The 57,018-nt window shown below is 45.5% G+C and carries 57 protein-coding genes, 2 rRNA genes and 2 pseudogenes (2 of these 61 running past the window's edge); 35 read left to right on the top strand and 26 right to left on the bottom strand.

Translation table 11 applies throughout. The annotated features are described in order from the left end of the window. The 8 genes from E5Y90_RS13600 to E5Y90_RS13635 form a co-directional block, all read left to right on the top strand. Positions 1–151, top strand: partial view of a capsule assembly Wzi family protein gene (locus E5Y90_RS13600; protein WP_174660483.1) — the 3' portion only. 1,292 nt of this gene lie to the left of the window's left edge; the window shows 151 of its 1,443 coding nt (coding positions 1,293–1,443); the start codon falls outside the window, past its left edge; the stop codon is at positions 149–151. A 230-nt stretch (positions 152–381) separates the two neighbouring features. Continuing rightward, positions 382–1,086, top strand: coding sequence for an FKBP-type peptidyl-prolyl cis-trans isomerase (locus E5Y90_RS13605; RefSeq protein ID WP_174660484.1), 705 nt, complete (start codon positions 382–384; stop codon positions 1,084–1,086). Positions 1,087–1,134: 48 nt separating this feature from the next. Next, a complete protein-coding gene (locus E5Y90_RS13610; RefSeq protein ID WP_174660485.1) occupies positions 1,135–1,824 on the top strand; it encodes an FKBP-type peptidyl-prolyl cis-trans isomerase in 690 nt (229 codons plus the stop codon). 165 nt (positions 1,825–1,989) lie between these two features. After that, the gene (locus tag E5Y90_RS13615; RefSeq protein ID WP_174660486.1) at positions 1,990–2,724 is read left to right on the top strand and encodes a dienelactone hydrolase family protein; all 735 of its coding nucleotides are present in this window, start codon (positions 1,990–1,992) and stop codon (positions 2,722–2,724) included. A gap of 105 nt (positions 2,725–2,829) precedes the next feature. Further along, positions 2,830–3,189 (top strand): HIT family protein, encoded by a 360-nt coding sequence (locus E5Y90_RS13620; protein WP_174660487.1) that lies wholly within the window; start codon positions 2,830–2,832, stop codon positions 3,187–3,189. Positions 3,190–3,352: 163 nt separating this feature from the next. Continuing rightward, positions 3,353–4,381 (top strand): A/G-specific adenine glycosylase, encoded by a 1,029-nt coding sequence (gene mutY, locus E5Y90_RS13625; protein WP_174660488.1) that lies wholly within the window; start codon positions 3,353–3,355, stop codon positions 4,379–4,381. 42 nt (positions 4,382–4,423) lie between these two features. Continuing rightward, complete coding sequence (locus E5Y90_RS13630; RefSeq protein ID WP_174660489.1) at positions 4,424–4,975, top strand: M23 family metallopeptidase; 552 nt, start codon at positions 4,424–4,426, stop codon at positions 4,973–4,975. Positions 4,976–4,990: 15 nt separating this feature from the next. After that, positions 4,991–5,236, top strand: coding sequence for a hypothetical protein (locus E5Y90_RS13635; protein ID WP_174660490.1), 246 nt, complete (start codon positions 4,991–4,993; stop codon positions 5,234–5,236). 123 nt (positions 5,237–5,359) lie between these two features. On the opposite strand, the pseudogene E5Y90_RS13640 reads toward E5Y90_RS13635, so the two are convergent. Continuing rightward, positions 5,360–5,650 (bottom strand): annotated as a pseudogene (locus tag E5Y90_RS13640) (DUF488 domain-containing protein). A gap of 50 nt (positions 5,651–5,700) precedes the next feature. Next, positions 5,701–6,759, bottom strand: coding sequence for an RNA-guided endonuclease InsQ/TnpB family protein (locus E5Y90_RS13645; RefSeq protein ID WP_174660491.1), 1,059 nt, complete (start codon positions 6,757–6,759; stop codon positions 5,701–5,703). Between the two features lie 68 nt (positions 6,760–6,827). On the opposite strand from E5Y90_RS13645, the pseudogene E5Y90_RS17720 reads away from it, so the two are divergent. From E5Y90_RS17720 to ahr, 3 genes and pseudogenes are all read left to right on the top strand, one after another. Further along, a pseudogene (locus tag E5Y90_RS17720) lies at positions 6,828–6,935 on the top strand (transposase); the annotation flags it as partial. 164 nt (positions 6,936–7,099) lie between these two features. Next, positions 7,100–7,681, top strand: a complete 582-nt coding sequence (locus E5Y90_RS13655) for a DNA-3-methyladenine glycosylase I (protein ID WP_174660609.1) — start codon at positions 7,100–7,102, stop codon at positions 7,679–7,681. A gap of 4 nt (positions 7,682–7,685) precedes the next feature. After that, positions 7,686–8,705 (top strand): NADPH-dependent aldehyde reductase Ahr, encoded by a 1,020-nt coding sequence (ahr, locus tag E5Y90_RS13660; protein WP_174660492.1) that lies wholly within the window; start codon positions 7,686–7,688, stop codon positions 8,703–8,705. A 341-nt stretch (positions 8,706–9,046) separates the two neighbouring features. On the opposite strand, the gene E5Y90_RS13665 is transcribed toward ahr, so the two are convergent. Beyond that, complete coding sequence (locus E5Y90_RS13665) at positions 9,047–9,691, bottom strand: hypothetical protein (protein ID WP_174660493.1); 645 nt, start codon at positions 9,689–9,691, stop codon at positions 9,047–9,049. A gap of 56 nt (positions 9,692–9,747) precedes the next feature. Next, positions 9,748–10,569: a 4-hydroxy-tetrahydrodipicolinate reductase gene (gene dapB, locus E5Y90_RS13670; protein ID WP_174660494.1), complete on the bottom strand. Its 822-nt coding sequence runs from the start codon at positions 10,567–10,569 to the stop codon at positions 9,748–9,750. A 540-nt stretch (positions 10,570–11,109) separates the two neighbouring features. Between dapB and E5Y90_RS17725 the strand changes: the two genes are divergently transcribed. Further along, positions 11,110–11,178 (top strand): hypothetical protein, encoded by a 69-nt coding sequence (locus E5Y90_RS17725; protein ID WP_416377168.1) that lies wholly within the window; start codon positions 11,110–11,112, stop codon positions 11,176–11,178. Between the two features lie 206 nt (positions 11,179–11,384). Here the strand turns inward: E5Y90_RS17725 and asd are convergent, their stop codons facing one another. The 3 genes from asd to pncB form a co-directional block, all read right to left on the bottom strand. Beyond that, positions 11,385–12,236 (bottom strand): archaetidylserine decarboxylase, encoded by an 852-nt coding sequence (asd, locus tag E5Y90_RS13680; protein WP_151205343.1) that lies wholly within the window; start codon positions 12,234–12,236, stop codon positions 11,385–11,387. Further along, positions 12,233–13,081 carry a sulfurtransferase gene (locus E5Y90_RS13685; RefSeq protein ID WP_174660495.1) on the bottom strand — a complete coding sequence of 283 codons (849 nt, stop codon included), beginning with the start codon at positions 13,079–13,081 and terminating at the stop codon, positions 12,233–12,235. The genes asd and E5Y90_RS13685 overlap by 4 nt, the downstream gene beginning before the upstream one ends. A 164-nt stretch (positions 13,082–13,245) precedes the next feature. Then, complete coding sequence (gene pncB, locus E5Y90_RS13690; protein ID WP_151205345.1) at positions 13,246–14,451, bottom strand: nicotinate phosphoribosyltransferase; 1,206 nt, start codon at positions 14,449–14,451, stop codon at positions 13,246–13,248. A 436-nt stretch (positions 14,452–14,887) separates the two neighbouring features. Here pncB and dtd point away from each other — a divergent pair, with 436 nt between their 5' ends. Further along, positions 14,888–15,328, top strand: coding sequence for a D-aminoacyl-tRNA deacylase (gene dtd, locus E5Y90_RS13695; protein ID WP_151205346.1), 441 nt, complete (start codon positions 14,888–14,890; stop codon positions 15,326–15,328). A gap of 347 nt (positions 15,329–15,675) precedes the next feature. On the opposite strand, the gene E5Y90_RS13700 is transcribed toward dtd, so the two are convergent. The 4 genes from E5Y90_RS13700 to serB form a co-directional block, all read right to left on the bottom strand. Next, a complete protein-coding gene (locus E5Y90_RS13700; protein ID WP_151205347.1) occupies positions 15,676–16,155 on the bottom strand; it encodes an SCP2 sterol-binding domain-containing protein in 480 nt (159 codons plus the stop codon). A gap of 111 nt (positions 16,156–16,266) precedes the next feature. Next, entirely contained in the window at positions 16,267–17,334 is a 1,068-nt protein-coding gene (locus tag E5Y90_RS13705) for an RNA-guided endonuclease InsQ/TnpB family protein (protein WP_174660496.1), read from the bottom strand. A gap of 177 nt (positions 17,335–17,511) precedes the next feature. After that, positions 17,512–17,847, bottom strand: coding sequence for a ciprofloxacin tolerance protein AciT (gene aciT / locus E5Y90_RS13710; RefSeq protein WP_151205349.1), 336 nt, complete (start codon positions 17,845–17,847; stop codon positions 17,512–17,514). A gap of 407 nt (positions 17,848–18,254) precedes the next feature. Continuing rightward, positions 18,255–19,475 carry a phosphoserine phosphatase SerB gene (gene serB, locus E5Y90_RS13715; RefSeq protein WP_151206952.1) on the bottom strand — a complete coding sequence of 407 codons (1,221 nt, stop codon included), beginning with the start codon at positions 19,473–19,475 and terminating at the stop codon, positions 18,255–18,257. Between the two features lie 82 nt (positions 19,476–19,557). On the opposite strand from serB, the gene E5Y90_RS13720 reads away from it, so the two are divergent. Continuing rightward, positions 19,558–20,811, top strand: a complete 1,254-nt coding sequence (locus tag E5Y90_RS13720; RefSeq protein ID WP_174660497.1) for a hypothetical protein — start codon at positions 19,558–19,560, stop codon at positions 20,809–20,811. Between the two features lie 110 nt (positions 20,812–20,921). On the opposite strand, the gene E5Y90_RS13725 is transcribed toward E5Y90_RS13720, so the two are convergent. The 3 genes from E5Y90_RS13725 to mhpT form a co-directional block, all read right to left on the bottom strand. Further along, positions 20,922–21,878 (bottom strand): bile acid:sodium symporter family protein, encoded by a 957-nt coding sequence (locus E5Y90_RS13725; RefSeq protein WP_174660498.1) that lies wholly within the window; start codon positions 21,876–21,878, stop codon positions 20,922–20,924. A gap of 100 nt (positions 21,879–21,978) precedes the next feature. Beyond that, a complete protein-coding gene (pncA, locus tag E5Y90_RS13730; RefSeq protein ID WP_174660610.1) occupies positions 21,979–22,608 on the bottom strand; it encodes a bifunctional nicotinamidase/pyrazinamidase in 630 nt (209 codons plus the stop codon). A 205-nt stretch (positions 22,609–22,813) separates the two neighbouring features. Next, entirely contained in the window at positions 22,814–24,019 is a 1,206-nt protein-coding gene (gene mhpT, locus E5Y90_RS13735) for a 3-(3-hydroxy-phenyl)propionate transporter MhpT (protein ID WP_174660499.1), read from the bottom strand. A gap of 743 nt (positions 24,020–24,762) precedes the next feature. Here mhpT and dapA point away from each other — a divergent pair. From dapA to purC, 3 genes are read left to right on the top strand one after another with little or no spacing between them, the layout of a single operon-like run. After that, positions 24,763–25,662: a 4-hydroxy-tetrahydrodipicolinate synthase gene (gene dapA, locus E5Y90_RS13740; RefSeq protein ID WP_151204634.1), complete on the top strand. Its 900-nt coding sequence runs from the start codon at positions 24,763–24,765 to the stop codon at positions 25,660–25,662. Between the two features lie 12 nt (positions 25,663–25,674). Continuing rightward, on the top strand, positions 25,675–26,280 hold the full coding sequence (locus tag E5Y90_RS13745; protein WP_151204635.1) for a lipoprotein-34 precursor (NlpB): 606 nt from the start codon (positions 25,675–25,677) through the stop codon (positions 26,278–26,280). 37 nt (positions 26,281–26,317) lie between these two features. After that, on the top strand, positions 26,318–27,037 hold the full coding sequence (gene purC / locus E5Y90_RS13750) for a phosphoribosylaminoimidazolesuccinocarboxamide synthase (RefSeq protein ID WP_151204636.1): 720 nt from the start codon (positions 26,318–26,320) through the stop codon (positions 27,035–27,037). Between the two features lie 272 nt (positions 27,038–27,309). On the opposite strand, the gene E5Y90_RS13755 is transcribed toward purC, so the two are convergent. Then, complete coding sequence (locus E5Y90_RS13755; RefSeq protein ID WP_151206956.1) at positions 27,310–28,581, bottom strand: replication-associated recombination protein A; 1,272 nt, start codon at positions 28,579–28,581, stop codon at positions 27,310–27,312. 425 nt (positions 28,582–29,006) lie between these two features. Between E5Y90_RS13755 and E5Y90_RS13760 the strand changes: the two genes are divergently transcribed. Beyond that, positions 29,007–30,914, top strand: a complete 1,908-nt coding sequence (locus E5Y90_RS13760; RefSeq protein WP_174660500.1) for an EAL domain-containing protein — start codon at positions 29,007–29,009, stop codon at positions 30,912–30,914. 18 nt (positions 30,915–30,932) lie between these two features. On the opposite strand, the gene E5Y90_RS13765 is transcribed toward E5Y90_RS13760, so the two are convergent. Then, complete coding sequence (locus E5Y90_RS13765) at positions 30,933–31,385, bottom strand: YcgN family cysteine cluster protein (protein ID WP_174660501.1); 453 nt, start codon at positions 31,383–31,385, stop codon at positions 30,933–30,935. 188 nt (positions 31,386–31,573) lie between these two features. Here E5Y90_RS13765 and E5Y90_RS13770 point away from each other — a divergent pair, with 188 nt between their 5' ends. After that, positions 31,574–31,732: a DUF1328 domain-containing protein gene (locus E5Y90_RS13770; protein WP_004647174.1), complete on the top strand. Its 159-nt coding sequence runs from the start codon at positions 31,574–31,576 to the stop codon at positions 31,730–31,732. A gap of 81 nt (positions 31,733–31,813) precedes the next feature. Here the strand turns inward: E5Y90_RS13770 and murJ are convergent, their stop codons facing one another. Together murJ and ampD are read right to left on the bottom strand one after the other, a co-directional pair. Next, positions 31,814–33,364 (bottom strand): murein biosynthesis integral membrane protein MurJ, encoded by a 1,551-nt coding sequence (gene murJ / locus E5Y90_RS13775; protein ID WP_174660502.1) that lies wholly within the window; start codon positions 33,362–33,364, stop codon positions 31,814–31,816. 52 nt (positions 33,365–33,416) lie between these two features. Beyond that, positions 33,417–34,013, bottom strand: a complete 597-nt coding sequence (gene ampD, locus E5Y90_RS13780; RefSeq protein WP_174660503.1) for a 1,6-anhydro-N-acetylmuramyl-L-alanine amidase AmpD — start codon at positions 34,011–34,013, stop codon at positions 33,417–33,419. A 181-nt stretch (positions 34,014–34,194) separates the two neighbouring features. On the opposite strand from ampD, the gene nadC reads away from it, so the two are divergent. After that, complete coding sequence (gene nadC, locus E5Y90_RS13785) at positions 34,195–35,040, top strand: carboxylating nicotinate-nucleotide diphosphorylase (protein WP_174660504.1); 846 nt, start codon at positions 34,195–34,197, stop codon at positions 35,038–35,040. 98 nt (positions 35,041–35,138) lie between these two features. Here the strand turns inward: nadC and E5Y90_RS13790 are convergent, their stop codons facing one another. From E5Y90_RS13790 to rph, 3 genes are all read right to left on the bottom strand, one after another. Beyond that, positions 35,139–37,352 carry a phosphocholine-specific phospholipase C gene (locus E5Y90_RS13790; RefSeq protein ID WP_174660505.1) on the bottom strand — a complete coding sequence of 738 codons (2,214 nt, stop codon included), beginning with the start codon at positions 37,350–37,352 and terminating at the stop codon, positions 35,139–35,141. A gap of 26 nt (positions 37,353–37,378) precedes the next feature. Then, positions 37,379–37,510 (bottom strand): hypothetical protein, encoded by a 132-nt coding sequence (locus E5Y90_RS17610; RefSeq protein WP_257234944.1) that lies wholly within the window; start codon positions 37,508–37,510, stop codon positions 37,379–37,381. Between the two features lie 137 nt (positions 37,511–37,647). Then, complete coding sequence (rph, locus tag E5Y90_RS13795; protein WP_151204644.1) at positions 37,648–38,364, bottom strand: ribonuclease PH; 717 nt, start codon at positions 38,362–38,364, stop codon at positions 37,648–37,650. 205 nt (positions 38,365–38,569) lie between these two features. On the opposite strand from rph, the gene E5Y90_RS13800 reads away from it, so the two are divergent. Then, positions 38,570–39,223 carry a TetR family transcriptional regulator gene (locus tag E5Y90_RS13800; protein WP_151206963.1) on the top strand — a complete coding sequence of 218 codons (654 nt, stop codon included), beginning with the start codon at positions 38,570–38,572 and terminating at the stop codon, positions 39,221–39,223. A gap of 70 nt (positions 39,224–39,293) precedes the next feature. Here the strand turns inward: E5Y90_RS13800 and E5Y90_RS13805 are convergent, their stop codons facing one another. Beyond that, a complete protein-coding gene (locus E5Y90_RS13805) occupies positions 39,294–39,908 on the bottom strand; it encodes a thiol:disulfide interchange protein DsbA/DsbL (protein ID WP_151204646.1) in 615 nt (204 codons plus the stop codon). Positions 39,909–40,134: 226 nt separating this feature from the next. On the opposite strand from E5Y90_RS13805, the gene ubiG reads away from it, so the two are divergent. From ubiG to E5Y90_RS13850, 9 genes are all read left to right on the top strand, one after another. After that, positions 40,135–40,860 carry a bifunctional 2-polyprenyl-6-hydroxyphenol methylase/3-demethylubiquinol 3-O-methyltransferase UbiG gene (gene ubiG, locus E5Y90_RS13810; RefSeq protein WP_174660506.1) on the top strand — a complete coding sequence of 242 codons (726 nt, stop codon included), beginning with the start codon at positions 40,135–40,137 and terminating at the stop codon, positions 40,858–40,860. Further along, on the top strand, positions 40,857–41,546 hold the full coding sequence (locus tag E5Y90_RS13815) for an HAD family hydrolase (protein WP_174660507.1): 690 nt from the start codon (positions 40,857–40,859) through the stop codon (positions 41,544–41,546). Before ubiG ends, E5Y90_RS13815 begins: the two co-directional genes overlap by 4 nt. Before the next feature lie 50 nt (positions 41,547–41,596). Next, positions 41,597–42,343 (top strand): YciK family oxidoreductase, encoded by a 747-nt coding sequence (locus E5Y90_RS13820; RefSeq protein ID WP_174660508.1) that lies wholly within the window; start codon positions 41,597–41,599, stop codon positions 42,341–42,343. 319 nt (positions 42,344–42,662) lie between these two features. After that, positions 42,663–43,082: a hypothetical protein gene (locus E5Y90_RS13825; RefSeq protein WP_174660509.1), complete on the top strand. Its 420-nt coding sequence runs from the start codon at positions 42,663–42,665 to the stop codon at positions 43,080–43,082. 184 nt (positions 43,083–43,266) lie between these two features. After that, the gene (locus tag E5Y90_RS13830; RefSeq protein ID WP_174660510.1) at positions 43,267–43,422 is read left to right on the top strand and encodes a hypothetical protein; all 156 of its coding nucleotides are present in this window, start codon (positions 43,267–43,269) and stop codon (positions 43,420–43,422) included. A 299-nt stretch (positions 43,423–43,721) separates the two neighbouring features. Then, positions 43,722–44,099 (top strand): RcnB family protein, encoded by a 378-nt coding sequence (locus E5Y90_RS13835; protein ID WP_174660511.1) that lies wholly within the window; start codon positions 43,722–43,724, stop codon positions 44,097–44,099. Positions 44,100–44,327: 228 nt separating this feature from the next. Next, positions 44,328–44,699, top strand: a complete 372-nt coding sequence (locus tag E5Y90_RS13840; protein ID WP_151205540.1) for an RcnB family protein — start codon at positions 44,328–44,330, stop codon at positions 44,697–44,699. Between the two features lie 131 nt (positions 44,700–44,830). Next, on the top strand, positions 44,831–46,183 hold the full coding sequence (gene argA / locus E5Y90_RS13845; RefSeq protein WP_151208184.1) for an amino-acid N-acetyltransferase: 1,353 nt from the start codon (positions 44,831–44,833) through the stop codon (positions 46,181–46,183). Between the two features lie 794 nt (positions 46,184–46,977). After that, positions 46,978–47,607, top strand: coding sequence for a TetR/AcrR family transcriptional regulator (locus E5Y90_RS13850; RefSeq protein ID WP_174660611.1), 630 nt, complete (start codon positions 46,978–46,980; stop codon positions 47,605–47,607). A gap of 60 nt (positions 47,608–47,667) precedes the next feature. On the opposite strand, the gene E5Y90_RS13855 is transcribed toward E5Y90_RS13850, so the two are convergent. Beyond that, positions 47,668–48,231 carry a 5'-nucleosidase gene (locus E5Y90_RS13855; RefSeq protein ID WP_174660512.1) on the bottom strand — a complete coding sequence of 188 codons (564 nt, stop codon included), beginning with the start codon at positions 48,229–48,231 and terminating at the stop codon, positions 47,668–47,670. Between the two features lie 524 nt (positions 48,232–48,755). Between E5Y90_RS13855 and ribF the strand changes: the two genes are divergently transcribed. The 5 genes from ribF to E5Y90_RS13880 all read left to right on the top strand — a co-directional run bounded on the left by ribF (position 48,756) and on the right by E5Y90_RS13880 (position 54,353). After that, positions 48,756–49,757, top strand: coding sequence for a bifunctional riboflavin kinase/FAD synthetase (gene ribF / locus E5Y90_RS13860; protein ID WP_151205319.1), 1,002 nt, complete (start codon positions 48,756–48,758; stop codon positions 49,755–49,757). A gap of 65 nt (positions 49,758–49,822) precedes the next feature. Then, positions 49,823–52,669, top strand: a complete 2,847-nt coding sequence (ileS, locus tag E5Y90_RS13865) for an isoleucine--tRNA ligase (RefSeq protein WP_174660513.1) — start codon at positions 49,823–49,825, stop codon at positions 52,667–52,669. Further along, entirely contained in the window at positions 52,662–53,201 is a 540-nt protein-coding gene (lspA, locus tag E5Y90_RS13870) for a signal peptidase II (protein WP_151208186.1), read from the top strand. Before ileS ends, lspA begins: the two co-directional genes overlap by 8 nt. Next, entirely contained in the window at positions 53,194–53,676 is a 483-nt protein-coding gene (locus E5Y90_RS13875) for an FKBP-type peptidyl-prolyl cis-trans isomerase (protein WP_151205317.1), read from the top strand. Before lspA ends, E5Y90_RS13875 begins: the two co-directional genes overlap by 8 nt. Positions 53,677–53,810: 134 nt before the next feature. Continuing rightward, positions 53,811–54,353 carry an NADPH-dependent FMN reductase gene (locus E5Y90_RS13880; RefSeq protein ID WP_151205316.1) on the top strand — a complete coding sequence of 181 codons (543 nt, stop codon included), beginning with the start codon at positions 53,811–53,813 and terminating at the stop codon, positions 54,351–54,353. A 322-nt stretch (positions 54,354–54,675) separates the two neighbouring features. On the opposite strand, the gene E5Y90_RS13885 is transcribed toward E5Y90_RS13880, so the two are convergent. From E5Y90_RS13885 to E5Y90_RS13895, 3 genes are all read right to left on the bottom strand, one after another. After that, a complete protein-coding gene (locus E5Y90_RS13885; protein ID WP_174660514.1) occupies positions 54,676–55,854 on the bottom strand; it encodes a PQQ-dependent sugar dehydrogenase in 1,179 nt (392 codons plus the stop codon). 165 nt (positions 55,855–56,019) lie between these two features. Beyond that, positions 56,020–56,134, bottom strand: a 5S ribosomal RNA gene (gene rrf, locus E5Y90_RS13890). Positions 56,135–56,324: 190 nt separating this feature from the next. After that, positions 56,325–57,018, bottom strand: a 23S ribosomal RNA gene (locus E5Y90_RS13895); it runs 2,199 nt beyond the window's last position.

Below are 57,018 nucleotides of genomic sequence, written 5' to 3' on the forward strand. Positions count from 1 at the left end.
AGCTGTTGATGTGAGCTGGACCCATTATTTACGCCCCGATATTCCTCTGAAATTAAATGGCTGGATCAGTGATTCAGACCTCCATGGCAATGATGGCGGTGCCTCAATTGGGATTGAATTTCCTTTAGAAAAAGGCTTATTTTCCTACTAGGTTCTTGGCAAAATATAATTTTGGTTGGGCAATCATTGTGTCTAGACATTCTCCAACCATGATTAAAATCCAAACAATTAAAAAACCGGCAATTGCTGGTTTTTTTATCTTTTATTTTAAACACAGCGGGTGCATTTGCTTGCTAAAAATCCACGCACTCTACAAGATTTCTTAAAATTTTCTGCTAAGATGGAATGAACTTCAATGATAACATTAGATTGGAATAATACATGAGTAAGGCCTTACCGATTGCTGTCGCTGTTCTTCTGGGCGGTGCCGCGCTAGTACCTGTTTACTATGCATCTCAACACCCTGCGACCCAAACCACAAAAGCATCTAAAGATGCCTCTGCGGTTGCCAAAATCAGCTATGCACTCGGTTATGAAGTGGCCCATCAAACGCCACCTGAACTTGATATTAATAGCTTTGTGACCGGTGTACGTGAAGGACATGCCCGTACTGCACCGGCTTATACAGAAGAAGAATTACAGGCGGCTTATGAGCAGTTCCAGAAAGAAATGCAGGAAAAACAGCTGAACAGTGCCAAAGAAGCCCAAGCTTCTAGCGATACTTTCCTGACTGAAAATGCAAAAAAACCGGGGGTCAAAACCACTGCTTCTGGCCTGCAATATCGGGTTACTCAGGAAGGTAGCGGTAAATCTCCGGCAGCCAGCTCGGTGGTAAAAGTTCACTATAGCGGCAAACTGGTCGATGGTACGGTATTTGACAGCTCAGTTGAACGTGGTGAACCTATTGAATTTCCTTTAAATCAGGTGATTCCAGGCTGGACCGAAGGCCTGCAACTGATGAAAGAAGGTGGTAAAGCGACCCTGTATATTCCTTCACAACTGGGCTATGGTGAACAAGGTGTTCCGGGCACCATTCCACCGAATAGCACCCTGATTTTTGATGTTGAACTGATCGAAGTAAAATAATACGGTTCAGGGAGGGCATTGGCTCTCCCTTATTTTTGAGATACTAGAATGAAAATACAATTTAGTCTTGCTGCGCTGCTGTTATGCTCGAGTAGCCTGTATGCCAAAGAAATTACAACAAAAAGTACCCAAGCCGAACAGGTCGGCTATAGCTTTGGCTACCTGATTGGACGTAGCAATATTGACGCCTTGCAAGGGATTGACCTAGATGCGTTTAGCCAGGGATTAAAAGCGGCGGCGGCTGGCCAGAATGCCAGTATCAGCGATGAAGAGATGGCACGAGTACTCAGCCAGTTCAAACGCCAGAGCGAAGCCAAAGAGCTGATTCAGCTAAAACAGCAGGCAGATGAAAATGCCAAGATAGGTCAGGCTTTTTTAAAAGAAAATGCGAAAAAACCCGGAGTGAAAACCACCAAATCCGGTCTGCAATATGTAGTGCTACAGGAAGGCAAAGGCAAGTCACCGACTGCCAACAGCAATGTTCGGGTGCATTATGAAGGCCGTTTACTGGATGGTACGGTGTTTGACAGTTCGATTGCCCGCACCCAGCCTGTGGTATTTCGGACGACACAAGTTATTACCGGCTGGACTGAAGGGCTGCAGCTCATGAAAGAAGGTGCCAAATACCGCTTCTTTATTCCTGCGGAACTGGCCTATGGACAAGTAGGTTCAGGGGATGTAATCGAACCAAATAGTACCCTGATTTTTGATATTGAACTGATTGAAGTCATTAAATAAAAAACGTCTGTACTTAAAAAATGAAAAGGCCGAATTTGCATGATTGGCTTTTCCCTTTGTTAAGCGTAGCCATGAATCAATCTGCTGTTTTCATGTCATCTTCACATTAGTTTTGCTATTTTTATGCTTTAATCAATGTACTTCACAAGAATAAAGGAGCTGAGTATGGCCACCATCAAGACTCGCGAAATTCACTATACTGCTCAGGATGGGCAGTCACTTATTGGTTATTTTGCTGCACCTGAGGCCGATATTCCTGTCGCTGGCGTTATTGTGGCACCCGAATGGTGGGGACGGAATGAATATACTGAACAGCGTGCCCGTGAACTTGCAGAACATGGCTATGCGGCCTTGGCCCTTGATATGTACGGCGAGAAAAAAGTGACCACCCAGTCTGATCAGGCCTATGAATGGATGATGCAGACCTTTGAAGATCCGGATACCATTGTTAACCGTGCTGCGGCTGGCTTACAAGTACTGGCTGAACAGGCTGAAGTCAATCCAGAAAAACTTGCTGCGATAGGTTTCTGCTATGGCGGTAAAGTGGTGCTGGATCTGGCACGTTCGAATGCGCCGCTCCAAGCAGTTGCAACCTTCCATGCCAACCTTTCACCTAAGGCACCGGCGCAGGAAGGCCAGGTTCAGGCCGAAATTTTAGTCATGCATGGTGAGCTGGACAGCATGGTCACGCTGGATGATGTGGCAAGCTTTAAACATGAAATGCAGCAAGCCAAAGTGGCGCATGAAGTGATCGTGTTTGAAAATGCCAAACATGGCTTTAGCAATCCATTGGCCGATGAACGTGCCCAAGCCAATGCTGTCGATCTGGGCTATAACGCAGAAGCAGAAAAGCAAAGCCTGGCTGCCATGTATGAGCTACTTGCGCGTCGTTTGGGCTAATACCTATTTTGCTGACGGTGTCCCTACCCGGCTTAAAACAGGATTAGGGAACCGGCCTTATGCTTGAAGAATATAAAATAAATCCGACCAGAGGAGATACTCATCATGACTGAAGCCCATTGCCCTTATTGTGATTATGATGAATATGATGTCATTGCCCAAAATGAATATAGTGTGGTCATTCCGGAGCCGCATTCATTGTCTAAAGGCCATTGTGTGATTATTCCACTGCGTCATGTCTCTTCATTTTTTGAAGTCACCGATAAAGAACGAAAAGCCATGATGTCTTTACTGGAACAGGCACGGAATGAGCTGAGAATTCGCTACCAGCCTACCGGTTTTCATATTGGCTTTAATGATGGTGAAGTCTTTCATGAAAAGGTGGATCATCTGCATATTCATATTATTCCACGTTATGAAGATAAGGCCTTAAAGCTGGATGAACGCTGGGGTATTGAAAAATAAAGCTTTAATCTCTGCTAAGTGAACGCTTCGCGAAGTGTTCACTTTGATTCTGCCTTTCATTGCTTTGCTTTGTTTCAAGCAGCACAGTTTCGCTGACTTTTCATTTTCAGCTCCCGCTCTTCAGTTATACTAGGCATCATTTCCTTTCCCCCTGTTTGCTTTCATGTTTGTATTTTCAAATGCCCTGTTAGAATGGTTTGATGTGCATGGCCGTCATGACTTGCCTTGGCAGACCGCAGATGATCCTTATAAGGTCTGGGTCTCTGAAATTATGCTTCAGCAGACTCAGGTGAAAACCGTACTGCAATATTTTGAGCGTTTTATTCAGCGCTTCCCGACTGTGCAGGACTTGGGTACAGCGTCTTGGGATGAAGTCGCGCCTTACTGGGCCGGGTTAGGCTATTATGCCCGCGCCCGTAATTTATATAAGGCAGCCGGCATGGTCACGGTACAGGGACATTTCCCCGCTACACTCGAAGAATGGATGGCATTGCCCGGAATCGGCCGCTCAACCGCCGGTGCCCTGATGTCTTTGGGCTTACGCCAATACGGCGTGATCATGGATGGCAATGTCAAACGGGTGCTGGCACGCTTTTTTGCCATTGAAGATGACCTGTCCAAATCCGTTCATGAACGTGCCCTTTGGCAACTGGCAGAACAGCTCTGTCCTGTGGAACGGAATCATGACTATACTCAGGCCATTATGGATCTCGGTGCAACCATCTGTACCCCTAAAAAGCCTTTATGTCTGTATTGCCCGATGCAGCAGCATTGCAAAGCGCATCAGCAGGGCCTGGAAAATGAATTACCCTTTAAAAAAGCCAAGAAACCCGTTCCTGTCAGATCGGCTCAGGTCCTGTTGATTCAGGCAGATGCAGAATGGCTCTGGCAACAGCGTCCTAATAGTGGGCTGTGGGGTGGGCTCTGGTGTCTGCCAATTATTGAAACTGAACATGAACTTGAGCAGCGCTGCCAACAACTTGGCTTAAAAAGTGTCATTCAAAAAGTCCGGATCAGTCATAGTTTTACCCATTTCACCTGGCAGCTTGAAGCAGTCATCTTTATGGTCGAACCAGACCAGCAGGAGCATCTGTCGCTTGAGCTGCAAGGTAGCTGGATGAGCCCCGAAGCGGCCATCCATGCGGGTATTCCGACCGCCATGAAAAAATTGATTTCTACCGTAAATCTATGACATAGTCTAAAGCAGGAAAAACCATACTGGCCTTATTTAAGGATGAAGATCTTGCGCCACTCCCTTGCCTTCTGCTGGCTATTGCTGAGCATGTTATTTTTGGCGGCCTGTAGTAGTGCCCCGAAACACCCTTCTGCTGCACAGCTAAATCCTGCGCTGATACAAAAGCTGAACGGCATGCCGCTGCCCGCCTCCTTGCCAATTCCGGTGGATCGAATCCGGGCATCAGAACTCCAAGATACTTGGGGGGCTTCTCGTAGTCGCGGTCGTCTGCATGAAGGGATTGATATTTTGGCTCCACGTGGAACCAAAATTCGCAGCACGACACCGGGGCTGATTGCAGATTTACGAAATAACAATTTGGGTGGTAAAGTAGTCTGGATTTTGGGTCCCAGCGGGACCTGGCATTATTATGCGCATCTTGATGGTCATAAACATGGCTTGAAAGTCGGTGATTATGTCAAAAAAGGCGATGTTATCGGTTATGTCGGTAATAGTGGCAATGCTCGCCATACCGCACCGCATCTGCACTATGGCCTTTATCTGAATGGCAAAGGGCGTGGTGTGGTTAATCCCTACCCCTATTTACGTTAATTTTAGGAAATTTACATGTCAGAAGCGTTGATCAACCGTCTGGTCGAATTTGCTGAGTCAGGCAATCAACAAAAAATTGTATTGAATGGTCAAAGCTATCAGGGCTGGGTCATGGAAATTACTGAAGAAGCGCTTCTGATCACTACGGGCTATGCAGACAAAGCCGGCAAAGACATGTGGATTCAGTTTGCTGATCTGGCACAGGCAGAACTGTCCTACTGGGATAATCAGCAAGATCAGTGGACTGCATTTAAACTGTAACAATCCTTCAAATCACGGATAGGACTCGAATTTAAAAACCCCAAGGACTAGAGCGCGCTGGAGGTGGGTACATGCAACCCGGAACTCTAGTTCGTATGTCCGATCAGACTCACATATTCTGCTTCATCGCTGTTCAAGAATCTTCTTTAATACCAGAGCATGATTTTTCTCTTTATCTTGAGCAGCAGTAATTAAAGTAATATCTTTTTCTTGAGCTAGACTTCTAATTTTATCCAGCTGCGCAGTTTGACTTTCTAGTTCTTGCTGATACTTCTGTTGAAACTCATCCTAATGCTGCTCCATATCTTCATGAAACCATGTTCTCAAAGCATTTGATGGGGTGATGTCTTTGGCCCAGATATCAATTTTAGCCTCCTCCTTTTTTACCCCTCGTGGCCACAATCGGTCAATCAAGACTCTTAAACCATCCTGAGCGGAAGCTTCGCTTTGACATCCTCCCCGACCTAAAGGACGGAGATTCCTCCTGCGAGACGCTCATGTCCAAGCGCAAGAATATTCAGTGCGGAATTTATATCCCGATCCCATGAGCTACCACACTCACGACACTGCCATTCTCTTATTCCTAAGCCTGTTCTACCTTTCGGACTACTGGAACGTGAGCCACAGCACGAACACGTTTGGGTGGTATACGCTTCATTGACTTCTTCATACCATACTCCTGCGTTCTCGCATTTATACTTGAGCATGGTTCTTAATGTTGTCCAACTTGCATCTAACACTGACTTAGCCAATCTAGTTTGTGCTAATGCTTTGGCATTCACATTGCCAACAAAGATTGCTGCATGTTGATTCACCAATTTATGGCTGAATTGATGCAGCATGTTTTGACGTATATTTTTTATCTTGGCGTGAATAGCTTTGACACGTGTCTTATTTTTTGCACGTTGTGCAATGCCAAGTTTTTGTTCATATTGTCGATAGATTTTAGGCGCTTTCAACTTTACGCCATCGGAACAAGTCGCTAAATCATTTAAACCTAAATCTATGCCAATTGAGGTTTTAGCAGTACTTTTTTGAGTTTTAATTGAATCAATCACAAGGCAAACATACCAACGCCCACGACTATCCTCGACAAACGAGCCTGTTTTAACATTGTATTTGCTTAGCCCGTAACTATCCCATAGTTTGAATTGATGCTTACCATATTGAACATAGCCATCAGCACATTTGATTGCTACTTTCTTGAATGGTATCCATCCTAAAGAGCGTCTAGCTGATTTTTTATTGCTGACACGCCATTTTAATTTTGCTTTCTTGAATTGCTTGCGTCTTGTCACTAATTCTTCTGCAACTGCCTGTATGGTTTGGCTGTGCAAGTTACATTCTTTGGATGCACCTTTTGTATATTTTGAAATATCGTATGCTGAAAAGAATTTTTGTTTTCTTTGCAAGTGTTTAAAACACAAATCATTGACATAATTCCAGACAAAGTTCACCTCTAATGCTAGTTGGTCTAGCATCTTGCAATGTTTGTCTTTTATGCGTAATTTAAGTGTCTTCATACTTAAAAATATATTTGGTCTATGAGTAATATCAAGAGATTAGAACAGGTCGCCACTGCGTTTTCAATATGCACGTACATTTAGTCTTTGTGGCTAAATATCGTAGAGATGTTTTTACTAAAGCGATGCTCAGAACGATGCGTGAAGTATTTGAACGTGTCTGCTTAGACTATAAAAAGTCGTATTTTATTGCTTAAGTTCCCAAAATGATTTAATCCTGAAAAGAAGTTTTATGCAGTTTAGTTAAAGTGTAGCCTATTGAATCATGACCAAAGCAAGCCGGATTAAAGGCAATTTGGCAGGTATTTGGCAACGTTATTATAAAAATCAGGAGCGTCGCATGACCCTTCAACGCTGTAGCTGGTGTTCCAATGATCCGCTTTACATGGCCTACCATGATCAGGAATGGGGACAAGCGCTGTATGATGAAAAGCGTCTGTTTGAGATGTTGTGCCTAGAAGGCCAGCAGGCCGGTCTGGCCTGGATTACGGTGCTCAAAAAACGTGAAGCTTATCGTCAACATTTCTTTCAATATTCCATTCAGACTATCGCGTTGTTTACCGAGGAACAACTCCAGAGCAAACTTGCAGATGCGAGCTTGATACGGCATATCGGCAAACTCACCGCGATTCGTGACAATGCCCGCGCCTGGCAACGCCTCTGCCAACAGGGCATCCATATGGTGGACTGGCTGTGGTCTTTTGCCGAGCCAGCGCAAACCAGCCATGATGTTCCAGATTATCGGCAAGCACCTGCACAGACCAACCAAAGCCGGCAGATGTCCAAGGCCTTAAAACAGGCAGGTTTTAAATTTGTCGGCCCGACCACTTGTTATGCCTTTATGCAGGCTGTCGGCATGGTCAATGATCATGAAAATCACTGTGACTTTAAAATCCTATCTTCCCCTTCCAATAAGAGCTAAAAATATGTCGAATACCATTCAAGCCTATGCTGCCATGTCTGCAGGTGCCGCACTGGAACCTTATCAGTTTGATGCCGGTGAACTGCAACCCCATCAGGTCGAAGTCCAGGTAGAATATTGTGGTCTCTGCCACTCTGATATTTCAGTGATCAATAATGACTGGGGTTCTTCCGTCTATCCGGTGGTGGCCGGACATGAAATCATCGGCACCATTCGTCAGCTGGGTGCTGAAGCCAAAGGGTTAAAAATAGGCCAGCGCGTTGGCATTGGCTGGACTGCAGAAAGCTGCCAGTATTGTGATCCGTGTCTTTCAGGTCAGCAGGTCTTGTGTACGGGTGGACAGGTGGCGACCATCGTCGGTCATGCTGGAGGTTTTGCCGATAAAGTACGTGCCGGCTGGCAATGGGTGATTCCGCTTCCGCAGGATCTGGACCCAGAAAGTGCCGGCCCGCTGCTCTGCGGCGGTATTACGGTCTTTGACCCGATACTCAAACATCAGATTCAGGCCATTCATCATGTGGGGGTGATTGGTATCGGCGGTTTGGGGCATATGGCAATCAAGCTGCTCAAAGCCTGGGGCTGTGAGATTACGGCCTTTACTTCCAGTTTGGATAAAATAGAGGAGCTGCATGCCATGGGCGCCGATCATGTAGTCAATAACCGTGATCCTGTCGCCATTAAAGCGCTGCGAGGTAAATTTGATTTGCTGCTCAGTACGGTCAATGTGACCTTAGACTGGAAGGCTTACTTGGCGACACTGGCACCCAATGGCACTCTGCATATGCTGGGTCTGCCTTTGGAGCCGATGCAGATTTCCGCCAGCTCTCTAATTGGAGGGGCTAAATCCGTCACCGGTTCACCAACAGGCTCTCCGGCGGCCTTGCGTCAGTTGCTCCAGTTCGCTGCGCGTAAAAATATTGCCCCTCAGATTGAACTTTTCCCGATGTCGGAGATTAATGCTGCAATTGAACGCCTGCATTCTGGCCAGGCACGTTACCGGATTGTACTCAAGGCCGATTTCTAATTATTTAACGCAATAGGCCACGATAGAATCATCTGACATACAGACTGGAATCATATCACTCGCCAAAGCGGATTGTGACAGCAGTGGTATATTCCAGCAGGCCTCGCACTTGAGTGGAGAGCAATTTAGTTCAATTTCGCTCTTTGATTAAAATGATCCATCACCTCTTCACTACATAAGGATCATCATATTCAAGAGCAATACAGCATTCTGTTGGGTATGCCTCTGGGACTGGCTGGGTGTTCCATATACCAGCTCTCTAAGCTATCAGTTTATTTCAGAATGAGATTCAACTCTTCCATCTAAAGCCTGCTTCAAGCAGACTTTTTTTTATGGCCTGTTTAACGCAAAGCTTCGGGTAAAACAGAGCTGGATACAGGTTTGGCAAGCTCGGTTTTCATCTTTTGTAGCATCTGATAAGGCTGCTGCTGGACAAACATATTCACGAAAGTCAGAGGAATGGAACCTTCCGGATTGGCATAGCCATAAGTCGAAACCTTGACTTTATGATTGCCTAGCTTCTGGAAAGTCCAGTCACCCTGATAATCGGTTAAACGAACATAGTTTGGATTTAGGGCATAGCCAGTTGAAATCGCCTTATTCCTGATGGTGATCTGACCATTGGCATTCTTGATCATTTTGCCCTGTACCACCAGGTCGCGGTCTTTGAGAGGAAAGGGAAAATCCAGCACCATATACAAGGTAAAATCACCTTTGATGTTGTCGCGTGACAAGAGCTTGATACTGCCCATATAGGGAACCCATTTCACTGCCTGCTCGACATCCAGAATCAGGGAAACTGCTTTCTCAATCGGTACATCATAGGAGGTTTCAGCTTTATACAAAAAGACCGGGTGACGTTCATCTTGATAGGTCCAGACCTTGATATTATTTTTATGAATGGAGAGTTTGGCATTGTCTATAGATTTTGCCTGTGCCATGGCAATGAATGCCATAGCACAGCACGTCAAGATCATTTTTTGCATTGTAGGATTCATCTTATTTTAGTTTTAATCTTTTTATAAATGATTTTGACGGATTTTTAAACCTTTATATCGTTAAAACCCAGCACATCTTTCATATCATATTTGCGTGCTTCACGACCCACGACCCATGCTGCTGCACGTACCGCCCCTGAAGCAAAGTTCATACGGTTGGTGGCTTTGTGGGTAATTTCTACACGTTCCCCTTCGCCAATAAACATGGCGGTATGTTCACCGACAATATCACCGCCACGAATAGTCTGGAAACCGATACTTTGACGTTCACGCGGACCCGTATGTCCTTCACGATGATAAACCGCATCTTTTTTCAGATCACGGCCTAAAGCCTCTGCAATCGCTTCACCCATCATCAAGGCCGTACCTGACGGTGCATCGACTTTATGACGGTGATGCGCTTCAATAACTTCGATATCTACGCTATCCCCAAAAACTTTGGAAGCCAGTTCAAGGAGTTTAATAGAAACGTTTACACCGACTGAATAGTTGGCTGCATATACCACCGGTGTTTCTTGTGCCGATGCATCTAAGTAGGCTTTTTGCTCGTCATTCATCCCGGTCGTGCCAATCACGATGGCTACACCATGTTCACGGCAAATTTTTAAATGCTGGACTGTGGCCGCAGGCGCAGTAAAGTCAATCACGACGTCACAGTCCTGAACGACCTCTTCAAGATTGCCTACGACTTTGACGCCCAGGCGGCCCACACCCGCCAGTTCACCGGCATCCGCACCGATCAGCGAGCTTTCAGGGCGTTCTACGGCAGCGGCCAGTTGATAGCCGGCTTCATTAACCGCCTGAATAAGAATGCGTCCCATACGGCCGCCTGCACCTAAAATCCCAATGCGTGGTGTCGCTGACATAACCTAGTCCTGATGTTAAATTTAAAATTATTCTTACTATAGCAAAACTCGTCCCTAACACTAAGATTGATCGTATAAAAATCAATGAAAAGAATGCAAGAGACTTACAAGAGAGGGTAAGAGGTGGCAAATATAAAAAATAGTTTAGGGAGCAGGGTAAAAAAACTGCATAAACCTGTCGAACAATGAGCAAAGAGTCAGTATGCAAGCTGATAAATCTATCAAAACACCCAGTCGGTCGTGACTGGGATTTTTTATTCACCTTAAGACTATGAGGTATATCTTAGCTCGGCATTTGCAGTGAAATACCCCGTGGTCGCCCTAATACCTGACCCGAACTTTTCAAGCTAAGTCTTTTTATTCGCCCATGATTGTTCTATTCTGAAACGCCACTTTTCTCAAACTGTTAAGCTCTCCCCCGTTATCAAAATCATGCCACACTACTTATGAGATTTGAGTTATTTTTTCCATCCAGTCAAGGCAGATACAGGGATTCGTTTTATTAATTCCACCGAGCTGGTTATTTGCCCTTATTTTCAAATGAAAAGACATCGTGGATTGAAAAACTTAGCCAGTCGGGAGAAAAGTACTGAGGGTGGGTTATACTGACTTCAATTATATAAAAATCTATTTCGGCATTACATCAAAAAATGTTCATGGTGTTGCTGTACTTAAGTCTCTACCTCAAGATTCAAGCCAAGACAAATAAAATCAACTTCCCTCTAGCTGAACCCTCTAAACTTATAATTGATGCATTTCATAGCTGAATACACCTGTTTTTAATGAGGGTTCATTTTAGCCTTATGGGTTAAAAATTAAAGTAAATGGCCTAATTTTTCACCCATTTTCACCAATGAATTAGCTTTAAAGGCGGCATCCCACTGCATTTTGTTTTCTTCAAACAGGATAATCGCTGTTGAGCCAAGATAGAAACGTCCCAGTTCAGCGCCTTTTTCCAGAAACAGGTTATGCTGGTTCAGCTCAATGCGGCCGGAAGGTTTCACTTTACCGGTCGCCACCGTTTCAATACCCGCCACAATCATGGCACCAACAAGCACCACTGCCATCCGGCCCACTTCGGTATCGAACAGGCAAACCATGCGTTCATTACGGGCAAACAGTCCCGGAATATTTTCCGCAGTCACCTGATTGACTGAGAACAGCTCGCCGGGGACATATAAGGTTTCAGTTAGAGTTCCAGCAAATGGCATGTGCACACGGTGATAATCGCGCGGTGACAGATATACAGTAGCAAATTGACCATCCTTAAATGGTCCTGCCAGTTGCGGATCAGCGATCAGGGTTTCGACGGTATATTTCTGGCCTTTGGCCTGAAACACATCGCCATTTTCGATTTTGCCCAATTGGGAAATGGCGCCATCCGCAGGCGATACAATACTGCGAGTATCGGTATCTACGGCGCGAATACCTGCTTTTAGGCCACGGGTAAAAAATTCATTAAAAGATTTATATTTCAAGGCATTGGCTTGCTCTGCAATACTCATATCAATGCCATATTGTGCCTTGAACGCCGCAATCGCGGCATTTTTCACAATCGGGTTTTCACTGGCGGCAATTTTACCCACCACGCGAGACAGACGATGCTGCGGCACCAGACCTTGTGCCTTAATAAATAATTGTTGCTTTAAACGCGATGTGATGCTCAAGACAGCACCTCCCCTGTAGCGATTGGACTATCGAGGCGGTTGCCCCATTCACTCCACGCACCATCATAGACTTGGATTTTCCAGCCCAGTAAACGGCCCAGAATATACGCCAAACCTGAACGATGATGTGACTGACAATACACCACAACCGGCTGATCCAGATCAAAGCCAAGTTGTTCCAGACGCTGTCGGGTACGTGGTAAGGGATGTAATTTTAAATGATTTTCACGGTTAAGGGCAGTACTCCATTCAAAATGACGTGCTCCCGGAATATGACCGCCGCGTCGTGCAGCCAGACGCAAGCCGGTATATTCATCTTCTGTACGGCAATCCCAGATCTGAATCTTTTTATTTTCAACCAGTTGCCTTAAGTCTTGATAGCCAATCTGAAACTCGGCCTTATTTTCCAGCTGGACCGGAAGCAAATGCTCAACTGTGAGAAATTGTTCCTGCCTAGAAGAAGTCGGTAAGCCAGCCCCCAGCCAGGCATGAATTCCGCCATTGAGCAGACTGGTATTTTCAAAGCCCAGACAATGCAGATTCCACAGCAGACGACCGGCCCAAGCACCGCCTTCATCATCATAAGCCACCACATGATGCTCTGGAGAGATATTCAGATAACCGATCAATGCGTTCAAACCTTCCAGATCTGGCAACAAGCCCATCGCATTTTCTTCCTGACGCAGCAGAAGTTTAGGCAGCAAGTGCAAAGCATGCGGAATATGTAATTGTTCATATACCGAGGCCCGACTCAAATCGACAATACGAAGTTTTTCATTACCCAGATGTGGAACTAAATCTTCAGCCTCAATCAGCAGGCCAAAATTAAATGCGGAAGCTGTCATGGTTATCATCAATAGAATTGATCAAGTCTCTGTGATCTTAACACAGCTCACTTTTTCACTAATGTGGTTTTTCTAAAGATCCTTAGCATCATTTTAAATAAGCTACAGTTGAGGCAAAGCACCCCAATAAAAAACCGTCTGGGTTCAGACGGTTGTAGAAAATTTTAAGCAGGTTCTGCAATATCAAAGACCTGGCGCAAATAAGCCAGGAAAGTATCGTTATCGGTCATGGTCTTGCCCGGACTGTCGGAAATTTTAGCCACAGACTGACGATTACACTCCACCAGCTTCAGTACAATATTCAAGGGGGTCTGCCCCATATCATTGGTCAAGTTCGTCCCGATTCCAAAACTGACCTGAAAACGGTTCTTAAAGTACTGGTGCAATTTCCAGGCTTTTTCCAGATTCAGACCATCACTAAAGGTCAGCATCTTGGTTTTACTGTCAATCTTAAGCTGCTTATAATGCGCATACGCTTTATCGCCCCATTCATAGGGATCGCCACTGTCATGACGCAGGCCATCAAATAATTTGGCAAAGTACAGATCAAAATCACGCAGGAACGCATCCATGCCGACCACATCGGTTAAAGCAATGCCTAGGTCACCACGATATTCCTGTACCCAGGTTTCAAGCGCTGCTTTCTGGAAGTCACGCAGACGTACGTCCAGCGCCTGAAAGGCTTGCAGGAATTCATGCGCCATGGTGCCAATCGGGGTAATGCCGAGTTCTTTGGCCAGCAGCACATTACTGGTGCCACGGAATACATGCGGCGCAGCCTTATTAAATTCTTCGACCACATGCTTTTGCCAGGCAAAACTATAACGACGACGCGTGCCAAAATCCGAGACCAAAAATGGTGGATCATTTGGGTCCTGTGCAGCATCACACTGCTTTAACAGTTCAATTTTGGCGGTTAAGCGACGTTCACCTTCGGCCAGCACCTCAGGGCTACGAATACGGCTGAAATACAGTTCGTTGACAATGGCCAGTACGAAAATTTCAAACATCATCGCCTGTACCATCGGACCTTCTACAATAATGTCCAGACGGCCCTGACTGTCAATGCTGGCCTGAATAAAACGGCGTTTCAGCTGGAACAGTTCCAGATAGTCAACAAAGTCACTTTTGATAAAACGCAGGCCACGGAGATATTGCAGCTCATCTTCTTTAAATTTAAGCTGACACAGCAAATCCAGTTGATGATTCAGATCATCCAGAATATCCGTCAGTGGATATACCGTCTCTTCCAGATTACGACAACGGAAATGATAGACACTATGAGTTTGGGGAAACTTGTGCAATACCACTTGTAGCATCGTGAATTTGTACAAGTCAGTATCTAACAAAGATTGGATGATTGGCGCCATAATGAAGAGAAATATCGCTGTGCTTTTCTGCATTAAAGCATAAATATTTAGGCAAGATTGCAGGATTTACGTACAGCTAGCTGAATTATCGACAAAAGTTTAACAAAATAAAATGGCCCGGCAGCAGTTATTCGGCGCCGTTCTGTAATGCCTCCTGTTGCTGAATGACGCTCTGCAACTGCTGTTGCTGACCAATTCCTTTGGCAGATTCAGCCGCAGCTTTTGCTCCCGGTTGTTCAGTTTGAGCATTATAGTCGACTTGGCGCAGCTAACTAACAATCGCAGATTCCATTTTTTAAACAAGGCTTCCAGACGGCAAGGTAAAGTCAAAAGCGAGCATACAATTAAAGAGTTTAAAACTCAGAATGGAGATTTTTATAGAGGCCATTCTTGCTACAATCACCTCCCTCCATATAGTTATCGGTTTATAGGTGAAATGCGCGCTTTATTGCAACGGGTTCTGGAAGCCAAAGTCGTGGTTGAGGGAGAAATCACAGGTGAAATTGAACAAGGTATTCTGGTTTTTCTGGGTATAGGTAAAAATGACAATCTGGAAAAAGGCAAAAAACTGATTGATAAAATATTGAAATATCGTTTTTTTGATGATGAACAAGGCAAAATGGGCTGGAATATCAGTCAGGCCAAAGGTGGTTTACTTCTGGTATCTCAATTTACCTTGATGGCTCAAACCCAGAAAGGTTTGCGTCCGGATTTTGGTCCGGCCATGCCGCCGACTGAAGCAAAAGCTTTGTATGAGCAACTGGTAGAATATGCCCAAAGCCAGTTTGACAATGTACAGACCGGTATTTTTGCGGCAGACATGAAAGTGCATCTGGTCAATGACGGACCAGTGACCTTTAATTTAGAAGTTGAATAATGTGCAGCATAAAGAAAGAACTTAAAGTTACCCCGGCTATGGATAGATCATTATCAACTTGGTTATCCTGATCTATTGTTCTTAATGTTTTTCCTTGAGAAACTCTGTTTCAGGGTCGCGCTTGATTACTTTGATCTCTTCCACACCAGGGGAAGAAGCTTTGCTTCTTAGCAAAAGTTCTTTCAATATCAGAAACCCATATATAGACCGTAGAACTATTTTTGCTTATCCGGTCTCAAACGGTTGCCAATAAACCTTAGCCATCTTCAATATTTTTCAACGCCATAAAAAATGCCAGCCATTTTTAAATCGGCCAGCATTTCCTGTCTTTTAGAATTTTTTAAATCTTATTTACCAGTTTTTTCTTTAATAAACTGACGTGCCATTTTCACTTTCTCTTTAACAGGCTTTGGCAGTTTTGGTGGAATCATTTTCGCCACCTGGTTAAACCAGACCAACAAACTAAAATCACCTTCCATCTTGATGGTACCGCTTTGCATGCCGGTCATAAAGGCAGTAGGATCACCTTTCATCAAGGTTTTAACCCCCTGCTCGCTGTCAGCAAATTGCAGAACAAAATCCGCCTTTTCTGCATCACCTGAAACTGTATCAATCTGACCATTATTCACAATGATCTGACGTGCAAACCCTTCATCTGTGCCAATCTGGATACGGAATTGACGCTCATGGACCAGTTCAATAAATTTCGGGCTGGTACGGGCCAGCTGCTTCATACGTAGCGCAAGACCGGCAACCAGCAAATCTAGGGGATCTGTACTGAGATCGACCAGAGGAAATTTGAGCACAGGAATGGAGGACAGTTTCATGGAGTTATGCCTATTTTAATTGTATGAAAATTGAAAAATATCCTAGCATACATCGAAGCCAGGCTGAGGAATGACTTTGTATCATATTTCTAACTTGACATCCTCTCCGCCTTAAAAGAGGGAGATTCCTACAGCTAGACGCTTATGCCCAAGCGCAAGAATGTTCTTTGCAGCATTAATGTCCCGATCATTTAGACTGAGACATTTTTTATTACTGCATTGCCATTCTCTTATTCGCAAATCTATCCTACCTTTCGGACTACCTGCGGTGATCTCACCGCAACACGAACAAATTTGGGAGGTGAAACTTTCATTGACTTCCTCAAACAATACGCCTGCGTTCTCGCATTTATACTTGAGCATTGTTTTTAGTGCTGAAAATCCTGTGTCTAAAACAGATTTCGCCATTTTAGTTTTTATAAGTTTTTTAGCACTCAGATCGCCAATTACAATCAGCGCATTTTCTTTAACAAGCATGGTGCTTGCCTTGTGCAAATGGTCTTTACGGCAATGTGCAATCTTTGCATGTAATGCACGTACACGCTTTTTATTCTTTGCTCGTTGAGCAATACTTAGTTTCTGCTCATATTTTCGATAAAATTTAGGGTTGGAAATCACTGTACCATCTGAACACGTAGCAATATCTTTTAAACCAAGATCAATGCCTATGGCTTTGCTGACTGTCGGTTTATTTTGCTTCAGTGAATCCACTACAAGGCACACATACCAACGCCCACGACTATCTTCAACAAATGAGCCTGTTCTAACGCTGTATTTACTTAACTCATAGCTATCCCAAATTTTGAATTGATGTTTACCATATTGAACATATCCATCAGCGTATTTGATCGCTACTTTCTTAAACGGTATCCATCCAAGTGATCTTCTTGCAGATTTCTTGTTACTCACACGCCATTTAAGTTTTGCTTTCTTGAACTGCTTTCTTCGTGTGACTAATTCTTCGGTGACAGCCTGAATAGTTTGGCTGTGCAAACCGCACTCTTTAGATGCGCCTTTGGTGTATTGGGCAATATCAAATGCAGATAGAAATTCATCTGTTCTTTTTAGGTGCTTAAAACTTAAATCATTCACATAATTCCAAACAAAGTTCACCTCAGATGCTAATTGAATCAGCACCTTTGCGTGTTGGTCTTTAATGCGAAGTTTAAGTGTTTTCATGTGCTTATTTTAATCATAATATTTTAAGTAGAGAACAGTAGGGATATTTGATACGACATCTAATGTCGTATGGCTTAAGCCAGTCGCTTATATTCTCGTGCTGAACCACGAGGTTTTACGCTCCTAGTGATAAAAAAATGCACCCAGCGGTGCATTTTTCTGTGTCTTTCTGGCGACTTAACGACTGGATAGCTGCTGTTGGTCATCCTCATACACCGGCGTATGTTCGATATAGCGGCGTTTAGCCAGCGCACGTTCTGCACGGCGGTCCTCCCGCAACAGCAAGAGGGTGACAATGGCCATGACAATCGTCAGTGCAGTCAGGTAGCTATAGGTCATCGGGAGTTCAAACAGGGCTTGTGTCCCGCTGCGAATCATTTCGATCAGACCCCAGGTCAGCATGCCCGCAGCCATAAAACTTAACCAGCGACGATAAGGCGAGAAGAACACAGCAAGCACAGCCGCAGCGACTAAACTCAAGCCTACAATCGTTGCCAGATTCGCTGTTACCATAAAAACCCCTCCATCCAACAAGATAATGTATACGTTGACCAGCTCACACTTCTAAGCATTGAATTCTGTTAAGTCCATCAAGTGGAATATATTGATTTGAATTTCTATGTCAGCATTATGATGAGTTTTTAGCATAAGAAAAGTCCCATTCTTCGACTTTACGACATACTTTGTCGCGATATTATTTTGTCATTACATTTTTTATTTCCATCGTTTTTGTGGATCAATGACTGTGCCAATGTTGGCGTGTCATTACAAAATCATCGGGGCTGTGCTTGGCTTAAAAAATTATTTTTTCCGTTTAAGCGGATTGCTGTTTTTCTATGCGACAGGTGCAAAAAGCAGAAAAAAAGCCCGCACAGAAATGTAAAACGCGGCCCTAAGGCCGCGTTGCTTAATAAAATTATTTAAGCACGGTTCAGATCTTTATCATGCATGCCGAGTAAATACAGCACACCGTCCAGACCGACACTAGAAATGGCCTGTGTCGCATTCTGACGAACAAGGGGCTTAGCACGAAAAGCCACGCCAAGACCTGCAATCGACAACATTGGCAAGTCATTGGCCCCATCACCCACCGCAATGGTCTGCTCTAAAGAAATCCCCATTTCATCTGCAATCTGCTTTAATAGCAGTGCCTTACGGGCACCATCTACAATATGGCCTTTGACTTCACCGGTAACCTTGCCATCCCGAACATCCAGACAGTTGGCATGTACTTCATCAATCCCCAGCTTGGCTTGCAGATATTCTGCAAAATACTGAAAACCACCCGACAGAATAGCCGTGCGATAACCTAAAGCTTTTAAAGTTGAAATCAGGCGCACTGCCCCTTCCGTGACTGTCAGGCGTTCGGCAATTTTCGGCAATACTGCTGCATCCATGCCTTCTAGCAGGGCAACACGGGCGCGGAAACTTTGCTGGAAGTCCAGCTCGCCCTGCATGGCACGTTCGGTAATTTCTGCAACCTGGGTGCCAACACCGGCTTCAATCGCCAGTTCATCAATGACTTCCTGTTCAATCAGGGTCGAGTCCATATCAAAGCAGACCAGACGGCGGTTACGGCGATAAGCATTATCTTCCTGTACCGCAACATCCACATTCAGTTCATTCGACAGGCTCAGGCAGGCTGCACGCATGGCCGCAGCATCCAGCATCTGCCCACTTAAACCGAACTGGATACAGGCACGTTTTGGACCTTTGCTGGAGCCATCCAGGGCGGGACGGCCGGAAAGACGTGTGACCGTTTCAATATTAAAACCCTGACTGGATACAATATGGGTCACAGCCTGAAGATGAGAGGCATTTAATTCCGGAGCCAATGCCGTTACGATATAACGTGTGCGTCCACCTTCTTTCACCCATTGCCCATATTCAGCAGTAGAGATCGGTTTAAAGCGCACTGTTAACCCGATATCATGTGCTAGAATCAGGATTTCCTTCATGGCTAATGCTGTTGCAGTCTGGTCATTAGACGAGACCACAATTCCTAAGGTCAGTTGATTATGAATGACCGCTTGTCCTACATCTAAAATTTGTAAGGAATGGGCGGACAAAACCTGCATTAATCGTGTAAATTGATTAGGCTGGTCGGGTCCTAAAAATGATATAAGAATGATTTCTTGCATGAATTGACTCGGGTCTGATCTGAGCGACAACAATTGTTAGAATCATAATCGAAATTGAACAGAATTGCCTTGGAAGTTTAAGTTGAATGCGCCTAGACAAGGGCTATTTGCTAGCCTACTGATTGTAAGTTTTGCTTTACATACCTTTTTACTGGTATTGGCAACCACTCACCAACTGAATGACAACCGGGCCAGTCAAGGGCAGCTGATGACCAGTCAGCTGGTCACTGACAGCCTGGCAGAGCTTGAACCGGCCAACCGTGTTTCCTTGGCGCTTCTGGCCAATCGCTATGCCACCAACCCCAGTGTAACCTCTATCCGTATCCTGGATGCGAATGGTCAGGTTCTGGCCACTGGCGGACTGACTAAAACTCGTGAGGGTGAAGTTTTTGTTCGTGATGCCCTGCAAAACGAGAAAAAAGTAGGGGTCATTGAAATCACCCTGATTGAGCCAAGTATTGGGGAAATCCTCCGTACCCAATGGCTGGCGATCCTGTTCTCTTTCGTCATTCATGGCCTGCTCTGGGTAGCCTATCGTGCAGTAGCGCGTCCAAGCCGGACCGAATATCTGGCGCGCATCAACAATGAATCCCGCCTCAAGTTTGAAATCCAGAGCCTGACCCAGGCACTGGAGCAGGAAAAGCACAATGCCGCTTTGGCGATTGCCCAGGCTCAGCAGGCTCTTAAACACAAACCCAAAGAAAAAGAGCAACCGGCGGTGGTGCTGGATCATGACAGTCTGTCTTTGAACATCCAGTTCTATGATCCAAAACAGTTACTGGATAGCGTCAATAAAACTGTGTCTGTGCCTTATTTCAATCTGTGCCAGATTTTCCTGAACAAGGCCACTGAGCTCTGTGTACAACATTACAAGCTGAACAGTCAGGATATTTCTACCGTACAGAAATTTAATGAAAAAGGCGCAACCATCAGTATTGCAGCAGACAAACCGGATGCCTTGGCCTGCCTGACCATGATCAGTGCTGTATTTCAGCTGCTTTCGGAGGTCTTGTATAAACGTTACCGTGAAGAAAAGCGTTTTGTCCTGCAAACCCGTAGTGCCATTTCATCAACTGTGGAGGAAATGCAGTTGAATTCGGTACAGGCAGCCGAACGTCTGGTCCAGCAACTGATGGCCAAAGAAAGCGCCCTGCATGTTCCAAATAGCTTACTGAAAAATATCTCGGATCATTTTGAGCTGGTCAGCATGCCTAATCCAACCAATGTACTGACCCGTCATGCTTTTGTAGTCAATGGCATGGATGCTGAAACAGCCGAGCTGGCCCAAACGTTTAGGACTGAAATTCTAAAATCCAAGCAGTCCAAAGCATCATAATAGCAAGTAAAACACTTCCTAAAAAAGCCATATAGCGTTGTATATACGGCTTTTTTAATGGGAAGAAATACTTATCAGAAACTCAAGTTTCTTGAAAGGATGATGTTCATCTAGTCCAGCTTATGGGTGGTTGTTTCAGCCTGTCTTGACGCCCAGTAAGTCGCCAGAGCCGGTCCAGAAATATTGTGCCATAAACTGAAAATAGCACTCGGTACAGCAGTGACCGGAGACGCTGCAAAATGAGTAGCAGCCAAAGCCACGCCCAGCCCGGAATTTTGCATACCCACTTCAACGGCAACGGCACGACAGTCTATTTCTGCCAGCTTAAACAGGCGGCTGGCCCAATAACCCAGTAAATAGCCCAGTCCGTTATGTAAGGCCACAATTCCTAAAATCATCAAGCCGGATTCCAAAATCTGGGTTTTACTGCCGGCAATAATTGCAGCCACAATCGCCACAATCGCCAGTACTGAAACCAGTGGCATAACCTGAATATAGGCTTCGACCCTGGTCTTTAACACTGCCCGAACCATCAAGCCCAAGAAAATTGGAAATAACACCACCTGCAAAATTGAGATCAGCATCGACCAGGCATTGATCTCAATCCATTGACTTGCCAGCAGATAAAACATGATCGGTGTCAGAATTGGTGCCAATAAGGTTGAAACTGAGGTACAAGCCACCGACAGCGCCGTGTTGCCTCGGGCCATATAGGTAATGACATTCGAGGCCGTTCCTCCCGGACAGCAGCCGACCAGAATCACACCGACTGCAATTTCAGCAGGAAGCCGGAACAACTGACAGAGTAAAAAAGCCAGCCCGGGCATTACCAGAAACTGGGCCACAACGCCAATCGCGACAGCCTTCGGACTCTGCAAGACGCTTTTAAAATCGCCCAAGGTCATGGTCATGCCCATACCAAACATGATCAGCCCCAACATCCACGGAATATAGGCACGTAACCAGACAAAGAGATCCGGCAGCATCAAGGCAATCGCTGAAAACAGGATGACCCACAAAGCAAAGGTTTTTTGGACAAACTGGCTAAATTGGAGCAGTGCTGACATGGGCTAATCCCATCAATAACAAAGAGAAAAGGTATCGCTTGATACCTCGACATTACAGGCAGTCTATACAGATTTCTGAGCTACTTCTATACAGCCAAAATCAGGCTGCATCCAGTATATCTTTTAGATAAATCCGTTTAACGCCCTGTGCCAGCATGTCCTGCCAGGCATGTTGCAAGGAACCGTTCAGATCAATACCCTTGGTGGCATCAGCAATCACATAGGCATTAAACCCCAGCTTGCGGGCATCCATCGCGGTCCAGGCCACACAAAAATCTGTCGCAATCCCGACGATAAAAACCGTATTAATATGACGTTCGCGCAAATAACCCGCCAGACCTGTAGTGGTTTTTTGATCTGCTTCTAAAAAGGCAGAATAGCTGTCGATCTGGCGATGAAATCCTTTGCGGATAATCAGTTGGGCCTGAGGCAGATGTAAATCCGGATGCAGCTCCGCATCTGGAGTACCCTGCACACAATGGCTTGGCCACAACACCTGAGGACCATAGTCCAGCTGAATGGTCTGATAAACCGCTTTACCAAAATGATTGCTTGCAAAAGAAATATGATCTGCCGGGTGCCAGTCTTGGGTCAGGACAATATTGTCAAAATACTGTCCCAATCGATTGATATTTGGAATAATCTGATCTGCATGTGCAACCGCCAGATTGCCTCCCGGTGTAAATCCTCGCTGTACATCCACCACGATTAAAGCTGCATTGTGCATTATTTTTATTCCTTAAAAACTGAATTTGCACCCCAGCATAGCCTAAAACGAAAGAAATTTTTTACTCTCTTTACTAAAATAGAATAACGGCCGATGCTGAAAAAACTGCTGCTGGCAATGATTTAAATATGTAATCAATCCCTGTGTTTTATCCAGTCAAAATGAACATAAAAAAGCCTGCATGTGCAGGTTTTTCAATAGCGGCTGATCAAACTTTAGTGCGGTTGACCAGAATCAGCATACATACTGCCGAGATCAGAATACATGGAATCGCTGCCGAGATGACCCCTGCGGCACCAAAACCTGCTACCAGAAGCTGACCTGCAATCGCAGGCCCAAGCATTGCGCCAACCCGGCCTACAGCAGAAGCGCCCCCTACCCCTGTACCACGCACTTCAGTTGGATACACAATACTCCCGAAAGCATACAGTACACCCTGACAACCAATAACGAAGGCACCGGCCAAGGCTGCTGCTATATACATCTGGTTCAGTGAGCTGGCACCATTCAATGCCAGCAAACCTGCCAAAATGCCACCATACATCAATACAATCACATAGGCTTTCTTCCAGCGATCCGTCAACATACCCAGAATGATGGTACCAATGGTCGCAGTTACCATGAAATAGAACTGGGCTGTTGAACCATTCTTACGAGTAAAGCCCAGTTCCATAAACAGTGATGGCAACCAGCTCAGCATGATATACACCACCATCAGGGTAAAGAAGTAACTCACCCAGATACATACAGTACGAAACAGGTTATCCGAGTTAAACAGGTCCTTGAAGGAGCCTTGTGATGCTGTCGCAAGCTCTGTAGCCGTTTTGTGCTGCGCTTTTAAATATTCCTTCGACTCCGGCAGAAACCCCATCATGAGTGGAATTGCAATAATCGGTAATAAACCACCCAGATAGAATACGTTTTTCCAGTTCGCCCCAAATTCAGTTGCAGCCACTAAAGATAAAATGGCAGCACCAACCGGCATACCGCAGTACATCAATCCCACCGCACGCCCACGATTTTGTGGCGATACAGCTTCAGATGCCAGAGTAATCAGAATCGGCATGGCTCCACCCAGACCAGCGCCTGCCAGAAAACGTACGGCCAGCAAGCTATGAAAACTGTTGACCCATACGGTACATAAGGTAAAGAGAGCAAATATTGCTGTCGACCAGATCAGGACTTTCTTACGGCCAATACGATCTGCAAACCGACCGCCGACCAGTGCACCCGGCAATAAGCCTAGAATCCCTGCACTAAAAAACACCCCCAATTGTGAACTATCAAGACCAAAATGCTCACGTATACCCGCTGCAGCAATCCCTGCTGCCTGAATATCTAAGCCTTCAATCACGGCAATCAGAAAACAGATCGCGACCGTGACGATGGCATGCTTATTGTCTGATTTTTCCATTGGAATATCCTTGTTTAATCAGCGTTCAAAAAGAGAACCCATCATCTATGAGTGGCCAATTAGAATTAACTATCAAAAAGTTGAACGCTTTGGTTGGATTTCCGAACAGGAGAAATTTTGATGACTTTCGCATTGCTTGCAATAAAGTCTTAAAAACGATTAATTAAAGTTATATAAAATTCAGTTTCTTATCTATAAGACTTATAAATCAGCCCTAAGATTTAACCAGTTAGAAAAATAAATGATTTAAATTTAATACTTTAAACAGCTTAATCAGACGTTATTTTTATTTAACAGGCTCATTTTCCGCTCTATTTCTATATTTTTCACATCTCAATTCATCGAATATAAATATTAGTTCATATCCAAGTACAATTTTCTATTAAAAAAAACTTAAAAAATCAGAAGGTTGAATATTTTTATAGCAGTATTTTAGTCGCAGGGTTATAAAATAAATCGGTCAGAAAAAGCTTTATAGCAAGTTTTATTTACCTTCTATCTAGCTTGAATGGGCAGTCAAACACCTCTTCTCAGCTCTTGATTGTTTTACATAGGCTTTGTATAAAGAATCAGTGGCTTTGACTAAAGCATATTGTTCTTATGCGTTTGATCAGTCATAATTTGCATAAGCAATATTCAATTCAGCCCAGATTAATTGAATTTGTTCTCAATCAGAATACAAACCCATCCAAATTTATGTTTTCTCATTCTCTTCGGATGGACAAATAGGATAGTTTTTCAAAATGACTCAGCAAGCACAGACCACTCAGGGTTCCATTGTCGCAATCGTCACCCCAATGTTTGAAGATGGCAGCGTAGATTGGAAGAGCCTCGAGAAGCTGGTTGAGTGGCATATTGCAGAGGGTACAAATGGAATTGTCGCCGTAGGTACTACCGGTGAAGCCTCTACGCTCAGCATGAGTGAACATACGCAGGTGATCAAAGAAATCATCCGTGTGGCAAAAAAACGTATTCCTGTGATTGCGGGTACGGGGGCAAACTCGACCCATGAAGCCATTCAATTAACCCGTGAAGCCAAAGAACTGGGGGCTGATGCTGCCCTGTTGGTGACACCTTATTATAATAAACCGACCCAGGAAGGCTTATACCAGCACTATAAGGCGATTGCTGAGGCAGTTGATCTTCCACAGATTCTTTATAATGTGCCGGGCCGTACAGGCGTAGACATGGCCAATGAAACAGTGATTCGTCTGGCAGATATTCCGCAAATTGTGGGCATCAAGGACGCAACCGGTGATGTTGCGCGTGGTGCAGCCCTGCTTGAGGGCCTGACTGGCAAGAACATGACCGTCTATTCAGGCGATGATGCAACGGCTTATCAGCTGATGGGTCATGGGGCTAAAGGTAATATTTCGGTGACTGCCAATGTGGCACCCAAAGCCATGAGTGAAGTCTGCGCGGCTGCACTTCAAGGCGATATGGCACGTGCTGAAGAGCTGAATTCGCAGATTGCAAATTTACACAATATTTTATTTTGCGAATCGAACCCGATTCCTGTGAAATGGGCACTTCACGATATGGGCTTAATCGGTACAGGTATTCGCCTGCCATTAACCCCTCTTGCAGAACAATATCGCGCTCCGCTTCATGAAGCACTGGTTGTAGCGGGCGTCATTCAATAAAAGAGCACAATTATGCATTTACGTTTAGGACTTACCTTCGCACTTTCAGTATTGGGTCTGGCAGGTTGTAGTTCACTGGCCTTTAATAATGGCACTTTAGATTATAAAGAAACGACTACTCTCGAACCCTTACAATATCCTGAAGGTGCCATGGTACGTCCTGCAACGCCATTGTACCCTGCTCCTATTGTAGATCCGCTGGCGATCGAGCATGCGCCCAAGCTGGAAAACCAGCGTGCGAACCGTTTTGCCCTACCACGTCCACCTGCTCAGAGTATGGATTCAACCCAAACTGATGTAACTGAGACGGCTCCGATCGGAAAACCACAGCTGGTTGTGGATGGAAATCAAAATCCACTACTTAAAATCGATGGAAATTCTGCTACAATCTGGCAATACACACTTGCTACCCTCAGCAGCCTTAACTATTCCATCGTTGGCCAGAACCCAAATCGTCATGAAGTGACGATCAAAGTCGACCAGCAGACCTATGTATTAAGACTATCTCCTGTCGGTTCGAGTCATAACCTCGCTGTGTTCAATACCGATAACAGTTTTGCAGACCGTGAAAAAGCCGCAGAACTGCTCAATCAGATTTACCAAAATTGGCCAGCCTAGACAGTTCTAGGCATTTTTTTTTGTAGAAGGTTCCCTCATGTTAAAACAAACCTTGCTCTATACTGGTAAAGCGAAATCTGTCTATACCACGGACAGCTCAGACCACTTGATTTTAGTTTTTCGTGACGATGCGTCCGCATTCAATGGCGAAAAAATCGAACAACTAGATCGTAAAGGTAAGGTGAACAACCGTTTTAACGCCTTCATCATGGAAAAACTGGCCGAAGCGGGTATTGAAACCCATTTCGAAAAACTGTTAACACCGAATGAAGTTCTGGTCAAAAAACTGGACATGATTCCGGTAGAATGCGTCATCCGTAACTATGCCGCGGGTTCTTTATGCCGCCGTCTGGGTGTAGAAGAAGGTAAAGAGCTGACTCCACCAACATTTGAATTGTTCTTTAAAGATGATGCGCTGGGCGATCCAATGGTCAATGAATCGCAAGCGATTGCTTTGGGTTGGGCCAATGCTGAACAATTGGAAAAAATGAAAGAATTGACTTATCAGGTGAATGATGTGCTCAAAGCATTGTTCGATGCTGGCAATATGATTCTGGTGGATTTCAAGCTTGAATTTGGTGTTTTCCATGACCGTATTGTGTTGGGTGATGAGTTCTCTCCAGACGGTTGCCGTCTGTGGGACAAAGACACCAAGAAAAAACTGGATAAAGACCGTTTCCGTCAAGGTCTTGGCGGTGTTGTAGAAGCTTATGAAGAAGTTGCGGCACGTTTGGGTATCAATCTTGAAGATATCTAAGCCCTAGCTGAAGCTAAGCTTTAAAAAACCGGACGATCAGTCCGGTTTTTTTGGATAAGATGATCGGAAAAAATAATCCTGTTGATAAAAATCATTGTTTTTACTTTATATAACGTTTCCATTAAATTTTTTATAGCAAGCTAAACCAGAATTCTCAGAGCGTTCAATCGCTTTTTAGCCGACCAGATTTCCCCCTCCCCTCGAGGAGGTTATCTCCCCGAAAAAAACATCCTGTTTTCCGCCCAGTTCACCTCAAACTGGGCTTTTTTTAACTATTGCTGCTGTTCCTGCTGCCAGCGGCGCTGTTGCAAACGTTCCGCTTCCACTTCACGCTTATTACGTGCCGATTCATACAATTTGGTGCCTTTTAGCTCAGGCGGCAGATAGTCTTGCAGAACAAAATGTTCCGGATAATGATGCGGATAGAGATAATCCACCCCATAACCCTGGGCTTTCATCAGTTTGGTCGGCGCATTGCGTAAATGTAAAGGCACTGCAAGATTTGCGGTTTTTTCTGCCAGTTCCATAGCTTTGTTAATCGCCAGATAGGTACTGTTACTTTTGGCGCTGGTCGCCAGATATACCGCACATTGCCCCAAAATAATCCGGCCTTCCGGCATGCCAACAGCCTGTACCGAGCGGAAACATTCACCAGCCAGCAACAAGGCATTTGGGTTAGAATTGCCAATATCTTCTGAAGCTGCAATCAGCATACGGCGTGCAATAAAGACCGGGTCTTCCCCGCCTTTGAGCATGCGTGCCATCCAGTACAATGCAGCATCCGGATCACTACCACGGATCGATTTAATAAAAGCCGAGACCAGATCATAATGCTGCTCACCGGACTTGTCATAACGAGCAATATTCTGCTGTGCGACTTTGACCACCACTGCATTGGTGATGATATTTTCCTGCTCAGCTTCAAAAGTGCTGGCCACCAGATCAAGCAGGTTCAGTGCCTTGCGTGCATCGCCTGCGGCAAACTGGATCAGGGCATCAAATTCTTCAATCTGCAGATAACGTTCTTTCAGGAAACTGTCTTTTTCGATGGCCTGGCCCAGCAGGGTCTGAATCGCTTCAGGACTAAGTGCATTTAAGGTATAAACCTGACAGCGTGACAGCAAAGCACTGTTGACCTCAAATGAGGGATTCTCGGTGGTCGCACCAATCAGGGTAATCTTGCCTTTTTCAACCGCATTTAACAGTGCGTCCTGCTGGGATTTATTGAAACGGTGAATCTCGTCAATAAATACCACCGGTGTAAGCAGGTCTCCTGTTTCGGCAATCAGCTCCCGTAGTTCTTTGACTCCGGTATTCAGTGCAGACAAGCTAATAAATGGCCGATCAACTGCTTGCGCCAGCAGCAGGGCAATCGTGGTTTTTCCGACTCCTGGCGGTCCCCAGAAAATAATGGAAGGCAAATGCCCCTGATCAATCATTTGGCGTAAAGGTGCATTTTCCCCCAGCAGATGTTCCTGTCCGATAATTTCAGTAAGGTCACGTGGCCGTAGGCGTTCGGGAAGCGGAATATGGTGGTCTGACATCGGATAATAGGCTCAACATAAGAACTGATTTCATTCTAACATTCGCAGTTTTGAATCCAACATTCAACGTTAAAACTATAAAAGATTCGTCAGGGTCTGTTGATCTTCCATCAATAGATCGCGCGCTCTGCTAAAACTGGGGCAAATGAGGCGTGAAATACAGGGAATAACCAGACTGCCCAGTTTCATAACGTAATCTGAGCCAGTATCAGTGCTATAAGCGCAAATGAAGCAGCATCTTGTTCAAAGCCCAAGAGAAGTAATATATTTTTTAATTTCCAATCCACGCATCTATGGAAAAGCAAGCAAATTAAAGCTAGTAAATTATGAATTAATTACATTGTAACTTCCATATTGTTTTATTCTAATTAAAATAATCGGAGCAACCTCGCAGCACACTTTTTAGAGGTTATGGCGGTGAATGCATGAAGCCTGGCAAATCTAGATCAATACCTGCAGAAGCTACGGAATCCCGGGTTACTTCTGTTGGGCTATTGCATTCGTCCAATACCGTTGCCATACAGCAATTCATTGATGATCTGCCTCATCCCCTTTGGGTGATGAGCAAAGACCAGCAGCAGTATTTTAATACAGCCATGATCGAGTATCTGGGTATCAACCTGAATGACAGCCACCACCTCGACTGGCATCATTTTATCCATAGCGATGATTTGCAAGCTGTTCTCGATAAGTGGCATATAGCGCTCAACCAGCAGCAGAATATTGACATCCAATGCCGTATCCAGCAGCCTGAAGGCAATTACCGCATATGTAGGCTGAAGATAAAATACTGTCCTCAGCCTGAACATCTGCTGCAATGGTCCATTTCCCTGACCGATCTACAGGACTATGTTGAACTTCAGCAACAGCTCGCTCAGAGCGTACCTCGCCAGCACAACATGCCGGATGGCCCGGCAGGAAAAACCGGCCAGATCCATCATTCTGGCCATCAAATCCTGAGGATTGATCCGCTCCCGCAAAATGACCGGTGTACCCCGGCCAAGATCGGCCAGCAGACGTGGGCAGAACTGCAATTGAATAGCGTGAGTAAACGCGATGAATTAACTGGCCTATATAATCGTAATACCTTCTATCACACTTTCAAACAGGTCTTGTCTCAGGCCAAACACCAGAACAAGAAACTCGGCTTATTGCTGATTGACCTGGATTATTTCCGGCATATTAATGACACGCTGGGGCATCTGGCGGGAGATCATTTGTTGCATATTCTGGGTCAACGTTTCCAGAATTGTTTTGCTGCCAATACACTGGTTGCCCGTCTTGGCGGTGATGAATTTGCAGTGTTGGTCCAAGATCTGAAAAGTGAGGAACAGCTGATTGCGACGGCGCAGCTGGCCTATCAGCAGCTTAAGCAGCCGGTGGGTTATCTGGGACATAGCATGCGCAGTGCGATGAGTATCGGTTGCGCCATTTATCCGCGAGATGCCTTAAGTAGTTCCAATCTATTAAAGTCTGCCGACATTGCCCTGAATGATTTAAAAAATAGTGGTCGTGGCGGGATCCGTATGTTTAATCAGGAAATGTCGACCTCTCTAAACCAAATTACCCAACAGCTGACGCTGGCCCGCAAGATTATTCATGCCGATCAGATTGTGCCTTATTATCAGCCCAAAGTTCGGCTGTCAGATGGTGCAGTCATTGGTTTTGAAGCCTTGTTACGCTGGCAGGACCGGCACCAGCAGATCCAGCTGCCCTCGGATATTTTTGGTGCCTTTCAGGACTATGAGCTGGCTTCGCGGATTAGTGAAACCATGCAGCTTAAAGTCTTTGCAGATATGAGCCGCTGGCAGGCTCAAGGTCTAGAACTCTTGCCGATTTCAATCAATGCAGCACCAGTTGAGTTTCTGCGCGACAACTATGCCGAAAAACTGCTGGCGCGTCTGGCCAGATTTGATATTCCAACCGATAAGGTCGAACTGGAAATTACCGAACAGAGCCTGTCAGAAAGTGGTGCCCATTATGTGGTCCGTGCCTTAAACCTGCTCAAGCAGGCCGGGATTCATATTTCACTGGACGATTTTGGCACCGGACATTCATCGCTCACCCGCTTGCAGGAATATCCGGTCGATTGCATCAAGATTGACCGTAACTTTGTAGAACGCATGAACATAGATCCGTCTGCCTTGGCCATTGTCAAAGCCATTACCCAGATTGGTTCGAGCATCTCGCTGGATATTCTCGTGGAAGGCATTGAAAATACCGAACAGCTAGATACCCTGATGGGTTGTGATTGCCAGATCGGACAGGGTTTTTATTTTTATCGTCCCATGTCCGGCGAGTCAGCCCAGCTGCTGCTACGTTCCACTGGTTAAAAAGCTGAACCTTGCAGTCTAGCGTACCCAGCGGACTATATATTCTTCAATTTCATCTTCGTGTATATCAGTCTCGCTCAGACAGCGACCCGCGGCAGATTTTCTGGCCTGCAGGATAGTTTGCCGTGAACCCGTATTCAGATAATGCCAGGACGGCAAACTCTTGCCTTCATTTACACGGCGATAGGCACAGCTGGACGGCAGCCAGTGAATCTCTTGCAATTTTTCAGGCGTGAGCTGAATACAATCTGGCACATAGTCCAGACGGTTGGGATAATCCGAACAACGTGCCGTCTGACAGTCCAGTAGCTTGCAAGCCACCTTGGTATAGGCGACTTCTGCCGTTTCCTCATCTTCCAGCTTGATCAGGCAGCAGAGTCCGCAGCCGTCACAGAGCGCTTCCCACTCGGCTGAGGTCAGTTCAGTCAGGGTATAATGTTTCCAGAAATGCGGACGCAGAACATCAGACATAAGCAATAAGTATGGTAAAAGTCAGCTTATTATACCAAGTCTCAACAGACGAAATGCAGCGGGCGTCTCTTATTATCAGCACGTAAACTATTGTTAAATCATAGACAGTTCATCAACAAAACACTAACAGTGCCAAAAATTGATTATTTCTATACTGATTTTGAGAATAAAAACACATGGAGAATATTATGTTTCGCTGGGCTATTATTTTTGCTGTGATCGCCTTAATTGCCAGTTTACTCGGTTTTGGTGGAGTAGCCGGCTTATCTAAGGATTTCGCGATTATCTTACTGGTAATTGCTGTTATTCTTGCCATTGTTGGTTTTCTTTCTCGCGGCAAGGTCTAGCGACTGAACAGTGCCAAGAAAAAGTAACTTCAAAAAAACAAGAGCCATTTGGCTCTTGTTTTTTTTATAGGTTAAATGGACTTAGGGTTTAAGATGACGGGGTCTAAAGCCCACTGCTAATAGTGCTACTGCATAGGCCAGCATCCCCACCAGACAGAGGATAAGTACTTCCACCACCCGCATCCAGGCGGAAACATCCGCATCATACCAAGTCAATGCATAGCCCAAGGCCGCAATCATTACTGCATTGGCAAACAGAAATTGCAGGAAGATCTTTTTCCAGTGAGCGCCAAAGCGGAAAATATTGCGTTTGTGCAGGTAGAAATAGAGCAGGCCCGCATTTACCATAGCCGAACCAGTCGAGGCCAGTGCCAGCGCCATATGTTCAGCTTCCCAGTTAATCAGCTTGAACAGGCCAATAAACACCACGTTTAAAATCGCATTGGCTGCCACAGCCATCAGGCCAATCCGGACCGGGGTACGGGTATCCTGCTGGGCATAAAAACCAGGTGCAAAGACCTTGATCAGCATAAAGGCAATGACCCCACCACTCATACATTGCAGGGCCAGTGCGGTCATCTGGGTATCTTCAAAAGTGAACTGACCGCGTTCAAACAGGGCCTGAATAATCGGGGTCGACAGCATGAACAGCGCAATACTGGCCGGTAGACCCGCCATAACAATCACTTTGGCAGCCCAGTCCATCATTGCTTTGAATTTTTCCGGATTCTGCTCGCTATGCCGCGCCGATAAAGAAGGCAGAATAACCGTACCTATCGCCACACCAATTAGCCCCAGCGGCAGCTCGGTCATACGCTCGGCACTGTACAGCCAGGAGACTGAACCATCCTGCATAAAGGAAGCCCAGATGGTGTTCAGCAGCAGGTTAATCTGGGTGACAGAGACTCCAAACAAGGCCGGCAGCATCAGTTTCATGATGCGCTCCACACCTTCATGTTTAAAATCAACTTTAGGCGGAATCAGCAGCTTTTTACGCCATAGTTCTGGAATCTGCAGGGCCAGCTGTAAAATACCGGCAATAATCACGGCCCAGCCCAGTGCCATAATTGGCTCGGCCATATACGGGGTAAGCCACAAGGCACCGGCAATCATGGCCACATTTAATAAAACCGGTGCAAAAGCTGGCGTGGTAAAAGAACCATAGGTATTTAAAATACTGCTGGCAAATGCCGTCAAAGACATGAATAGCAGATAGGGAATAGTCAGCCGGAACATGTCGGTGGCCAGCGCGAACTTTTCCGGATCACTATGGAAGCCCGGTGCATAAACATACATCACTGCAGGAGCAGCAATAATTGCCAGCATAGTCAAGGTGGTCATTACTGTGGCCAGACAGCCAAAGACCCGGCTAATCAAAATCTGAACTTCAGCATGGGCCCGACCGGTTTTGTATTCGGTCAGGACCGGAATAAAGGCCTGGGAAAAAGCCCCCTCTGCAAACAGTCGCCTGAAAAAGTTCGGAATACGAAAGGCCACCACGAAGGTATCAAAATCTTTACCGGCACCAAATACATTCAGTAAAACCACATCCCGGATCAAACCCAGAACCCGTGACAACATGGTCATTGCACTGACAATCACGGTCGAACGCCAAAGCGCCATCCTATTCACCTAATCTTAATTTGTGGCTATTGTAATCAAACTCGGGAAAGAAGTTTATGACTTAATCCCCTGACTCTGCAGCGTTGATTGCTGTTTTATAATACTGGAGCTGACTGCGGAACCCAGCCCAGTCAAAATACGGTCCCGGATCGGTCTTACGGCCTGGGGCTATATCTGAATGCCCGGCAATATGCTGCTGGATTTTAGGATAATGGGCTTGCAGACACGCCGTAACCTGCACCAGAGCAGCATACTGTACCGCTTCAAACGGCAGGTCATCGCTGCCTTCCAGCTCAATTCCGATTGAATAATCATTGCATTCTTTTTTGGCCAGATAAGTCGAGCGCCCGGCATGCCAAGCCCGATCCTTAAAATTGACAAATTGCAGTACTTCACCGGAACGTAAAATCAGCAGATGGGCCGAAACCTGCATCCCTTCAATGGTTTGAAAATACGGATGCACAGAGCAATCCAGTTGATTCTGGAAAAACTGTTCAATATAAGTACCGCCAAATTGCGACGGCGGCAGGCTGATATTGTGAATCACCACCAGCTGAATCTCGGTCTGCTCGGGGCGTCGGTTAAAATTCGGAGAAGCCAGCTGACGTGCGCCCAGCAATTGCCCATCCTTGATGTGAAACTCAGCCGCCTGTTGCATAATCCTGTCCTGTTACAAAATAAAACCTGCAATACCAGGATTGCAGCCCGCCTAATGCTAAAACTTTCAAAGGCAAATCTCAATTCATCCTCATGGCGGGGAGGAAAAATCGCTTATTTTTATGTAACAGTGTTAAGATAATGCGCAATTTTTCACGGCTAAAAAAGATACGGAAATACTCATGAGCATATCTCAGGCTTTGCTAGAACAGTCGATTCAGATCAATATCCAACAGGCCTTATCGGAAGATATCGGAGACGGCGACATTACGGCCCTGCTCACTCCTGAAGATGAACAGGCCACTGCCACCATCATTAGCCGTGAAGATATGGTACTGGCTGGTCAGCCGTGGGTGAATGCCCTGATTCATGCCTATGACCCAAAGGTTGAAGTGACCTGGCTGAAAAATGACGGTGAACGGGTAGAGGCCAATGAAGTCTTTTTAAAGTTGGCCGGTTCGGCACGCAGCCTGCTGACCGTGGAACGTCCTGCCCTTAACTTCATCCAAACGCTTTCTGCTGTGGCGACCAAAACCGCTTTATATGTCAAGGAACTTAAGGGTTTAAATACCAAATTGCTGGACACCCGTAAAACCTTGCCCGGCTTACGGATTGCTCAAAAATATGCCGTTACCATTGGTGGTGGGCAGAACCATCGTCTGGGTTTGTTTGATGCCTTTCTGATTAAAGAAAACCACATTATAGCAGCAGGCGGCATTGTTCAGGCCATTGCCAAAGCCCACAAGATTGCCCCAGGTAAATTGGTAGAAGTCGAAGTGGAAACCTGGGATGAACTCAATCAAGCCTTGGAAGCCAAAGCGGATATTGTGATGCTGGATAACTTTAGCCAGCAGCAGATGATTGAGGCGGTGCAACATGCCGCAGGTCGTTGTAAGTTGGAAGCTTCAGGCAATATTACTATTGAAAATTTACGTGAAGTGGCCAGTACCGGCGTGGATTATATTTCTATGGGCGTTTTAACCAAAGATGTGAAAGCCATTGATTTATCCATGCGCTTTAATGCCTAATTCATAATACAACAAAAGGGGCCTAGGCCCCTTTTATTGTTCTTAAACTTCTATTGTCGATATAAGCGTATCCATAAGATGGCACGATACTGAATGTTTTAAATGGCACTTCCCATAAATGGATCAGAATAGCTGTCTTTGCCAATCTCCAGACGGCCAGCAAAACGACGCTGGAACTGCTCATCCCCCACGATGCTGACACTAAAGTCATACCAGCCATATACAGCCGACATATCTAAAATCAATTCGTTCTCAGTCGCGGTAGTAGGGATTTTCCAGGTTTGTCCATCCAGATAAGCATTGGCTTTGACCAGCAGATCTACCGCCTGCTGACCATCATGTCGTACTTTAAGATAAATTTTCGGGTCACATTCCTCGACACAGATCCGAATCTCAGGCAGGGAATTTTTTTGTGCAGGCTGCTTGAGATCCCCCACGAAGGCCCGATGGAAACCATTTGGCCCCAAGACCCATAAGTCATATGCTCCATCGACCAGCGCCCAGTCATCATCCAGCTGCTTGCCTGCTTCGACCATATAACGTCGTGGAATCGCGTTTAAATCCAGTTTGTTATAGACATGGAATACTGCCGCTTGCTGTCCGGTGTTGGAAAATAGCAGTTTCACTTTATTTTCACTGGCCAGGACTTTGGCACTGCTGTGTAAAATATAAGGCAATGCCCGAGAATAGCGGATACCCAGCTCCTGCTGAGGGAAGTTTTGTGTAGATGGCACCGGAACTTGCGGCAATTTTTGCTGTATTGCCCGAATCGCATCTGCTTCCGCCTTGGTCTTTTGCCCAGCCAATTTCGGCAAAATATCCATATTCGGGGTTTTAAAGTTAAATGCAGAGGTCAAATCTCCACACACCGCACGGCGGTAAGGACTGATATTGGGTTCTTCTACCCCAAAACGCTCTTCAAGAAAACGAATAATCGAAGTATGGTCAAAAACTTGGGAATTTACCCATCCTCCTCGACTCCATGGAGATATGACATACAAGGGCACACGAACCCCAGGTCCATAGACGCCATGCCAAAAGTTTTTATTTTCACCATCTACATATTGCAGCAGCGGCTGACGGGTTGAACCTTCAATGCGTGGATGGTTGAAGTATTCAGAAGAAATCAGATCATCATCTAGGGTAGTTTTACCATGGACTTTAATAATTTCCCCGTGCTCATTAATTTCACGTGAAGGCGCAGAAGGCGAAGGCATATGGTCAAAAAAACCATCATTTTCGTCAAAATTGACCAACAGTACGGTTTGACTCCAGATCTCAGGATTTTCAGTCAAAGCATTCAGCAATTCCTGAATATACCATGCCCCTTGTACTGGGCTGGAAGGCCCCGGATGTTCACTATATGCAGCCGGTGCCACGACCCAACTTACCTGAGGTAGTTTTCCATCCACAATATCCTGCTTCAATTGTCCCAGTAACCCTCCATCATGGGGCATGGTATTGGCAATGCCTTTATATAACGGCTCCTTGGCATCAATGGCTTCATCATAGGCAGGACAGACAGGGTCAGAGTGGCTGACGGGCTTGCCCGACTGCTCATTGGCGCGGCGGTATTGTTTAAATCCGGCCAGCGGGTTGTCTGTAAAGTTGTCCGGCATATTTTGATAGACTTTCCAGCTCACTCCGGCTTCTTGCAGGCGTTCAGGATAGGTTGTCCAGTCATAACCCTGTGCAGATGAACCTATCCCATCAAATTCATTGACTACACTGGCGACCCCTGCCCCGGTAGGCCCATTGGTTCCTGTCCAGATAAACTTACGGTTTGGATTGGTTCCCGCATGCATGGCACAGTGATAAGCATCACACAGAGTAAAAGCATCCGCCAAAGCAAACTGGTATTCCACCTCTACCTTTTTATAGTAGCCCATTGACTGGGTCTGTTTATGTTCTACCCAGTTGCCCATCCGGCCTGTATCCCATGCCGCTTGACCATCTACCCAAGAGTGTGGTGTGCCTGAAACCCGCTGTGCATTTCCCAGACTGCTATCCAGATGATAAGGCAATACTTTATTTTTTTTCTTGTCATACTGTTCCCAGACTTTACGACCATCCGCCAGTGGAATCGTAAAACGGTCGCCAAATCCCCGGACGCCTTTTAAGGTACCAAAGTAGTTGTCAAATGAGCGGTTTTCCTGGGTCAAAATGATCACATGTTTCACATCTTGAATGGTTCCGGTTTCAACTTTGGCATCTACCGCCAACGCTTTTTGAATACTTAAAGGAAAACTGGATAAGGTAGTTGCCCCTAATAATGTTTTTGCTGAATGAGTTATAAAGTCACGACGGTTCATTTTCACTTTCCTCTGATTTATTTTAATTAAGGCGCGCAATGCACTTTGCAGCTTGGTTGCGGTGATGGAGGAGAGTTGCTCTGACTGTCTTCATCATTATTACAGGCACTGAGCAGGAAGCCCAAACCCAGCAAAAAAGTGAGAGAAAGTAAACGCATGGAAAATTCCTTATATTTTATGCGCCCCCAGAGATAAACAATAATTGTGACCCCAAGATGATACTTTGCTTACAGAACCATGACAGATAAAAAAAGCACACCCGAAGATGTGCTTTTTATTGAATAAAATAAATAACTTACCAGCCCAGTGCTTCCTGCTGTTTCTTGACCAGTTCCTGGATGCCTTTTTCGGCCATTTCCAGCATGGCATTGGATTGTGCACGGGTAAACGGTTTATCTTCCGCAGTTCCCTGAATCTCAATAAACTCACCAGCCTGAGTCATTACCACGTTTAAATCGGTCTGGCAGTTAGAATCTTCTTCATAGCACAGGTCGAGCAGGACTTCATCTTTATAGATGCCCACTGAAATGGCAGCCACCAAACCTTTGAGCGGATCTTGCTTGATTTTTTTATTTTCCAGCAAAACATTCATGGCATCCACCAAGGCGACCGCAGCACCGGTAATTGCAGCTGTACGTGTACCGCCATCCGCCTGAATCACATCACAGTCCAGAGTAATGGTATTTTCACCCAGCTTTTTCAGGTCAACCATAGAGCGTAAGCTGCGTCCGATTAAACGCTGGATTTCCTGAGTACGGCCGCTTTGCTTGCCACGCGCTGCTTCACGGTCACTACGGGTATGGGTCGAACGCGGCAACATGCCATATTCAGCAGTGACCCAGCCTTGTCCCTTGCCTTTCAGGAAACGAGGTACTGAATTATCAATACTGGCCGTACACAGCACCTTGGTATGACCAAATTCAACCAATACGGAGCCTTCCGCATAACGTGTATAGTTACGGGTAATTTTTACTTCACGTAATTGATCTAATGCTCGCTGGTCGATACGCATAATAAGTCCTGCTGTTGGCTAAAAATAATGGTGGTCAAGTATAACAGAAGCCTTCTCCCAAGATCAGGACAGCAAAGTAATCATTTACAAAATCAAATTATTAGCAGTATTTCAGCCTGAATCGGCTCTGATTGGGCAGATGCGGATAACCCTATGATTGAATTTTATTTTTGCTACACTGCACGATCCGCCCAGGAAGTTTTCTATGTCTTTACGTGAAGAACGCAAGCAGCAAAGTCGTCAGGCGCTGCTGGACGCCACCTTAGTATTGAGCAGTCAAGGCCGTGCTTTTAGCAGTATCAGTTTGCGTGAAATTACGCAGGCTGTGGGACTGGTTCCGGCCGCGTTTTATCGACATTTCAAAAACATGGACCAGCTCGGACTGGAATTGCTGGATCAGGCTGCACTGCATATTAAAGGGGTGCTGCACCAGCTCGGACCGACTGATTTTTCCCTGAACCAGCTAGCTGACAAAGTCGAACTGTTTTTTCAGAAGGTCGATGCGTATCCCCAAGCCTGGATATTTTTAAGTGCAGAACGTTGGGGGGGCTGTATGTTTTTACGTCAGGGAATCGAACGCGAGATTCATTATCTGGTAGAAGATTTGCTGCATGGCCTGCAACAGATTCCAGCGCTACAGCCGCTCCAGTCGCCGGTTGAACTGAGGGCGCTGGCCCAGATTCTGCTGCCTTTGGCACTCAACTGGGCCATGGACTGGATTCATCTCCAGACCCAGATCCATCCAGCATCAGATCAGGCAGCATTCGCGCATTTTAAAGCCCAATGCCTGACACAGCTGCAGTTATTGTTCTGTGGCGTTTTATCCAGTCCGTCTACGCGCACAACAGACCTTCAATAAAATATAAATTTTGGAAGATCTAAAAAAACCTGCATCTGGATGCAGGTTTTTCAATTCAATCAGGACCGGCTTATTTGGCCTTACGTTCCTTGTCTACCAGGTAGTTCACCACTTGAACCACTTTTTCACTATCGCCTTGCACCACATATTTACCATTCACGGTTACGGCAGGCACACCACTCAACTGGTAAGCAGCAGCCAGATTTTTAGCCTGAGCGATTTTTGATGAGATCGGGAATGATTTATAAGTGCTGTTAAATTTTGCTTCAGGAATACCATAACGGGTATAGAATTTTGCCAGCTGTGCCTGTTCCAGAATTGGCTGTTGCTTGGCGTGAATATCATGAAACAGCTGCAAATGCGCTTTCTGGCGAACCCCTAAAGCCTCAGAGGTATAATAAGCACGTGCGCCCTGCTCCCAAAGCGGATTCATAGCCGCCGGAGTACGTACAAAACGCACATCTTTAGGTAGTTTTTTCAACCAGGCTTGCAGATGCGGCTCAAGCGTATAACAGTGACCGCAGCCATACCAGAAGAATTCACGTACTTCAATTTTCCCCGGTTTTTCGACTTTGACTGGATTTGCCAGAACTTGATAGTCCTGACCTGCCACAAAATTGGCCATGGCACTGCCGGAAAATGCCAAAACAGATGCGGCTACAGTACCTAAAATAAATTTTTTCATTGGGATTATCGTCCTCTAAATCATTATCTTTAGTTTATGGGTTCACTATAAAGCAATTATGCCGTGTTCGTTTTTATTCTGTGAACTTTTTTACGGCTTTTATCGCTTTTTTTGCCAGAAACGCTACACTAAACAAGTGTACTGATTTACAAGAATTTAAATCAGTTTATCTGGCCCTATGGCAAATTAAATTTTTACATAATCACAACTGATTGAGGTAACACCGATGTCGCAATTGAATGTTGATCCACAAGAAATTGCCAAGTTTGAAGCATTTGCAGCTATATGGTGGGATCAGCATTCCGAGTTCCGCCCGCTGCATATGATCAATCCCCTACGCTTGAACTGGATTGATGAACATGCGGGCGGACTAAGTGGCAAGAAAGTGCTGGATGTGGGCTGTGGTGGCGGAATCCTGTCCGAAAGCATGGCACGCCGTGGTGCTGAAGTGCTGGGAATTGATATGGGTGAAGCCCCGCTAAATGTAGCGCGCATTCATGCCGAGCAGGAAGGTGTCAGCAATATTGAATATCGCCAGATTCCGGTGGAACAGCTGGCCGATAAGCAGGCAGGTCAATACAACATCGTGACCTGTATGGAAATGCTGGAGCATGTGCCGGACCCGGCTTCGATTATCCAGGCCTGCCACAAACTGGTCAAACCTGGGGGTCATGTCTTCTTTTCGACCATCAACCGCAATCCGAAATCTTATCTGTTTGCCATCATTGGTGCAGAATATATCCTGCGTATGCTGGCCAAGGGCACCCATGATTACAGTAAATTTATCAAGCCGTCTGAACTGGCTCATGACATTCGTAACGCGGGCTTAAAGCTCAAAGACATGACCGGTCTGCACTATAATCCGCTGACCAAGCGCTACTGGCTCGCACCAAATGTCGATGTGAACTACATGGTGTATACAGTGAAAGAAGCAGCAGAGGCGACCCCATGAAAGCAGTTTTATTTGACCTGGATGGCACCCTGATTGATACAGCTGCCGACTTTATCCGCATTATCCAGCAGATGTGCCATGAGGCAGGCCGTCCATTGGTCGATGCCGAGCTGATCCGGGCGCAGGTATCTGAAGGCGCTCGGGCCATGGTCAAGCTGGTTTATCCGGAGCTGCAAGTGGAAGATCCGCTGCTTCAGCAACATCGCCAGCGTTTTCTGAACAGCTATGGTGCAGAAATTGCCGTCGACACCGATCTGTTTGCAGGCATGTATGCTCTGCTGGAAGAGCTGGAAGAACATGAGATTCCGTGGGGCATTGTGACCAACAAACCGCGCTGGCTGAGTGAAGCGCTGCTCAAGGCACTCAATCTGACCGAACGCTGTGCCGTACTGGTCTGCCCGGAAGATGTGACCCGGACCAAACCGGATCCGGAGCCGATGTATCTGGCAGCCCAGCAGATTAATATTGTGCCTGAAGACTGTATCTATGTCGGGGATCATCCTCGTGATATTGATGCTGGCCGTCATGCCCGAATGTATACTATTCTGGCGGCCTATGGCTATTTACCACTGCAATACAAAGATGACTTAACAGCCTGGCAGGCGGACTATATAGTGAAGGATGTGCCTGAATTACATCAGCATATCCAGAAACTGGTATTGCAACAGCACAGTGTGCTGTCCTGAGGGCTAAACATCTCTAAAACGCTGAACAATAACAAATAAGGAGGTAGATCATGAAATATTCAGAATATCAACCTCGCCCCGATCTGCTGAAAGATCGTATTATCCTGATTACAGGTGCGGGCGATGGCATTGGTCGTGCAGCCGCAATCAGCTATGCCTTGCATGGCGCGACGGTGGTACTGCACGGACGTACCCTGAACAAGCTTGAAGTCATTTATGATGAGATTGAAAGCCTGGGTGCACCACAGCCAGCCATCCTGCCCCTACAGTTATCCAGTGCCTCCGAACGGGATTATGAAGTGCTGGTCAATACCTTGGACCGCCAGTTTGGACGTCTCGACGGCATTCTGCATAATGCCGGTATTCTAGGTGAACGGGTAGAACTGGCGCATTATCCGCAAGAAGTCTGGGATGATGTGATGGCCGTGAATCTGCGTGCGCCTTTTGTCATGACTCAGGCGCTGCTGCCGCTGCTGGCCAAATCCGAACATGCTTCTGTGGTCTTTGCCAGTTCAGGGGTAGGACGTGAGGCACGTGAACGCTGGGGCGCTTATTCAGTCTCCAAGATTGCCATTGAAGCAGTCAGCCAGCTATTTGCCAAGGAACAGGTCCATCCCAATATCCGCTATAACTGCATCAACCCGGGAGCAACCCGTACTGCAATGCGCGCCAAAGCCTACCCGAATGAAGATCCGAAGACATTACCTACACCGGACTCTATCATGCCGGCCTATCTTTATCTGATGGGTGATGACAGCTTGCACATGAACGGTCAAAGCATTGATGCCCAGGACTGAGCAGGAATAGCCATTTTCTGAGAAGCCAATGCCTGCATTGGCTTTTTTTATTCTAAGATGAGTATTTGAACTTAGCCTGCTACTAAGCTTAATTTAAGCTACCCCACATTCGGGCGATTATCTTATTGACCGGTCTGGCAGCAACCCCCTCTGACCTGTTTTTTCAAATTAAGTCGAAACTTGCATCATATTTCTACCCAAGCCTTGCCCTACAACAGGAAGTCGATCCGGAACACCCGATCTTCTGAGCAGTATCCTGACGCCGATTTGCTGCAAATTCCCCTATACTAGGCCGAACAGATTCTGATGTGAGTATTCCATGACTGACTTAAGCAATATTACCGTGACCCCTCTCGAAGATGGCATGGTCACTCTCCTGATTGACCAGCAGCCAATTTCTGCCAAATATGGCATGAAGTTTGAAGCCAGTATTGTTGACGATATTCAGGCGCTCCAAAACGGCCAAAAGCTGAAACTGTTCGACCAGTTTGTGTTCTCGCATACCGACCTGAATTTTGAACATTCTTATCATTACGTCACTGGCCTCGAAAAACAGGAGGAGCGTTATCAGGTGGCCAAGCATTTTGTGTACCGCATTAAAATTGAAGGTCAACCGGACATTGAGCATGTGATCAGCAATCAGGGCAAGGCCATGACGGCGGAAGATGTACGGACTTTTATTCAGGCCCATCTTCAGAAATCTCTGAATGATTATACCGATTTAAACTATGCCTATTGAGCCGGATCAACCCTGAGTTAACACAAGAGTACTTATCCCGATAAGGACTCTTTTTTTTGCTTTTCTATTTTCATTATATATAAATCGTATTTTTGAATTAATTTTATAAATTTAAATGGTTTTACAAATAACTATAGACCTTATACACTGTTTTTATTGAAAATTAGTTAAGAGATCAAAGCAGATGAAAGATCAAAAATCGAAGATCGAGATGATTCGTCATATTGAAAGCTTACAACTATCTGACGCCTTGATTGTGGCGCTAGAAGATACAAGACAGGCCGAGTCGATTGTGGAAGCAGTTCAGTTTCTGCAAGGTTTAAGCCAACAATGGAACTGATCAGCTCAATGAATTAAATACAGCGAAATCGAAGTCCCCTGGCTAGATTTTACTGGGTTGAATCAGCAGATAGAAGGAGTAGATCTATGCGCATTTGCCTTGTTCAAAAGGAGATGTTAGGGTGTGAATATCTGAGCTATCAGACAACTATAAGCTATTCTAACATGAAGCAAAATCACGGCATGATCATAATTTCTCAGCATTTGTTATAAAACATCTGCCAGGTCTTCACAGTTTCTCTGCAATTTTTCCGTACATTAGTCACTATAGAAAATGAACAAATTAAGTGAGGGTTCAACATGAAAAAGGTTTTGGTAGCGTTCGCGATCTCCTGCTGTACATTCATGCTGACCAATATTGCCCATGCAGACCCTCATTTTGATGATGAACCACGGACAGAATCACGCGGCCATGGCAAAAAGGCGCGTCAAGATAAGCATGACCAGTATGATAAACGCCGTATGCGTGAAGAGCGTGGCGTACAACGCTTGCAGCAATTACGCTGGCAACCGGGTTATGTGATGCCGCAGCATTATCGGGGTAATGGTTATAAAGTTGAATACAAAAATCATAGCCTGCCCAAACCGGACCGCAAGCAACAATGGTACAAGGTAAATGACGATTATATTTTGGTAAATTCTGAAACCAACAGTATTATCCGGATCATTACTGACTGATCGAAGATAGCCGACTAATCTTCTAAAAATCCCAACCCTGTTGGGATTTTTTTATTTGATTGGGCTTATATTTTGAGGGGCTGTAAAGTTTGCCGGTTTTTTATCTGTTTTTCTTCTAAATTTCTTCATCAATTTAACAATTTCACTCAATGAGCCTCACGCTTTCTATCCACTTATTCGTTAATTTAACTTCATCGAAAACAGATATAAATTCTTTAGGTAAAAGCCATGAAAAAAGTTTTAACTACCCTCGCGTTATCCCTTAGTGCTCTGGTTGCAACTTCTGCAATGGCAGCACCATCCCATTATGATTCACCTTACCATTCGCAGCCGTCTAAACCGGCACCGCACTGGAATTCAAAAGACCATAGAAAATGGCAGGATGATCGCCGTCACCATAACCGTATGGTCAACCCGAGCCGTGACTGGCGTGTAGGTCAAACCCTGCCACGTCAATACGATTCAAAACGTTTCCAGATCAGCGACCGTGAAGCACGCCGTCTGCCTAATACCGGCCGTTACCAGCAATGGTACAAAGTAAATAATGACTATGTACTGGTGAACGAACGCAATAACAAAATCGTCCGAATTATTGGCTAAACGCGCTCCATTTTCTGCTCGTCTTGCAGACACCTGAAGCCCGGCTTCAGGTGTTTTTTTGTCTCTCTACTTCCACTTCATTTTTTTTTCATTAGAATCAAAGAGAATTGTATATTGAAATAGGCCCGGGCATGAACTCAGCAGACACTTCGCAAAGTACCACATTGCAATATGTGCACTGGTTTCGCCATTCTGCGCCTTATATCAATGCCCATCGTAACAAGACCTTTGTGATCATGTTTGATGGCGAAGCAGTTCTGGATAAAAATTTCCAGCATATTATTCATGATATTGCCCTCTTACACTCTTTGGGCATTCGTCTGATTCTGGTACATGGTGCACGTTCACAGATTAACCAGAATCTGGCCAGCTGTGGCCTGCATACACCTTTTTATCAGCAGCGTCGGGTCACTACCCGCGAATCCTTAAATTGTGTCCTGAATGCGGTGGGGTCGATCCGTTTACAGATTGAAGCTCTATTGTCGATGGGTCTGGCCAACTCGCCTATGTATGGTGCCCGGATTGACACGGTGTCAGGTAACTTTGTGACCGCCAAGCCCTATGGTATTCGTGAAGGGGTCGATTTTCAGTTGACCGGTGAAGTCCGTGCCATCGATACCGATGCCCTGCAACGCCATCTGGATAATCATAATATTGTGATTCTAGGCCCAACCGGTTATTCCACCACAGGCGAGGTTTTTAATCTGCTGGCTGAAGAAGTCGCCACTAACACTGCTATCCGTTTAAAGGCGGACAAACTGATTATTCTGGGAAAACAGCATGGTCTGCTCGATAGCCAGGGTCAGCTGAAACGTGAAGTCACCCCGCAGCAGCTAGATGACTACCTTGTTCCGGCCAGTCAGGATGAACAAAGTATGGCCATGGTACTGCAATTAAAAGCCGCACAGGAAGCTTCCAGAAATGGGGTCAAGCGTGTCCATCTGATTTCCTATAGTTATGATGGTGCCCTGTTGGAAGAACTGTTTACCCGGGATGGCTCGGGCACCATGATTACCGATGCACATTATGAAGAGGTTCGGATGGCCAATATTCAGGATGTTGGTGGTCTGATTCGCCTGTTACGTCCCCTGGAAGAAGAAGGGATTCTGGTTTACCGTTCCCGCGAACGTCTGGAAAATGAAATTGGACAGTTTGCCGTGATTGAACGGGATGGCATGATTCTGGCCTGTGCAGCCCTGTATCCGATTCCGACCACAGGCAATGAATTACGTTCTGCAGAAATTGCCTGTGTCGCGGTAGATCCAGCGTACCGGCAATCCAACCGGGGCAGTCAGATCCTGCATTATCTGGAAGGTAAAGCCAAAGCCCTCGGAATCCAGCAGCTGTTTATTCTGACCACCCGTACAGCCCACTGGTTTCTGGAACATGGTTATGAACCGGCCTCAGTGGATGATTTACCGGACGCACGGCAGGCTTTTTATAATTATCAGCGTAGCTCTATTGTTTGCAAAAAGTCACTTTAAGTGGCTTTTTTATTGCGGCTATCCACTAGGCTATTGACTGCTAGTCATCATTTTATTTCTAGGATAACCAGCAAGAAATTGCATTTTCATTCAAAAGAACACCGGAAAATAGAGTTGAACTCTCGACTACGGCCAACAGCCAGCAGGTCTCAATGTCGTCAGCTTCTCTGTCGCTCAAGCACGGCCTATTTTGCTCGCAGACCTAGGGGGGGGTAAATCAGTCAAACGCTCTCAAAGCTAAGCTAGTTCTGGTATCGAAAAGGCGTTAGCCTCTAGTCAGTTTAGGAACTGAAGTTGCATCAAGGCTGAAGTCCATGATCTGTTATTAAATGACAGAAGCGAATAGTCGAGCTTTGGCGCCAGCCACCCCCCAAAAAAGTATCTGGCTGACTAAACTGGAACCGTGGATACCACATATGCTGCTGATCTTCTTAACCCGAGTTTCTGTCCTAAAATTCAAACTGATGTTGAGTGTTTAAATGTATTTTAAGAGAGTATTTAATAATATTGGCCGAGTATTTTAAACAGGTTTCATGATTTGATTTGCACTTTTTTCTTAATTAATTTTAAATAATCTTTCCCATAGCGGCTTAAATCAAACTATTATATTAATTAAGTGATAATTTAAATAATTTCATACCCTTAGTATTTTAATCATTGGCGCGCGAGTCAATGCTGATTACATCGCTTATCTACAGAATAAATCATCATGATTCAAAAAATTAGCATTGTAGTTGATGCACAAATCTGATGATTTGACGTACAATGAAAAATCCCCCTTTTTAATTGTTTTAATATTACTGATGGAACAAAAAAAGAGTACTCAAAAACGCAACCAGCTGCTGAATGCTGCACTCGATGTCTTTTCCTTATATGGTTTCAATGGCGCAAGTCTGGATGAAATCGCACAAATTGCGGAAATGCATAAGTCGAATATTTTCTACTATTATGAAAATAAAGAAGCACTGTATGTTGAGGTGTTAACTACAGTTTTACAAAAATGGCTCGCACCCCTGCAAATGCTAGAGGCTGATCTGGAGCCAGAAGAAGCGATCACCAATTATTTGATGCAAAAAATTGAGGTATCACGTACTCAACCCAAAGCCTCGCGCTTATTTGCCTTGGAAGTTATTCAGGGAGCGCCGCATATTCTGGAAATTCTGAAAGGACCGCTAAAAAAGCTGGTCAAGCGCAAAGCCAAAGTCATTTCAAACTGGCAGGAACAGGGCAAAATTTCTAAAGATATTGATCCTGAATTACTGATTTTGAATATTTGGGCCTTGACGCAAAACTATGCTGATTTTGCCACCCAGATAGAAATGATCACAGGCAAAACCCTGCGGAATCGTAGCATGCACCAGCGTGTGGTCCAGCATACTGTCCACATGATGCTGTATGGTGTAATTCCCCGTAATGAAGCCTGATTGTCAGGGCTTGAATTGATTGGCATACGACCATAATAATTATGGTCGCCGACCTGCCGTTTATTTGATTTTTTGATATAAAGATAATAACTTTTGAGCACCGAGCAATAAGTTGTCTTCCCAGTCGAGCGGTGCTGTGTCATTGGCGCCATCAGTAATGTATTTCACCGAAATCAGGCGTACGTCCAGTTTTTTGCACACTTTGGCCAAGGCATAGCCTTCCATATCGACCAGTTGACAGGCAACTTTGGGCTGTCCTGTTGCAAAGCTGTCTCCGGTTCCGCAAATGCCCTGCGGTAAATCGGTGAAAAAAGGTGCCAGCTTGATTGCACCGGGAAAGTGCTGATCCATGGGGGTAATGCCCACTTCAAACCCGAGTGGCGATACATCCATATCGCGCTGTACAAATTGGCTGACTTCGACCAGTTCATGGGCATCAAAATGGGAACTGCCCGCTGTCCCCAAATTGATTAAAGTCTTGCAGCCGGTTGTCTGAATCACCTCAAAAGCTTTAAATGCCGCATTGACCTTACCAATACCGCTGTAATGCACCTCAATTCCTTCTGCCTCAAACAAACCCTTGGATTCGCTGGGCAAGGCCATAACCAACGCATGCTCGGACATAAAATACTCAATTTCAGTTTCTATAGATGGCCGCTATTAAAAAGTAAATACTTGAACGCTGCAAATAAAAAAACTGCACCTTTTCCAGACCATTTTTTATATTTGGGTCAGGTGAGATGAATGAACGCTTGAGGAGACCAAATGTGTGATTCCTGTTCCTCTTTTAATGCAATGTTCAGCCATCACATCTGGACCCGGGTAAAGCAGACTCACCCTCAGGCCGGTGTCATAGCAGTAGGCGCAATATTCTGCTAAAAATGTTCAATAGTTCAAAATAAAAATCCGGTTAATGGCTGATGCTATCGGTTGAAGTAAGCGTGATATTTGAAGGGCTATATGTGGGCATTGAGATTATTTTCAGCATCATCCGCTCTAAGAAAAATGGAGTGGATTGTTGAAATACAGCGATTTAACTTATTTCAAAAGAATTTTAACGAAAAACTTTGCCTAAAAACACAACAAGACGAAAGCTAAAGATTATGGCAATATATAGCCTCTTCACATTTTAAGCACCTGATTTGCCCATGAAGCTGCTCCGTCTTAATGCCTTAACGCCTCGAACTGAATTAGCCAAAACTGCCGTGACCATTGGTAATTTTGACGGCGTGCATTTGGGGCATCAGGTCATGATCAGGCAGCTCAAAGCTGTCGCAGAACAGCACCAGCTTAAAACAGTGGTAATGATTTTTGAGCCACAACCTCTTGAATTTTTTAAAGGTTATGAGGCTCCACCGCGTATTTCCTCCTTACGTGAAAAGGTTGAGTATCTAACTGAACTTGGGGTCGACTATATTGCGGTGGCGAAATTCGATGAACGCTTTCGCAGCCTGAGTGCAGAAGAATTTGCCACGATTTTAAAAGACAAACTCAATGCCGATCATCTGGTCTTAGGTGATGATTTCCATTTTGGTAAAAACCGTCAAGGTAATAGTGAGTTTTTACGTGAATTTGGTTTTGAGGTAAGCAATCTCGATACCGTCGTGCTGGATGGTGAACGTGTCAGTTCCACCCGCATCCGTCAAACGCTACAAGCTGGCGATCTGGCACAGGCAGCCAAACTCTTGGGACGTCCCTATAGCATTAGCGGACGGGTGCAATATGGCGATCAAATCGGCCGTACCATTGATTTTCCCACGATTAATGTCCGCCTGAATCGGCATAAGCCGTGTCTGCATGGTATTTATGGTGTAGAGGTGGTGTGTGAAACAGAATCCCTGAAAGCCAGAGTCCAGGCAGCAGATGCCAGCAAAACCGGTATTACCGGCTATAACCCGACAGCTCTGTTTGGCGCAGGTCATGTCGGCACCCGTCCAGCCATCCAGCAAGCAGATCCGGAATGGCGATTAGAAGTACATTTCCCTGATGTTTCTGCTAATCTGTATGGCCTGTTAATGCGGGTGACATTCTTAACCTATTTACATGGCGAAAAGAATTATCCTTCGCTTGAAGCCCTAAAAGCTGGAATTGATGATGATGTCGAGAAACTGCTTGAGTTTCGTCGAAATCACCCCACATTTTCCTTTTAATATCTCATATTTTTATTGTAAAACGTGTCTGTTAAAACAACGGATTAAATTGGAAGACAACTTGCATGAGCGATAAGCAAACTCCTGAAAATGCAGTGGATTATAAAGCCACGCTAAACCTCCCAGGTACTGACTTTGCAATGAAGGCAAATCTGGCAGTACGTGAAGCGAAATGGTTAGAAGAGTGGTATGCCGACAACATTTATCAGCAGATTCGTGCGTCGCGTATTGGCAAGAAAAAATATGTGCTTCATGATGGCCCTCCTTATGCCAATGGCCAAATTCACTTGGGCCATGCGGTCAACAAGGTCCTGAAGGATATTATCGTTAAAAGCCGTGTAATGGACGGCTTTGATGCACCGTATGTACCGGGCTGGGACTGTCACGGCCTGCCGATTGAACTTAAAGTCGAAGAAAAAGTCGGGAAAGTCGGCGTCAAAGTTGATGCGGCAACCTTCCGTAAACACTGCCGTGAATATGCGTATACCCAGGTCGAATTACAGAAAAAAGACTTTATCCGTATGGGCGTGTTTGGTGACTGGGACAACCCGTACCTGACCATGAACTTCAAACAGGAAGCCGATATTGTTCGTTCACTCGGTGCGATTGCCAAAGCCGGTCACATCGAACCGGGTCTGAAACCGGTGAACTGGTGTCTAGACTGCGGCTCAGCATTGGCTGAAGCTGAAGTTGAATACGAAGATAAAAAATCTGACGCCATTGATGTCGGTTTTACCGTAGTGGATTTAGCGGATTTGTCTGCACGTTTAGGCATTGAAGTTGCTGATACAACTGATATCGTCATCTGGACCACCACACCTTGGACACTGCCGGCCAACCAGGCGGTGGCAGTGCATGCCGAAATTGAATATCAACTGGTCAAAGCCCGCGGCGAAGAAAAAGCAGATCAAAACTTCATTCTGGCAAAAGACTTGGTTGAATCTGCAACAGAACGTTATGGCTTTGGCACAGTCGAAGTTCTGGCAGACTTTACCGGTGCAAAACTGGAAAACCTGCAATTACAGCATCCTTTAATTGCTGAACGCCAAGTACCGGTTATTTTAGGTGAACACGTGATTGCCACCAGCGGTACCGGTGCAGTACATACTGCGCCTGGCCACGGTGTCGACGACTATAAAGTCGGCTTGCAATACAACCTGAAAGTGGATAACCCGGTGGGCGGCAATGGTGTGTATTTACCTACTTCACCTATTTTTGCAGGTGAACACATCTATAAAGCCAACCCAAAAATTATTGCTGCCCTTGCTGAGAGCCAGCAACTGTGGGCCCATGTGCCGATCAAACACAGCTACCCGCACTGCTGGCGTCATAAAACCCCAATTATCTTCCGTGCTACACCGCAATGGTTTATCAGCATGGATGCCAAAGGCTTGCGCTCAAAAGCATTGAATGCAATTGAAAATGAAATCAGTTTCGTGCCGGACTGGGGTAAGAACCGGATTGAAGCAATGATTGAAGGCCGTCCAGACTGGTGTATCTCACGTCAGCGTACTTGGGGCGTGCCAATTCCATTCTTCGTGCATAAAGACACCAATGAACTGCATCCACGTACGCCTGAGCTGATTGAAGAAGTCGCTCAACTGATTGAAAAAGAAGGCATTGATGGTTGGTATAACCGGGATGCTTCTGAATTCATCGGCGCCGATGCAGAACACTACAATGCGGTCCGCGATACCCTAGACGTGTGGTTCGATTCTGGTACAACGCACTTTGCCGTGCTACGTGAACGCGAAGAACTGACTGATCCTGCTGATTTGTATCTGGAAGGTTCAGATCAGCACCGTGGCTGGTTCCAGTCTTCATTGCTGACCTCGATTGCCATCAATGAACGTGCACCCTACAAAGGTTTGTTGACGCATGGTTTCGTAGTTGATGAGAAAGGCCGCAAGATGTCCAAATCTTTGGGCAACATCATTACCCCGCAAGACATCATTAAAGATATGGGTGCAGACGGTTTACGTTTCTGGATTGCCTCTGCCGACTACCGTTATGAAATGACTGCCGGTAAAGAAATCTTTAGCCGTGCATCTGATGGTTACCGCCGTATCCGTAACACCCTGCGTTTCTTATTAGCCAATCTGAATGGCTTTCAACCGTCAACAGATGCCTTGCCAGTTGATCAATTGATCGCGCTGGATCAATATATTCTGCAACGTGCGACGGACGTGCAAAAAACTATTCAGCAAGCCTATGAAGATATGAATTTCCATATCGTGACCAGTGCATTGACTAACTTCTGTATCAATGACTTGGGTGGTTTCTACCTCGACATCATCAAAGATCGTCAGTACACCACCAAAGCCGATTCACAGGCCCGTCATTCGGCGCAAACTGCGTTGTATCATCTGGTCCAAGCCTTTGTACGCTGGATGGCACCGATCTTAAGCTTTACTGCGCAAGAGGCGTGGCCTCTGATTCCAGAGCAGGCAGAAAAATACGTGTTTACAGCGGAATGGTATAAGATTCCAGTGGCATCAACTGCCAACCTGATAACAGAAGCAGAATGGCAGACCCTGATTTCGGTAAAATCTGCGGTGAACAAGTTTATTGAAGCTGCACGCGGCGCGAAAACTGTAGGTTCAAACCTGTCGGCCAAAGTTGAGCTGTGGGCCAATGATGAACTGAAAGCGGTCCTGGATAAACTGGATGATGAACTGCGTTTTGTTCTGATTACCTCGCAAGTGATCGTCAACGACTTTGATGTTGCACAGGGTGAAGCTTCTGATCTGGCAGGGCTGAATGTAAAAGTTTCAGCTGCCGATGGAGAGAAGTGTGTACGCTGCTGGCATGTACTGCCTGATGTGAATACCCATGTGTCACATCCAGGTCTCTGTGGTCGTTGTATTATTAACCTTCCAACAGGCCAAGGCGAAGAGAGAAAATATGCCTAATCCACAGCATAAAAAGGGCTTATTCCAGTTCTATCCGCACAATTTGTGGTGGATCGGACTGGCAATTCTGGCCATTATTCTGGATCAATGGACTAAATGGATTGCCGTTACGCATCTGAATTACGCAGATCCGATTCCGGTGCTGCCCTTTTTAAACTGGACATTGCTGCATAACTATGGCGCTGCCTTTAGTTTTCTGTCCGATGCAGGTGGTTGGCAACGTTATTTCTTTACTTCACTGGCAGCTTTGGTGTCTATCATTTTCGTGTTCTGGCTGATGCGTATGCCTAAACACATGAAGGTATTACCCTTGGCTATTGCCCTGATTCTAGGCGGTGCCATCGGGAATCTAATTGATCGTATCTATTTGGGTTATGTGGTCGATTTTATTCACGTGTATTACCAAAATAGCCATTTCCCTGCTTTTAATATTGCAGATAGTGCCATTACTTTGGGCACGATTCTGATGCTGATCGATACGTTTTTCCTGGAAAAACACCGAATTCAACGTGCACAGGCGCAACATGACTGATTTTATTCATCCTAACGAGGAAACTCGTGTTGAAGACGGCTCTAAAGTCGAGCTTCATTTTTCGGTCGCTATTGAAAATGGCGTAGAAATTGACAATACCCGCAGCCGTGAAGCACCGGTAAGCCTAACGATTGGAGATGGCAATCTGTTACCAGGCTTTGAAAAGGCCTTGTTTGGTCTGCGTGCCGGTGACCGCCGTACGGTCAGTCTGCCACCAGAGGATGCTTTTGGTCCATGGAACCCGGAAAATGTACAAAAATTCGATACCGTCAAGTTTGGCGAACGTCCAATCGAAGGCCATATGATCGAGTTTGAAGACAAGGCTAAAACTACCCTGTACGGTGTAGTAAAATCGGTCAATGATGATATTACCGAGGTGGATTTCAACCATCCACTGGCTGGCAAAAATATTACGTTTGAAGTGGAAATATTCAAGGTCACACCTGCAGGCCAGCAGGGTGTCAAATTGATGTAAAACTTCCCTCCTTCTCTAATATTTAAAAAAAGCTCCTGAAGGAGCTTTTTTTAAAATCCATACAAACTTCTGCTACTGCATCTTGGTAAAATCGATTAGGGTGGCACTCTCTCCTCATAAGAAAAGGAAAAACCATGAAAATCTATATTATTGTGGGCAGCATTCGTGAAAGCCGTACCGCCATTAAAGTCGCTCACTGGGCCTTAGAGGAAATTAAAAGCCAAGGGTTTAGCACGGTAGAAGCTGAAATTGTCGATCTAAAAGAATGGGATTTACCTCTGTTTGCTGGTGCCAATCTGCCTTTGACCGGAATTTATGACCAGCCTAAACAGCAGGATTGGGCCGATAAGATTGCACTTGCTGATGCCTTTATTTTTATTAGTCCGGAATATAATCATGGTTATAGCCCTGCCCTGAAAAATGCACTGGATTATCTCGCTAAAGAATGGCAAGGCAAACCTGCTGCCTACGTGAGTTATGGTGCCACCAATGGTTCACGATCGATTGACCAGATTCGCCAAGTGGCCACCCAGCTCGGTATGATAGATACCAATGCTGTGATCGAAATCCGTGACATCTTTAACCGAAATAAGGATTATTCTTTCCAAGGCAATCAGTTTGATACTAAAAACCTGAAATCTGCACTGGATAAGCTGATTCAATATGTCAGTGCTTAAGTGAATGGTCGATGCCGAACTCTGCTCTGACCTACCACAGTATTTACCAAACTGCAGTATTTAGCAGAGTAAGCAGAGACTTATATTGAGAACCTACCAAGACAAGGCGTCTTGCAATAACAATAAAAATAGCACTAGCAAAAGGCTATGCAGTATCACAGCAGTGATCCTTCAAAATCTGAAAAGGCCCTAACAACAGTAAGGGCCTTTTTCTTTGATCTTGAGAGTAGAAAAGGTATTTTCGCCTTCAACAGGAATAAGTTGAGTGGTGAAGCAGATAGCTGATACTTGAGTATCGAAAATATCATTAGTTTTAAAAAAATTAAGGTGTTTTCATCTTGAGCAGGCCCGCTCGCTGACCATCTTCAATTACCCACAAATGACCTGCCTTAGCCTGAATAACACCGCGTATACGCTGTTTCATATCCAGACGTTGGACTTCCTTCACTGGAGACTGTGCAGTATCTACCACAATAATGGCTTTAGAAGACAAACCACTAATAATGGCTTTATTTTTCCAGGCTGGAAACATATTGCCTGTATAAAACAGCAGATCTGAAGGAGAAATCACAGGCGTCCAGTCCAGCACAGGGGCTTCAAATTCCGGACGGGTATGGTGATCAGGGATCGGCTTACCATTATAATGGTCGCCATTCGAGACCAGAGGATAACCGTAGTTTTTACCTTTGATCACTTTATTCAGCTCATCTCCCCCCTTAGGTCCCATTTCAATCACCCAGAGTTTCCCTCGTGGGTCAAATGCCATACCTAAGGGATTACGATGCCCTAAGCTCCAAATTTGTTGTGCAATCGTTCCCTGACTCATAAATGGATTATCTTTAGGGATAGATCCATCATCATTCAGGCGAATTATTTTGCCAGCATTGGATTGCAGATCCTGTGCGGGATCAAATTGCTGGCGCTCACCAGAACTGATCCAGAGTTTACCATCCGATCCGAATAACAGACGGTGCGCATAATGCCCCTGTCCTTTAAATTTAGGTACTTGAGTCCAGATACGCTTCACTTCTGTCAGCCGGTTTTGATTTAAATCCAGCCGGCCACGAATCACCACTGCACCATATCCGCCCTGTCCATGCTCGGCATAACTGAGATATATCCACTGGTTCTTGGCAAAATCAGGATGCAAGGCAACATCGCCCAAACCACCTTGTCCACCATAAGCGACCTTGGGAAGATCTTGAATCGTTTGGCTGTTACGATTTTTTGGATTAAACAGCTTTAATTGTCCTGCTTTTTCAGTGATCAATAAACGCTGATCGGGCAATTCAACCAAGGCCCAAGGTTCATTAAACTCCGCAATTTTTTCGACTGTGTAGGACGGGGAAACCGTAATGGGATGAGCAGATTGAGCAGCATTGGACCTTACGGTAGCAGAATCAGTAGCTCTGCCTGAAGGTGAAGGATTCTCTGCATGGCAGCCTACCAATACTAAAGCACAGCAACTGATCAGACATTTTCTGTAAACCTGTACCGACATTTTATATTCCCTCTTTTAGTTTTTATCTTGGCTTTTAACTTAACACTGAAAATAAAAAAAGAGCAGCGAGAACGTTAATTAGAAGACCTGGCAGATTGATTTTTATTTTTCTTTTTATAAAAAAATAAATCCCCCTGCTTTTTAGCAGGGGGATTTTGAATAATGAGCTGGCGATGACTTACTCTCACATGGGTAACCCCACACTACCATCAGCGCAAAGAGGTTTCACTTCTGAGTTCGGGAAGGGATCAGGTGGTTCACTCTTGCTATGGTCGCCAGCACAACTGTTTATGGACTTGTTCGGGTCTTATCTGACTGCTTTTGCAGTGTTTGCCTTACTTGGTACCAAATAGAATACATTAACAGGGATATCTGAGTTGAATATTGTCGTACTAACGAGCTTCTGAATCAAGCTGTTTTTCTGGATATCGAATCAATTGCGCTTTATACAACAACTGTTTGGGTGTTGTATAGTCAAGCCTCACGAGCAATTAGTACTGGTCAGCTTCATGCATCGCTGCACTTCCACATCCAGCCTATCAACGTCGTAGTCTTCAACGGCTCTTTAGGAGACATAAAGTCTCGGGGAAATCTTATCTTGAGGTAGGCTTCCCGCTTAGATGCTTTCAGCGGTTATCCCTTCCGAACATAGCTACCCGGCGATGCCACTGGCGTGACAACCGGTACACCAGAGGTTCGTCCACTCTGGTCCTCTCGTACTAGGAGCAGATCCTCTCAAATTTCCAACGCCCACGGTAGATAGGGACCGAACTGTCTCACGACGTTCTAAACCCAGCTCGCGTACCTCTTTAAATGGCGAACAGCCATACCCTTGGGACCTGCTTCAGCCCCAGGATGAGATGAGCCGACATCGAGGTGCCAAACACCGCCGTCGATATGAACTCTTGGGCGGTATCAGCCTGTTATCCCCAGAGTACCTTTTATCCGTTGAGCGATGGCCCTTCCATACAGAACCACCGGATCACTAAGACCTACTTTCGTACCTGCTCGACTTGTTGGTCTCGCAGTTAAGCGCGCTTTTGCCTTTATACTCTACGCGTGATTTCCGACCACGCTGAGCGCACCTTCGTACTCCTCCGTTACTCTTTAGGAGGAGACCGCCCCAGTCAAACTACCCACCAGACATGGTCCTCGTCCCGGATC

This window comes from Acinetobacter sp. 10FS3-1, from assembly GCF_013343215.1.
GTDB classification, from domain to species: Bacteria; Pseudomonadota; Gammaproteobacteria; order Pseudomonadales; family Moraxellaceae; genus Acinetobacter; species Acinetobacter lwoffii_C.

What these genes read in the sequence shown, in the direction of transcription:
- E5Y90_RS13885 (WP_174660514.1), bottom strand. Translation starts at nt 55,854, where the DNA reads ATGTCGGTACAGGTTTACAGAAAATGTCTGATCAGTTGCTGTGCTTTA.
- pncB (WP_151205345.1), bottom strand. Translation starts at nt 14,451, where the DNA reads ATGGCGCCAATCATCCAATCTTTGTTAGATACTGACTTGTACAAATTC.
- E5Y90_RS13655 (WP_174660609.1), top strand. Translation starts at nt 7,100, where the DNA reads ATGACCCTTCAACGCTGTAGCTGGTGTTCCAATGATCCGCTTTACATG.
- ampD (WP_174660503.1), bottom strand. Translation starts at nt 34,013, where the DNA reads ATGCAACAGGCGGCTGAGTTTCACATCAAGGATGGGCAATTGCTGGGC.
- ubiG (WP_174660506.1), top strand. Translation starts at nt 40,135, where the DNA reads ATGTCGCAATTGAATGTTGATCCACAAGAAATTGCCAAGTTTGAAGCA.
- E5Y90_RS13855 (WP_174660512.1), bottom strand. Translation starts at nt 48,231, where the DNA reads ATGTCCGAGCATGCGTTGGTTATGGCCTTGCCCAGCGAATCCAAGGGT.
- E5Y90_RS13635 (WP_174660490.1), top strand. Translation starts at nt 4,991, where the DNA reads ATGTCAGAAGCGTTGATCAACCGTCTGGTCGAATTTGCTGAGTCAGGC.
- E5Y90_RS13820 (WP_174660508.1), top strand. Translation starts at nt 41,597, where the DNA reads ATGAAATATTCAGAATATCAACCTCGCCCCGATCTGCTGAAAGATCGT.
- E5Y90_RS13615 (WP_174660486.1), top strand. Translation starts at nt 1,990, where the DNA reads ATGGCCACCATCAAGACTCGCGAAATTCACTATACTGCTCAGGATGGG.
- E5Y90_RS13815 (WP_174660507.1), top strand. Translation starts at nt 40,857, where the DNA reads ATGAAAGCAGTTTTATTTGACCTGGATGGCACCCTGATTGATACAGCT.
- nadC (WP_174660504.1), top strand. Translation starts at nt 34,195, where the DNA reads ATGAGCATATCTCAGGCTTTGCTAGAACAGTCGATTCAGATCAATATC.
- ribF (WP_151205319.1), top strand. Translation starts at nt 48,756, where the DNA reads ATGAAGCTGCTCCGTCTTAATGCCTTAACGCCTCGAACTGAATTAGCC.
- purC (WP_151204636.1), top strand. Translation starts at nt 26,318, where the DNA reads ATGTTAAAACAAACCTTGCTCTATACTGGTAAAGCGAAATCTGTCTAT.
- E5Y90_RS13685 (WP_174660495.1), bottom strand. Translation starts at nt 13,081, where the DNA reads ATGACAGCTTCCGCATTTAATTTTGGCCTGCTGATTGAGGCTGAAGAT.
- rph (WP_151204644.1), bottom strand. Translation starts at nt 38,364, where the DNA reads ATGCGTATCGACCAGCGAGCATTAGATCAATTACGTGAAGTAAAAATT.
- dtd (WP_151205346.1), top strand. Translation starts at nt 14,888, where the DNA reads ATGCGCGCTTTATTGCAACGGGTTCTGGAAGCCAAAGTCGTGGTTGAG.
- E5Y90_RS13725 (WP_174660498.1), bottom strand. Translation starts at nt 21,878, where the DNA reads ATGTCAGCACTGCTCCAATTTAGCCAGTTTGTCCAAAAAACCTTTGCT.
- E5Y90_RS13765 (WP_174660501.1), bottom strand. Translation starts at nt 31,385, where the DNA reads ATGTCTGATGTTCTGCGTCCGCATTTCTGGAAACATTATACCCTGACT.
- E5Y90_RS13620 (WP_174660487.1), top strand. Translation starts at nt 2,830, where the DNA reads ATGACTGAAGCCCATTGCCCTTATTGTGATTATGATGAATATGATGTC.
- ileS (WP_174660513.1), top strand. Translation starts at nt 49,823, where the DNA reads ATGAGCGATAAGCAAACTCCTGAAAATGCAGTGGATTATAAAGCCACG.
- E5Y90_RS13665 (WP_174660493.1), bottom strand. Translation starts at nt 9,691, where the DNA reads ATGCAAAAAATGATCTTGACGTGCTGTGCTATGGCATTCATTGCCATG.
- E5Y90_RS13645 (WP_174660491.1), bottom strand. Translation starts at nt 6,759, where the DNA reads ATGAAGACACTTAAATTACGCATAAAAGACAAACATTGCAAGATGCTA.
- E5Y90_RS13610 (WP_174660485.1), top strand. Translation starts at nt 1,135, where the DNA reads ATGAAAATACAATTTAGTCTTGCTGCGCTGCTGTTATGCTCGAGTAGC.
- E5Y90_RS13880 (WP_151205316.1), top strand. Translation starts at nt 53,811, where the DNA reads ATGAAAATCTATATTATTGTGGGCAGCATTCGTGAAAGCCGTACCGCC.
- E5Y90_RS13770 (WP_004647174.1), top strand. Translation starts at nt 31,574, where the DNA reads ATGTTTCGCTGGGCTATTATTTTTGCTGTGATCGCCTTAATTGCCAGT.
- E5Y90_RS13705 (WP_174660496.1), bottom strand. Translation starts at nt 17,334, where the DNA reads ATGAAAACACTTAAACTTCGCATTAAAGACCAACACGCAAAGGTGCTG.
- E5Y90_RS13875 (WP_151205317.1), top strand. Translation starts at nt 53,194, where the DNA reads ATGACTGATTTTATTCATCCTAACGAGGAAACTCGTGTTGAAGACGGC.
- E5Y90_RS13745 (WP_151204635.1), top strand. Translation starts at nt 25,675, where the DNA reads ATGCATTTACGTTTAGGACTTACCTTCGCACTTTCAGTATTGGGTCTG.
- ahr (WP_174660492.1), top strand. Translation starts at nt 7,686, where the DNA reads ATGTCGAATACCATTCAAGCCTATGCTGCCATGTCTGCAGGTGCCGCA.
- E5Y90_RS17610 (WP_257234944.1), bottom strand. Translation starts at nt 37,510, where the DNA reads ATGCGTTTACTTTCTCTCACTTTTTTGCTGGGTTTGGGCTTCCTGCTC.
- E5Y90_RS13835 (WP_174660511.1), top strand. Translation starts at nt 43,722, where the DNA reads ATGAAAAAGGTTTTGGTAGCGTTCGCGATCTCCTGCTGTACATTCATG.
- E5Y90_RS13605 (WP_174660484.1), top strand. Translation starts at nt 382, where the DNA reads ATGAGTAAGGCCTTACCGATTGCTGTCGCTGTTCTTCTGGGCGGTGCC.
- argA (WP_151208184.1), top strand. Translation starts at nt 44,831, where the DNA reads ATGAACTCAGCAGACACTTCGCAAAGTACCACATTGCAATATGTGCAC.
- mutY (WP_174660488.1), top strand. Translation starts at nt 3,353, where the DNA reads ATGTTTGTATTTTCAAATGCCCTGTTAGAATGGTTTGATGTGCATGGC.
- mhpT (WP_174660499.1), bottom strand. Translation starts at nt 24,019, where the DNA reads ATGGAAAAATCAGACAATAAGCATGCCATCGTCACGGTCGCGATCTGT.
- E5Y90_RS13825 (WP_174660509.1), top strand. Translation starts at nt 42,663, where the DNA reads ATGACTGACTTAAGCAATATTACCGTGACCCCTCTCGAAGATGGCATG.
- E5Y90_RS13755 (WP_151206956.1), bottom strand. Translation starts at nt 28,581, where the DNA reads ATGTCAGACCACCATATTCCGCTTCCCGAACGCCTACGGCCACGTGAC.
- E5Y90_RS13700 (WP_151205347.1), bottom strand. Translation starts at nt 16,155, where the DNA reads ATGAAACTGTCCTCCATTCCTGTGCTCAAATTTCCTCTGGTCGATCTC.
- E5Y90_RS13800 (WP_151206963.1), top strand. Translation starts at nt 38,570, where the DNA reads ATGTCTTTACGTGAAGAACGCAAGCAGCAAAGTCGTCAGGCGCTGCTG.
- E5Y90_RS13790 (WP_174660505.1), bottom strand. Translation starts at nt 37,352, where the DNA reads ATGAACCGTCGTGACTTTATAACTCATTCAGCAAAAACATTATTAGGG.
- E5Y90_RS13840 (WP_151205540.1), top strand. Translation starts at nt 44,328, where the DNA reads ATGAAAAAAGTTTTAACTACCCTCGCGTTATCCCTTAGTGCTCTGGTT.
- E5Y90_RS13630 (WP_174660489.1), top strand. Translation starts at nt 4,424, where the DNA reads ATGAAGATCTTGCGCCACTCCCTTGCCTTCTGCTGGCTATTGCTGAGC.
- aciT (WP_151205349.1), bottom strand. Translation starts at nt 17,847, where the DNA reads ATGGTAACAGCGAATCTGGCAACGATTGTAGGCTTGAGTTTAGTCGCT.
- E5Y90_RS13760 (WP_174660500.1), top strand. Translation starts at nt 29,007, where the DNA reads ATGAAGCCTGGCAAATCTAGATCAATACCTGCAGAAGCTACGGAATCC.
- serB (WP_151206952.1), bottom strand. Translation starts at nt 19,475, where the DNA reads ATGCAAGAAATCATTCTTATATCATTTTTAGGACCCGACCAGCCTAAT.
- E5Y90_RS13805 (WP_151204646.1), bottom strand. Translation starts at nt 39,908, where the DNA reads ATGAAAAAATTTATTTTAGGTACTGTAGCCGCATCTGTTTTGGCATTT.
- E5Y90_RS13830 (WP_174660510.1), top strand. Translation starts at nt 43,267, where the DNA reads ATGAAAGATCAAAAATCGAAGATCGAGATGATTCGTCATATTGAAAGC.
- lspA (WP_151208186.1), top strand. Translation starts at nt 52,662, where the DNA reads ATGCCTAATCCACAGCATAAAAAGGGCTTATTCCAGTTCTATCCGCAC.
- dapA (WP_151204634.1), top strand. Translation starts at nt 24,763, where the DNA reads ATGACTCAGCAAGCACAGACCACTCAGGGTTCCATTGTCGCAATCGTC.
- dapB (WP_174660494.1), bottom strand. Translation starts at nt 10,569, where the DNA reads ATGTCAGCGACACCACGCATTGGGATTTTAGGTGCAGGCGGCCGTATG.